Consider the following 57,671-nt stretch of genomic DNA (forward strand, 5'->3'; position numbering starts at 1 on the left):
ACCCTCGACGCCCGCCGCCGCGACAGCGCCAAGAGCGCCCTCATCACCCTCGTCGAACACGCCCTGCTCGCCCGGCTTCGGTGATCGCGCACGACCGTGGCCCGCGGGACTTCGTACGAAGTCCCGCGGGCCACAGGCATGTCGGGCGCCGACCGGCCCGGGCCGGCTACTCGGTCGGCTCCAGGCCGGCCCGGATCAGGCCGTAGGTGTACGCGTCCTCCAGCGCCAGCCAGGAGGCGGCGACCACGTTGTCGGCCACGCCCACCGTCGACCAGGTGACGGCGCCGTCGGTGGACTCGATCAGCACCCGGGTCTTGGAACCGGTGCCGTGCTGGCCCTCCAGGATGCGGACCTTGTAGTCCACCAGCTCGAAGGTGGCCAGCGGCGGGTAGATGCCCTCCAGGGCCGCGCGCAGTGCCTGGTCCAGCGCGTTGACCGGGCCGTTGCCCTCGCCGGTGGCGATCCGGCGCTCGCCCTTGGCCCACAGCTTGACGGTGGCCTCGTTGCCCGTGAAGCCCTTCGGGCCCTGCTCGCTGATGGTCCGCCAGGACTCCAGGGTGTAGAAGCGGTCCCGGCTGCCGCGCACCTCGTCGCGCAGCAGCAGCTCGAAGGAGGCGTCGGCGGACTCGTAGGTGTAGCCGAGGTTCTCCTGCTCCTTAACCTTGGCCACCACCCGGCCGGCCAGGTCCCGGTCGTTGGAGAGGTCGTAGCCGAGCTCCTTGCCCTTGAGCTCGACGGAGGCCCGCCCGGCCATGTCGGAGACCAGCATCCGCATGGTGTTGCCGACCCGCTCGGGGTCGATGTGCTGGTACAGGTCCGGGTCGACCTTGATCGCGGAGGCGTGCAGGCCCGCCTTGTGGGCGAACGCCGAGAAGCCCACGTACGGCTGGTGGGTGGAGGGGGTCAGGTTGACCAGCTCGGCGATCGCGTGCGAGATCCTGGTCATCTCGGCCAGCCGGCCCGCGGGCAGCACCCGGCGGTCGTACTTGATCTCCAGCGCGCCGACCACCGGGAACAGGTTGGCGTTGCCGACCCGCTCGCCGTAGCCGTTGGCGGTGCACTGCACGTGGGTCGCGCCGGCGTCCACCGCGGCCAGGGTGTTGGCCACCGCGCAGCCGGTGTCGTCCTGGGCGTGGATGCCGAGCCGGGCCCCCGTCCTGGCCAGCACGTCGGCGACGATCTCCCGGACGCCGCCCGGCAGCATCCCGCCGTTGGTGTCGCAGAGCACCACCACGTCCGCGCCGGCCTCGTGCGCGGTGCGGACCACCGACACGGCGTACTCGGGGTTCGCCCGGTAGCCGTCGAAGAAGTGCTCGCAGTCGATGAACACCCGCCGGCCCTGCGAGCGCAGGAACTCGACGCTGTCCCGGACCATCTCCAGGTTCTCGTCCAGGGTGGTGCGCAGCGCGAGCTCCACGTGCCGGTCGTGCGCCTTGGCCACCAGGGTGATCACCGGGGCGCCGGAGGTGACCAGCGCCGCCAGCTGCGGGTCCTCGGACGCCTTGCCGCCGGCCCGGCGGGTGGCGCCGAAGGCGACCAGCCGGGCGTGCTCCAGCTCCAGCTCGACGGCCGCCCGGGCGAAGAACTCGGTGTCGCGCGGGTTCGCCCCGGGCCAGCCGCCCTCGATGAAACCGACCCCGAACTCGTCCAGGTGCCTGGCGATGGCCAGCTTGTCCGCCACCGTCAGGTTGATGCCCTCGCGCTGCGCTCCGTCGCGCAGCGTGGTGTCGAACACGTGGAAACTGTCGTCGGTACGGGTGACCTCGGTCATGACCCCTGGTTCTCCGTTTCGGGGAGGTTGGGTACTGCTCTGCCGGACGTTCTCGTCCCGGCTCCACTGTCCATGGTCCCGCGCGCGGTCCCGGTGTCCCCGGGCCCCTTGTGGGGGCCGTCGGCCGGTCCGGGAGAAACAAAAAGACCCCTCGCGGGTGCGAGAGGTCTGCGCGCGGGTCTGGACGCTAGTGGTCGCTCCGCATCGGGTCCAGCGGAAGCGGTCACTGCGGACCGGCGCGCCTGCTGCTAATAATCAGCGAAAGCGAGGACACGCTGGCAGTCTGGCACAGCCTCCGCGATCCGGCCCGCCCGTCTCGGGATGCGAAACGGGGCAGGCCGGCCGGGGTGCGGGATCAGACGATCCGGTGCAGCCAGTGGTGGGTGTCCGGGGTCTGGCCGCCCTGGATGGACAGCAGCGCCTTGCGGAGCTCCATGGTGACCGGGCCGGGCTCGCCGGCGCCGACGGTCCAGTCGGCGGCGGCGGACTTCACCGAGCCGACCGGGGTGATGACGGCGGCGGTGCCGCAGGCGAAGACCTCGGTGAGGGTGCCGTCGGCGTTGGCCTGCTGCCACTCGTCGGTGGAGATCCGGCGCTCCTCGACGGCGTAGCCGAGGTCCGAGGCCAGCTGGAGCAGCGAGTCGCGGGTGATGCCGGGCAGCAGGGCGCCGGACAGCTCCGGGGTGACGATCCTGGCGTCCTTGCCCTCGCCGAAGACGAAGTACAGGTTCATGCCGCCCATCTCCTCGACCCACCGGTGCTCGGCGGCGTCGAGCCAGACCACCTGGTCGCAGCCCTTCTCGGCGGCCTGGGCCTGGGCGACCAGCGAGGCCGCGTAGTTGCCCGCGCACTTGGCGGCGCCGGTGCCGCCGGGGGCGGCCCGGACGTACTCCTTGGACAGCCAGACCGAGACCGGCTTGATGCCGCCCTGGAAGTAGGCGCCGGCCGGCGAGGCGATGATCATGAAGAGGTAGGAGTTGGCCGGGCGGACGCCCAGGCCGACCTCGGTGGCGAACATGAACGGGCGCAGGTAGAGGCTCTGCTCCGGCTCGTTCGGCACCCAGTCCCGCTCCTGGCGGACCAGCAGCTCGACGGCCTCGACGAAGGCCTCCACCGGCAGCTCCGGCATCGCCAGGCGGCGGGCCGAGGCCTGGAAGCGGGCGGCGTTGGCCTCCGGGCGGAAGGTGGCGATGGAGCCGTCGGCCTGGCGGTAGGCCTTCAGGCCCTCGAAGATCGCCTGGCCGTAGTGGAGGGTCATGTTCGCCGGGTCGATCTCCAGCGGCGCGTACGGCACCAGCTGGGCGTCGTGCCAGCCCACGCCCTCCGTCCAGCGGATGGTGACCATGTGGTCGGTGAAGACCCGGCCGAACCCGGGGTTGGCCAGCCGGGCCTCGCGCTCCGCTGCGGGCAGCGGGTGGGCGGAGGGCTTGAGGTCGAACGTGATGGGCGCCTGGGTGGCCGTGCTCATGGCTGATTCCTTCACCGTGGGGTTGGTCCGGGCCGCCACCGCCGCAGATACGTTTCGGCAAACTTCACCGGAATGGACGCACAACGGCACGGCCCACTGTCGATACTCGCATCCAGAGGGCCGTGCCGAACAGCTGCAAGCTGCGGTGATGTGCGGTCCGGCCCCGTCAGCCGGAACCGTGTGTTCGGATCCGGCCGGTCAGCCGGCTACTCGGGCGACGAGCGCGTCGCCGACCTGGGAGGTGCCGCGGGTGCCCGAGCGCTCGGCCAGGTCCGCCGCGACGGCGGCCTCGACCGCGGCGGCCTCGGCGGCGAAGCCGAGGTGCTCCAGCAGCATCGCGACCGACAGCACGGTGGCGGTCGGGTCTGCCTTGCCCTGGCCGGCGATGTCCGGCGCCGAGCCGTGCACCGGCTCGAACATGGACGGGAACTCGCCGCTCGGGTTGATGTTGCCGCTCGCGGCCAGGCCGATCCCGCCCGTGACGGCGGCGGCCAGGTCGGTCAGGATGTCGCCGAACAGGTTGTCGGTGACGATGACGTCGAACCGCTCCGGCTGGGTGACGAAGAAGATGGTCGCCGCGTCGACGTGCAGGTAGTCGGTGGTGACCTCGGGGAACTCCCGGCCGACCTCGGCGAAGATCCGCGTCCACAGGTGCCCGGCGTGCACCAGCACGTTGTTCTTGTGCACCAGGGTGAGCTTCTTGCGCGGCCGCGCCTGCGCCCGGCGGTAGGCGTCGCGCACCACGCGCTCGATGCCGTACGCGGTGTTCAGGCTGACCTCGGTGGCCACCTCCTGCGGCGTCCCGGTGCGCAGCGTGCCGCCGTTGCCGACGTACGGGCCCTCGGTGCCCTCGCGGACGACCACGAAGTCGATCTCCGGCTGGCCGGCCAGCGGGGACGACACCCCGGGGAAGAGCCGGCCCGGACGCAGGTTGATGTGGTGGTCGAAGGCGAACCGCAGCTTGAGCAGCAGCCCCCGCTCCAGCACGCCCGACGGCACGCTCGGGTCGCCGATGGCGCCCAGCAGGATCGCGTCGTGCGACTTCAGCTCGGCCAGGACGTCGTCCGGCAGCGTCTCCCCGGTCCGGTGGTAGCGCCGGGCCCCGAGGTCGTACTCGGTGGTCTCCAGCTTCACGTCGGCGGGAAGCGCGGCACCCAGGACCTTGAGGCCTTCGGCCACCACTTCCTGGCCGATGCCGTCACCGGGGACTACTGCGAGACGAATGGTGCGAGACATGCTCGGACCCTACTCCGCCGTCCCAGGTACTGACACCTGCCGTCCACGATGCGGACGGTCAAGGGTGGCCGTAAACGGAAACGGGCGTCGAACTGTCAGACGCTCCTGGAAGGTTCCACTCGGCACGTACTGACCCGAGGCCGCGTCCAACTCGTACGTGTGGGCAACAGGCCGCCCCTGCTCGCACTCGATGCGCCAGAAGTGACGAATTCCGGCAGCCGCGTACTTTCGTGGCTTGATCTCACGATCCCACTCCGCCTCGCCTTCCTCGACCACCTCGACGACCAGCACGACGTCCTGGGGGAGCCAGAACGTCTGCCCAGGACCGCTCCCCACCCGGGAATCAACCACCATGAGGTCGGGCTCCGGCCGATTGCGGGAATCGATCTTCAGCCCCATCTGCCACCACACCTCCCAGCCCTCCGGCACTTGGTCGGCCAGTTGGCGGTCGAGCCAGCTGACCGTCCCGGCGTGGAAGATCGTCTGGCGGACGGAGAACACCAGGCTTCCGCACAGCAGCTCCGTATGGGGCGGGAGCTGTTGCAAGCGGTCCACGTCGTCCGCGGTGTAACCGGCAGCCGGCGGCCTCAACCACTCCGGCATCTCCCCAGCGATTTCTGCTGCCACGGAAGCACCGTCTCAGCTCGAATCCCGGCGATGCCATCGCCTCACTCCTTCGAGGGAGCGCGTGCGACGCGGGGGGCGCCCGGGGCGTGCTTAGGGTGGCGGGGTCCGGCGAGGTGTGTGGAACGGGGTGCGGATGGGCGGGCGGCGGCGGGAGGTGCTGGTCTGCGCGGGTTCGGCGGGGCTGGCGATGGGCGGGTACGGGCTGGCGGCGGCGGTGCGCGGGCGGTGGCCGGCCGGGGCGGAGGCGGTCGCCGTGCCGTACCACGCCCACCTGTGGGACCTGCTGCACGGGCAGGCCGCCGGGGACCTGCTGTTCAACTGGAACAGCGGCTACGGGGCCCCGTTCCTGGCGGACTTCTTCGCCTACCTGATGAACCCCTTCTCCTGGCCCACCGCGCTCCTCCCCCGCGACCAGGGCCGGCTCGCCGTCCTCCTGGTCACCCTGGCCACCATCGGCCTGGGCACCGCCCTGATGGCCCAGCTGCTCGGCCGGCTGCACCCCGGCCCCCGGTGGCTGCGGGTGTTCGCCGCCGTCGGGTACGGGCTGTGCGCCTGGGTGCTGGACGTCGGCGGGGCCGCCCCGATGTGGCTCTGGGGCCTGGTCTCGCTGCCCCTGCTCGGCCTGGCCGCCGACTGGTGCCTGCGCGAGCGGCACTGGGTGGCCGGCGCGCTGTGCGTCGCGCTCGCCTGGACGGGCAACCTGTACACCGCCGCGCTGGCCACCCTCGCGGCCGGACTGCTGTTCGCCGTCCGGCTGTTCGCCGCCCCGCTCCCGTTGCGCCACCGGGTCCGGGCCGCCGGCCGGGCCGTCACCACGGCCACCGCCGGGGTGCTGCTCGCCTCCCCCGTGCTGTTCGTCGCGGTGCTGGCCACCGGCCGGGCCCAGCCGGAGTCCCCGGTCGAGCCGCTGGGCCCGTCCGGTGTCGCCGCCCACCTCTCCCGGCTGCTGCCCGCGGCCCACGGCGGGCAGCAGCTGCCGGACGTGGCGATCGGCGTCTTCGGGCTGCTGGTGGTGTGCGGGCTGCCGTTCAACCGGCGGGTGCGGGCTCGGGAGCGGGCCCTGTGGTGCGCGGCGCTGGTGCTGGTGGCGGTCGGCTTCCTCTGGACCCCGACGGTGCTGGTCTGGCACGGCCTGGCGATCCCGGCCGGCGGGCCGTACCGGGTGGCCTTCGTGCTCAGCGGGCTGCTGGTGCTGGCGGGCTGGGTCTCGCTGGCGCACCGCCCGGACCGGCTCACCGTGCTGGGCGGCGCCGCCGTGGTGGCGGTGATCGCCGGCCTGGCGGCGGGCCGGTCCGCGGTGCGCCCGGCCACCTGGGTGCTGCTGGCCGTCGGCGGCGCCGTCCTGTCGGCCGCGCTGTGGCTGCTGGACCGCCGGCCCGCCGACCGGCGGGCGACCGCCCTCGCCACCTGGGTGATCGGCGGGGCGGTGCTGGGCAACGCCGTCTGGTCCGGGTACGCGGCGCTCGGCGCGGTCCCTTCCTCCGGGGTCTCCCCGGCGGCCGTCCGGGCCGGGCACGCGGCCGTCCGGGCGGGCGCCGACTGGCCGCGCGGCCGCAGCGACCCCGGCCCGCACGCCTTCACCCCCAACGACCCGCTGCTGCTGAACGGCCAGGGCGGCGGCTACTTCAGCAGCTACCTGCCGACCGTCACCGCCCTGCTGCTGCACGACCTCGGCGCGGGCTGGACGGCCGGCGGACGGCAGACCGCGAGCGTCACCGACCCGGTCGGGCAGGCGCTGTTCGGCGTCCGCACCCACCTCGACGACGCCCCGCCGCCCGGCTTCACCCCGGTGCGGGCCGCCGCGCCGCCGCTGGTCACCGTGCTGCCGCCGGGCTCCCGGACGGAGACCTCCTCGGTCTGGTCCCGGCAGGAGTCGCTGCTCGGCAGCCAGGTGTACGACGCCCCGCTGCCCGTCCCGGCGGGCGGGCCGGCGCCGGCCCTGCACGGCACCAGCGGCTGGTCGGTGCCGGCCGGCGGGGAGGGCACGGTGTTCACGGCCGCCTGCACGCCGGGCGGGACGGCCTACTTCCACGGGGTCTGGTACCGGGGCACGGTCAGCGGCCTGGGCACCGACTACCGCAGCGACGGCGAGCAGCCCACCACCGCCGTGCCGATCCACCGGCTGGGGACCGTCCCGGCGGACGGGGTGGTCCGGGTGACGCTGCGGTCGGACGTGGTGAGCCAGGTGCCCGCCCGCCCGATCGGCTGCCTGCGGGCCGGTGCGCTGGAGGCCGCCGTCGCCCGGCTCACCGCGACCGGCGCCACCCGGGTCGAGGCCGGCGGGCACACCCTCACCGCGACCCTCCCGGCGGGTTCCACCGGCACCGCGCTGCTCTCCGTGCCGGCCGCCGAGGGCTGGACCTGCGCGGTGGACGGCGGCCGACGTCTCACCCCCGTCCCGGTGCTCGGCATGATCGGCGTCCCGCTGGGCGACGGCGCCTCCCGCGTCGCCTGCGCCTTCCGCCCGCCCGGCCTCACCGAGGGGCTCATCGTCACCTCCGCCACCGCCGCCGTCCTCGCCCTGGTGGCGGTCTTCGCCCGGCTCTCCCGACGCCCCACCCGCGTCCCGCGCCGTGACCGCCGCCGGGCGGCCCTGGGCGCCGACGCACAAGCCGGCACGGAAACCGGCCCACAAGCCGGCACATGACGGGGCGGCCCGCCGGAGTCCCGGCGGGCCGCCCCTTCCACCCGACGGTCAGGGCAGGTCGAGCACCTGGGCCCGCCGCTCGGCCGGGTTGCGGTGGTACAGCAGCAGGAGCCGCGAGGTGTCGCCCGCCGCCCGCCGTACGGCGAGGACGGCGCCCGGGCCCGCCGGGGCCAGTACGGCGGCCGGCCCGGTGAGGCCGGCCCGCGCGGTGAGCGCCGGCCGCAGGACGTCCAGCGGGACGGACGGGGTGGTGCCGCTCAGCCCGATGGTGGAGAGCGCCTCGGCCACGTCCGGCGTCCCGCCCCCGGCGTAGCCGGTCCAGACGCCGTAGCGGACGGTGCTGTGCCCGGGCGCGACGCCGGGCAGGGCGCTCAGCCGGACGGGCAGCACCAGGACGTCGCTGTCCAGCAGCCCGGTGTCGGTGTCGCCCCAGTGGGCGTTGAGCGGCTGGACGTCCAGTTCGGCCCCGGTGCGGGCGTCCAGGGCGCGGGAGACCAGGACGTCGCTACCGCGCAGCCGGTCGGCCTTGAGGATGACGTCGGTGCTGCCGTCCCCGTCGGTGTCCAGCGCCACCCGCACCCCGTACAGCCCCACCGGGGTGGCCGCGGGCGCCCACAACTGCGCCCCCACGTACAGCAGTTCGGAGTCGACGGCGGCGCCGGCCGCGCGCAGGCCGGCGGCCCGCTCGCCGGGGTGCTCGACGCAGACCTCCTCCGCCGGGTCCGGTTCCTTCCCGGTGTCCTTCGGCCGCAGGCCCGCGCCGGGCGCGACCGCCGTGCCGCTGCCGCCGGGCGGGCAGTCGGGCCAGCGCTCGCCCTCGCCGCCGAGGGCGAAGGCGCTGACCAGCCCGGGCTGTTCGCCGGGGGCGGCGCGGCCGCCGAGGGTGACCAGGGTGCCGTCCCGGGCGGTGCGGACGGTGGCCGCCGCCGTGAGGTCGCCGGTCGGGCGCGGGGCGGCCAGCACCGGGATCCGCAGCTGCGGGAGCGCGTCGCCACCGACCGGGGTGAGCAGCACCCGGCCGGAGAGCTCGCCCCGGTAGCTGCGGGCCCGGCCGCCCTGCACGGTGTCGATGGTCGGGTCGGGCGCGCGCCCCAGCTCCCCCGGCACGGCCAGGGTGACCCGTACCCGCGCGGTGCCGCCCGCCGGGACGTCCACCCGGGCCGGTGCCACCTGGTAGGAGGCGCCCGGCAGCCTGGTGGCGGCCGCGTACGAGGTGCGGTACGCCAGTGGCGCGTTCGAGGTGTTGCGCACCTCGATCTCCCGGGTCACCGCCGTCGGCCCGCCGACCTCGACCGGCCCGAAGGAGACCCCGACCCCGCCCTCCACGGCGCCCTCCCCCGCCGCGTAGGCGACGGCGGGCGTGCGGACCGCCCGGTCCACCCGGACCCTCCCGGCCCCGGTGCGCTCGGGCCCGTAGACCGGCCCGCTGTGCTCGTCGCCGAGGAAGGTGTCCTCGGTGGTGTTCATCAGCGCGGCCTTGACCTGCTCGACCGGCCAGTCCGGGTGCGCGGCGCGGACCAGCGCGGCGAGCCCGGCCACGTGCGGGGCGGCCATCGAGGTGCCGCTCTCGCGCTGGCCGCCGGTACCGCTGCCGACCAGGCTGGACCAGATGCCCTCGCCGGGGGCCGCCAGGTCGGGCTTGACCACGCCCGGCACGCCGATGCCGCGCGAGCTGAAGTCGGTCATGGTGTCGATCCGGGCCGGCTGGTCCTGGGCGACGGAGCCGTGCAGCGGGTTGCCGGGCGCGGCGAGCCGGACCGTCACCGGCCCGGCGGCCGCGGCCTGCCGCAGCCGCTCGCCGTCGGCGCGCCCCAGCAGTACGGCCGGGATCCGGTCGTCGCCGGAGATCTCGGCGAGGTGGTCGGAGTCGGCGGCGTACAGGGCGCCGATCGCGCCCGCGTCGGCGGCGTGGTCGGCGCGCGGGCCGGAGTTGCAGGCCCGGTCGGCTTCCCGGGTGTGCCAGGTGAGCAGCGCGATCCGCCCCTTCAGCCGCTGCCGGTCGGCCTCGCCGAACTCGGTGCAGCCGTCCGACTGGTCGGCGGGCAGGGCGAGTTCGCCGCTGACGTCGGCGGTGGACCAGCCCTGGTAGCGCTCGCTCCAGTGCCCCGGGACGACCCCGGCCTGGGCGGCGGGGGCGAGCACGGTGACGCCGTCCACGTCGGCGTGGCCGTGCACCGAGGCGGCGACGGTGATCGCCCGGGCGGCGGTGCCGGGGCTGCCGCCGATGCCGTACACGTCGCCGTCGTTGCCCGCCGCCGCGATCACGACGGTGCCGAGCTCGGCGAGCCGGTCGGCGGCCAGGGCGTCGGTGTCGTCGGTGCTGCCGAAGTGGCTGCCGAGCGAGAGGTTGACGACGTCCAGCCGGTCGCTCAGGTCGCCGTCGCCGTTCGGGTCGGCGGCCAGGTCGAGCGCCTCGGTGACCCGGTCGGTGGAGCCGTCGCAGCCGAACACCCGGATCGCGTACAGCTGCGCGCCCGGGGCGGTGCCGGGGCCGATCCGGAAGCCGGCCGGGTCCAGCCCGGGCCCGTACGGACCGGTGTACGGGTGGCCGTCCGCGGTGACGCCGTACCCGGCCGCGGTGCCGGCCACGTGGGTGCCGTGCCCGTTGCGCACGCAGTCGATCGGGTTGTCGCCGGGGTGCGGCACCGGCTGGTAGTGCGGGGAGGCCGGGTCGGGGTCGTAGTCGTCGCCGACCAGGTCCTTGCCGCCGACCACCTTGGCGTTGGGGAACAGCGCGGGCGGCGCGGGCCTGCCGCGCTCGACCGAGCGGAACGCCTCCTCGGTGCCGGGGCCGCCGAAGTCGGCGTGGGTGTAGTCGATGCCGCTGTCGATGATCCCGATCCGGGTGCCCCGGCCGGTGCCGGCCGCCTGGTCGCCGGCCCAGACCTGCGGGGCGCCGGTCAGCGGGACGGAGTGGGCGTTGTCGCGCCGTTTGGCGACGATCGGGTGGACGGCCCGGACGCCCGGCAGCGCCCGCAGCGCGGGCAGCCGGTCGGCGGGCGCGCTGACCGCGAGGCCGGCGAGCACGGTGCGGGTGCGGTAGAGCTCGCGGGCGGCGGGTGCCGCCCGGTGGACGGCGCCGGCGAGCCGGTCGAGGGCGTCCCCGGCCCGGGCCCGCTGGGCGGCGCCGGCCCGCGCGGCCTCCCGGCGGACGGCCTCCGGGGGGCGCTGGGCGCGCCGGGCCCCGTCGGCGGCGCGCCGCCAGGCGGAGCCGGCCGCCTCGGTGGTGAGTTCGAGCAGGACGGAGGCCGTTCGGCCCGGCCCCGGCGGTCCGGCGGACGGCGGCCCCGCGGACGGTGGGCCGCCGGCCGCCGGGGTGGCGGCGAGGACGGCGCTTCCGGCCAGCAGGGCCAGGGTGAGGCCGATCCGGGCGGCGGGTCGGCGGACGGGTGGCAGACGCACTGGGCCCTCTCCCCCGGCAGGGGGACTGATCCGCACACCGTGTCGCTGACGCTCGCCCACGCGAACGTCGATCACCCCTCCGAGGGCCCCAAATTAGGATGATCGCGCCGACGGGGACGAGCAACTTCCCTCGGACGGACCGGGGTTGCACTCTACTGGGTGACATCCGGCGCACCCGTACGGCTCATTCGACGGATGAACGCCACCGCCCGGCAACCCGGCCCGGAGGCGCCGGCCGCTCAGTGGTGGCCGGTCGCGCCGCCGTTGTCCCGGCGGTCCAGCGCACGCTGGAGGGCGGCGGCCGCGAAGGGGTTCCGCTCGACGGCCCGGCGGCGGCGCGGGGCGCGGACGGGGGCGGCGGCGGGGGCGGACGTGGCGTGACGGTCGGCGGTCGGCGACATACCGGGCTCCTTGGAAGCGGCGCTGCGGAGGGCGAGCGCGAAGAGGGGAAAGGGAGCGCGGGAGCAGGGATCGCCTGCTCGTGAAGGCGCACGCGTACACGGGCCGCGCGCCCTGGCTACAGGGGCGGCACACCGTACGGCCCTTCCACGGTACGACCATGCCCCGGCCGTGTCTGCACGAATACTTGGATTTCCTAGTATCTGAGACGGGTCTCACCCGGGAGAACGCAGCAGGGCCCGGACCACCGTCGAACGGTGGTCCGGGCCCTGCCGGGACGGCCCTGGGGCCGGAGGATCAGCCCAGGTCGACCGAGCGCGCGAAGCGGGCGCCGATCTCGGCGGCGATCGCCGAGAGCACCTCCTGCGGGATCTCGGTGTCCACGGTGATGGAGGCCAGCGCGCTGCCGCCGTCGCGGGCGACCTGCATGCCGGCGATGTTGATGCCCGCGTCGCCGAGGTGGCGGCCGAGCACGCCGACCACGCCGGGGCGGTCCTCGTACTTGAAGAAGGCCATGTGGTCGGTGAGCGCCACGTCCACGTCGAAGGCGTCCACGCCGACGATCTTCTGGGTCTGCTTGGGGCCGGCCAGCGTGCCGGAGATGGCGATCTCCTCGCCGTTCCCGAGCGTGCCGCGGACGGTGATCACGTTGCGGTGCTCGAGGCTCTCGCTGGAGGTGGTCAGACGGACCTCGACACCGCGCTCCTGGGCGAACAGCGGGGCGTTGACGTAGGACACCGTCTCCGCCACCACGTCCTCGAACACGCCCTTCAGCGCGGACAGTTCGAGCACCTTCACGTCGTGCTGGGTGATCTCGCCGCGGACCTCGACGTCGAGGCGGACGGCCACCTCGCCGGCCAGCGCGGTGAAGATCCGGCCGAGCTTCTCGGCCAGCGGCAGGCCCGGGCGGACGTCCTCGGCGATCACGCCGCCCTGGACGTTCACCGCGTCCGGCACCAGCTCGCCGGCCAGCGCGAGGCGCACCGAGCGGGCGACCGCGATGCCGGCCTTCTCCTGCGCCTCGTCGGTGGAGGCGCCCAGGTGCGGGGTGGCGACCACGTTGTCGAAGGCGAACAGCGGGGAGTCGGTGCACGGCTCCTTGGCGTACACGTCCAGGCCGGCGCCGGCCACCCGGCCCTCGCGCAGCGCGCTCGCCAGCGCCTCCTCGTCCACGATGCCGCCGCGGGCGGCGTTCACGATGCGGACGGTCGGCTTGACCTTGTGCAGCGCCTCGTCGCCGATCAGGCCGATGGTCTCCGGGGTCTTGGGGAGGTGGACGGTGATGAAGTCCGACACCTCCAGCAGCTCCTCCAGCGTGACCAGCTTGACGCCCATCTGCGCGGCGCGGGCGGCCTGGATGTAGGGGTCGTACGCGACGATCTTCATGCCGAACGCGGACATCCGCTGGGCGACCAGGACGCCGATCCGGCCGAGGCCGACGACGCCGAGGGTCTTCTCGCTCAGCTCGACGCCGGTGTACTTGTTGCGCTTCCACTCGCCCTGCTTGAGCGCGGCGTTGGCCGGCGCGATGTTGCGGGCGACGGAGATCAGCAGGCCGCAGGCGAGCTCGGCGGCGGTGACGATGTTGGAGGTCGGCGCGTTGACGACCATCACGCCGGCCTTGGTGGCGGCGGCGACGTCCACGTTGTCCAGGCCGACGCCGGCCCGGGCGACCACCTTGAGCTTGCGGGCGGCGGCCAGCGCCTCGGCGTCGACCTTGGTGGCGGAGCGGATCAGGATCGCGTCGACGTCGGCGATCGCGGTGAGCAGCTCGGTGCGGTCGGCGCCGTTGCAGTGGCGGATCTCGAAGTCGGGGCCGAGGGCGTCGACGGTGGCGGGCGAGAGCTCTTCGGCGATCAGTACGACAGCGCTTTTGGAGGTCACAGTGCTCACGACAGTGGGTCCTTAACTGTCCGGTTCCCCCGGGCACGTAGGTGGCGTGGAGGGCGGGGGAAGGTGGCATGCCGCGTAGGTAGACGCACGACGCTGTGGGCCTGACGCGCACTCGGAGTGTATCGACGGGCTGGGTAGCGGGCTGCTCCCGTCCGGCGAAATCACCCGGACGAGAGCAGCCTACTTGTACAAGGACGTTACAAATTCGGGGCCGGGGAAACGGCCCGGAAGGGGTCAGGCGTTCTCGTTGACCCAGCTCATCAGCGAGCGCAGCTTCTTGCCGGTGGTCTCCAGCAGGTGGTCCTCGTCGGCCTTCTTGTACTCGTTGTACTTGGGCAGGCCCGCCTTGTACTCGGCGATCCAGGTGTTGGCGAAGGTGCCGTCCTGGATCTCGGCGAGGACCTGCTTCATCGCGGCCTTGGTGTCCGCGGTGATGATCCGCGGGCCGGTGACGTAGTCGCCCCACTCGGCGGTCTCGGAGACCGACCAGCGCATCTTCTCCAGGCCGCCCTCGTACATCAGGTCGACGATGAGCTTCAGCTCGTGCAGGCACTCGAAGTAGGCGATCTCCGGCTGGTAGCCGGCCTCGACCAGGGTCTCGAACCCGGCCTTCACCAGGGCGGCGGTGCCACCGCAGAGGACGGCCTGCTCACCGAACAGGTCGGTCTCGGTCTCCTCGGTGAAGGTGGTCTTGATGACGCCGGCCTTGGTGGCGCCCAGGCCCTTGGCGTAGGACAGCGCCAGCTCGAAGGCCTTGCCCGAGGCGTCCTGCTCGACCGCGACGATCGCGGGGACGCCGCGGCCCTCCTCGTACTGGCGGCGGACCAGGTGGCCCGGGCCCTTCGGGGCGACCATGCAGACGTCCACGTCCGCCGGGGGCTTGATGAAGCCGAAGCGGATGTTCAGGCCGTGGCCGAAGAACAGGGCGTCGCCGGCCTTCAGGTGCGGGGCGATGTCGGCCTCGTAGACGTCGGCCTGGATCGGGTCCGGGACCAGGATCATGATGACGTCGGCCTCGGCCGCGGCCTCGGCCGGGGTGACGACGCGCAGGCCGGCCTCCTCCGCCTTGGCACGGGACTTGGACTCCGGCTTCAGGCCGACCCGGACGTCGGCGCCGGAGTCGCGCAGCGACAGCGCGTGGGCGTGGCCCTGGCTGCCGTAGCCGATGACCGCGACCTTGCGGCCCTGGATGATGGACAGGTCGGCGTCGTCTTCGTAGAACAGCTCGGCCACGGGGGCACATCTCCTTGCGTGATGGGGTCCGGGTACGCGGTGTTCACCGTATGCGCACGCGGTGTGGTGTGGGTCTTTGCTTCAGGGATTGAGACGCGGAGGCGCGCTGTTCACGCGCTGCGGTCCAGGGCGCGCAGCGAGCGGTCCGTGATGGAGCGCGCGCCGCGGCCGATGGCGACCAGGCCGGACTGGACCAACTCCTTGATGCCGTAAGGCTCCAGCATCCGGAGCATGGCCTCCAGCTTGTCCGAGCTGCCGGTGGCCTCGATGGTCACCGCTTCCGGCGACACGTCGACGGTCTTGGCACGGAACAGCTGGACGATCTCGACGATCTGCGACCGGGTCTCGTTGTCGGCGCGGACCTTCACCAGGACCAGTTCCCGCTGGATCGCAGCGGACTGGTCGAGTTCGACGATCTTTATCACGTTCACGAGCTTGTTGAGCTGCTTGGTGACCTGTTCCAGCGGGAGGTCCTCGACGTTGACCACGATCGTCATCCGGGACACGTCCGGATGCTCGGTCGAGCCGACGGCGAGGGAGTCGATGTTGAAACCCCGACGGGAGAACAGGGCGGCGATGCGGGCGAGCACGCCGGGCTTGTTCTCGACCAGGACGGAGAGGGTGTGCTTGGACATGGGATTCCTCAGTCGTTCTGGAGAGGGGGACATCAGTCGAGGTCGTCGCCGAAGTCGGGGCGCACGCCCTTGGCGAACTGGATCTCGTCGTTGCTGGTGCCGGCCGCGACCATCGGCCAGACCATGGCGTCCTGGTGGACGATGAAGTCGATGACGACCGGGCGGTCGTTGATCTCCATCGCCTGCCGGATGACCGCGTCGAGGTCCTCGGGGCGCTCGCAGCGCAGGCCCACGCAGCCCATCGCCTCGGACAGCTTGACGAAGTCGGGGATCCGGGTGCCCTGGGCCGGCGGCTCGATGCCGTCGTGGCCGGGGCCGGAGTGCAGCACGGTGTTGGAGTAGCGCTGGTTGTAGAACAGCGTCTGCCACTGCCGGACCATGCCCAGCGAGCCGTTGTTGATGACCGCGACCTTGATCGGGATGTCGTTCAGGGCGCAGGTGACCAGTTCCTGGTTGGTCATCTGGAAGCAGCCGTCGCCGTCGATCGCCCAGACCGCGCTCTCCGGGCGGCCGGCCTTGGCGCCCATCGCCGCGGGGACGGCGTAGCCCATGGTCCCGGCGCCGCCCGAGTTGAGCCAGGTGCCCGGCTTCTCGAACCGGATGAACTGCGAGCTCCACATCTGGTGCTGGCCCACGCCCGCGGCGTAGATCGCCTCGGGGCCGACCAGCGTCCCGATCCGCTCGATGACCTGCTGCGGCGAGAGCCGCCCCTCCGGGGCCGGCTCGTAGCCGAGCGGGTAGGTCTTCTTCCACTCGTCGAGCCGCTCCCACCACTCGGTGTAGTCGCCCTTGTGGCCGGCGTCGAACTCGGCCTGGACGGCGACGATCAGGTCGGCGAGCACCTCGCGGGCGTCGCCGACGATCGGCACGTCCGCCGGGCGGTTCTTGCCGATCTCGGCCGGGTCGATGTCGGCGTGGACGACCTTGGCGTTGGGGGCGAAGCCGTCCAGCTTGCCGGTGACGCGGTCGTCAAAGCGGGCGCCGAGGGTGAACAGCAGGTCGGACTTCTGGAGCGCGGTGACGGCGGGGACGGAGCCGTGCATGCCGGGCATGCCCAGGTGCTGCGGGTGGCTGTCCGGGAACGCGCCGAGCGCCATCAGGGTGGTGACCACCGGGGCGCCGGTCAGCTCGGCGAGGATCCGCAGCTCGGCGGTGGCCCGCGCCTTGAGCACGCCGCCGCCGACGTACAGCACCGGCCGCTTGGCGCCGACCAGCATCTTCGCGGCCTCGCGGATCTGCTTGGCGTGCGGCTTGGTCACCGGGCGGTAGCCGGGCAGCGCGGTCTCGACCGGCCAGCGGAAGGTGGTGGTCGCCTGGAGCGCGTCCTTGGCGATGTCGACCAGGACCGGGCCGGGGCGGCCGGTCGCGGCGATGTGGAAGGCCTCGGCGATCACCCGGGGGATCTCGGCCGGGTCGGTGACCAGGTAGTTGTGCTTGGTGATCGGCATCGTGATGCCGCAGATGTCCGCCTCCTGGAAGGCGTCGGTACCGATCGCCTTGGAGGAGACCTGGCCGGTGATCGCGACGACGGGCACCGAGTCCATGTAGGCGTCGGCGATCGGGGTGACCAGGTTGGTCGCACCCGGACCGGAGGTCGCCATGCAGACCCCGACCCGGCCGGTGGCCTGGGCGTAGCCGGTGGCGGCGTGGCCGGCGCCCTGCTCGTGCCGGACCAGGATGTGGCGCACCTTGACGGAGTCCATCAGGGGGTCGTACGCGGGAAGGATGGCGCCGCCCGGGATGCCGAAGACGGTGTCCGCGCCCACGGCCTCGAGGGAGCGGATGAGCGACTGGGCGCCGGTCATGGTCTCGACGACGTGCTGGGGAGCGGGAGCGTTGGCGGCCGGGTTGTCCCCGCGGCGGGGGGATGCGGCGTGCTCGGTCATCTGCCTGTCTCTTCTCGGGTTTTGCCGACCCGGTGCTGCGGGCCCCGTGCTGCGAGGGTGGGGTCCCGGTCCGGGTCGAGCGCCGGCTCTGCCTCAATCGTCCCGCTCGGTCCGACGGATCGGACGGGCTCGGGCGGTCGAGGCCAGGGGTCTTGCGGAGGTGGAACAGCGTCAGTGCAACAAAAAACCCCTCGTGCCCAAGGGCATGCGAGGGGTGGCGCGTCGGTCTGTCACGAGCAGGGCGTACGAGCCCACTCAGCCGACGCGCCCGCCAAGTACGAGAATTCGGGTGCGCATGGCAACGACCTTCCTCCCGTGCGGGGCGGCGTGTCAAGCAGGTGGGACGACCGTCTCGCCATGCGGACCACCCGGCGGGCCAGTAACGGCACGGTGTTCGGGCAGGTCAGAGCCGCCATGGTGATGTGCGCCACGCCCCGGCGCGGCGTCCGTCCGGCCGCTGCCGCGGCCACTCGTCCGGGTGTCCTCGGGGGCAGGCGGGCGGGTGTCGGCGGGCGGGTACGGGCGGCGGGCCGACAGCGGTCCGGCCGGGCCCGCCGGGGTGGACACCGGGCCCGGCGGCGTGGGCAGCGGGCCCGGCGGCGTGGCCAGCGGGCCGGTCGGGGTGGGCAGCGGGTAGCCGCGGCGGGCCAGCGCCCGGCGCAGCCGGGGCTCGTCCAGCGGCGGGGCGAAGGCCGAGCCCTGGGCCTGCCCGCAGCCCAGCTCCCGCAGCGCGGCGACCTGGCGGGGCAGGTCCACCCCCTCGGCGGCGGTGGTCATCCCGAGGTCGCGGCCGAGCCGCAGCGCGTGCCCGGCGAGGGTGCGGCTGAGCGGGGACTCGCCGAGGTCCTGGACGAGCGTGCGGTCCAGCTTGAGCCCGTCCAGCGGCAGCCGGGCGAGCGCGCCGAGCGAGCCGCCGCCCGCGCCGTACCCGGCCAGCCAGGTGGAGACGCCGAGCCCGCGCAGGGCGGAGAGCCGGCGGCCGAGTTCGTCGGCGAGCGAGTCCGGGCCCATCCGGGCCACCTCGATGACCAGTTCGTCGGCGGGCAGCCCGCTGTCGCGCAGCGCCGAGGCCACCGTCTCGTACAGGCCGGGCGAGCAGAGCCGCTCCACCGAGAGCCGGACGGCCACCGGGACGGGCTCCGGCGTGCCGCGACCCCTGCCGCCGGGCAGGCCGCGCCGCTCGACGGCCGCGCTGACCGCCTCCAGGACCAGCCAGCGGGAGAACCGGGTGGCCGCGTCGCCGTGCTCGGCCGAGCGCAGGAACTCGGCCGGGGTGAGCAGCAGGCCGCCCACCGAGCGCCAGCGGGCCTGCGCCTCGACGCCGGTCACCGCGCCGCTGCCGAGGTCCACCACCGGCTGGTGGAGCAGGGTGAAGCCGCCCTCCCGGACGGCCAGCCGCAGCCGCTCCTCCAGCTCGGTGCGGCGCTCCAGGTCGGCCCGCATCGCGGGGGTGTAGAGCACCACCCGGCCCTTGCCCTCGGACTTGGCCCGGTACATCGCCAGGTCGGCGTTGCGCATCAGCTCGTCGGCCGCGGTTCTGGGGTCGGCCGCCGGGCCGCGTTCGGGGGTGCCGAAGGCGATGCCGATGCTGGCGGCGACGCCGAGTTCGGCGCCGCCGATCCAGTACGGCTCGGAGAGCGCGAGGCGCAGCCGCTCGGCCAGCTCCTGGACCTGGAGGCGGCCGAGCGGGCCGCAGACCAGCGCGGCGAACTCGTCGCCGCCGAACCGGGCGACGGTGTCCCCGCAGCGGACGGCGCTCTGCAGCCGGCGGGCCGCCTGCACCAGCAGTTCGTCGCCGACCTGGTGCCCGGCGGTGTCGTTGACCGCCTTGAAGCCGTCCAGGTCGATGAAGAGCACCGCGATCCCGGCGCCCGTCCCGCCCTGCTGGCCACGGGCACCGAGGGCGGCCCGCAGCCGCTGGGTGAACAGCGCCCGGTTGGGCAGGTCGGTGAGCGGGTCGTGGAAGGCGTTGTGCTGCAACTGGGCCTGGAGCATGACGCGTTCGGTGACGTCCCGGCTGTTGAGCAGCAGGCCGTCGCGGTGTCTGCTGACGGTCGACTCGACGTACAGCCACTCGCCGGCGCCGGAGCTGATCCGGCACTCGACCCGGGCGGAGGGCTCGGCGGTGCCGGGGCTGCGGTGGGTGGTGAGCCGGACCCTGGCGAGGTAGCGGCGGACCTCGGAGAGCACCCGGCCGACGTCCTCGGGGTGGACCAGGTCCAGCAGGTTGCCGCCGACCAGCTCCTCCGGGTCCCGCCCGTAGACGCCGAGCGCGGCCGGGGAGACGTAGGAGAGCACGCCGTTGGCGCCGGCGATCATGATGACGTCGCTGGAGCCCTGCACCAGGGAGCGGAAGTGCGCCTCCTTGTGGGCGAGTTCCTGCGCCAGCGACAGGTTGTCGAGCAGCATGACGCCCTGCCGGAGGATCAGCGCCAGCCCGACGGTGCAGGCCGCCGCGGCCACCACACGGTCCAACTCCCGTCCGCCGAGGGCGTTGTAGAGAATGCCCGCGGTGCAGACCGCGGCGGCCGCGTACGGGGTCAGCGCGCTGAAGGTGGTCGCCACCCGGCGGTGCGGCAGGCCGCCGGCCGAGGGGTGGTCGCGCAGCGGACGGCGCCAGCGCGGCGACCACGGCGCCCAGCCCAGCAGCAGGCTGCCGGCGAACCAGCCGGCGTCCAGCAGTTCGCCCGAGTGGTAGCTGCTGCGCAGCTCCGGGGAGGTGAACAGGGCGTCGCAGGTGACGGTGACGGCGAGCGCCAGCATCGCGGTGTGCACCGCCGCCCGGTTGCCGTCCCGGCCGCCGAAGCGCAGCCCGACCACCAGGCTGACCAGCAGGATGTCCAGCACCGGGTAGGCCAGGTTGAGGGCCAGGCGCAGCGGTGAGCCGTCCTCGCCGGCCGCGATCCGGCCGAGCGCCAGGCTCCAGCTGAGGGTGAACAGCGAGCCGGCGATCAGCCAGCCGTCGAGCAGCAGGCAGAGCCAGCCGGCCGCCGTGCGCGGGTGCTGGGCGAGCACCAGGACGCCGGTGATGGCGAGCGGGGCGAACAGCAGGAAGGCGTACTCGGCGAGCGAGTCCCGGGGCAGCGGGGTGCGCACGACCAGCTCGTACCAGCCCCAGGTGCCGTTGCCGAAGGCGACCATGAGCGAGGAGAGGCCGAACAGCAGCCAGGCCGGGCGGGCGTGGCCGCCGACCGTACAGCCGTACACCAGGCAGGACAGCGCGGCCGCCAGGGCCGCCGCGGCCAGCCCGAAGTCGCCCATGAAGACGGACAGTTGGTGCGATCCCCAGCCGGCGGCGGCGCCGGTGGCGTAGGCCACGCAGAGCGCGCCCAGGGCGAACCCGGGCAGCGTACGGCTCACCCCGGGCCGGTACAGCGGGCCGCGGCGGGCGGGTGCGGGCACGTCGGCGGCGGACGTGTCGGTGTGCGGTGCGTCCGGCCGTCCGGTTCCGGGCAGCACCGTTTCGGTGGAGCTCACTCGGCCTCTCCCCCTCCGGCCCGGGGCCTCGCGCCCCGGCCACGGGCCACCGGCCGCGCACCTGTCGGACGTACGCGGTGGCCTGGCGCCCCGTCAGGACGGTGGCCCAGGGGGTGGGCGGCCTGCCGGCCGCCGCACCGTACCGATGCTCCCAAAATGGACCCTACACCAATCCCGTCACTCAATGACACGCACACTCAACTTAGAGTAATGGCGAAAGGGTGGGGAAATGCCCCTGATTCCTACGGATCGGCCCGGTTGGCGGCGGCGCGCGGGCAGGGGCTCACGCGGCGCGCACGGGAGCACGCGGCGGCGCCCGAACACCGGTGCCAGGGTGGACGATCCGTGCTGCCGGGGCGGACGGACAGCGGACCCGGACCGGCCGGGGCCGGTCCGGGTCCGTCGTGGCGCCCAGTTCAGTGGGGCCCTGCTCAGCGGGGCCCTGTCCAGTGGAGTCCTGTTCAGCGGAGTCCTGTTCAGCGGGGCCCTGTTCAGCGGCCCGAGGGGGCCAGGTCCTCCGGGAACAGCCGCAGCCGGTGCGCCAGTGCGGCCGCCTCGCCCCGGCCGCCGACCCCGAGCTTGCCGAGGATGTTGGAGACGTGCACGCTCGCGGTCTTCGGAGAGATGTACAGCTCCTCGGCGATCTGCCGGTTGGTCCAGCCGCGCGCGAGCAGCCGGAGCACGTCCCGCTCCCGGGGGGTGAGGTTGAAGGAGTCCCCCGCGGCCTGGGCCGGCACCGCGGCCGTCCCCCCGCCCGCCCGGCCGGCCGTCCGCCCGGCCGGGGCGAGGCTCAGCCCGGCCCGCTCGGCCAGCGCGGCGATCTGCCCGCCGAGCAGCCGGTCGCCCCGGGCGGCCGCCAGTTCGACCGCCTCGCGCAGCAGTTCGGCGGCGGCCTCGCGCCGACCGGCCTGCACCTCGGCCTCGCCGGCCCGCAGCAGGGCGAGCGCGAGCGGGAACGGCAGGCCGGTCGGCCGCAGCGCCTCCACGGCGGCGGCCCACCCCTGCGCGGTGTCCGCACCCTCCGCGCGGGCCAGTTCGGCCTCCAGCAGCCGGGCCCAACCGTGGTGCAGCGGCGCCCGGGGCCGCAGTGCGGCGGCGGCCGCGGCGATCGCGGCCAGCGCCCCGGCCCGGCCCGCATCGGCCTGCGGCAGGCCCCGACTGTCCGCCTCCACCGCGGCGGCCTCGGCCAGCAGCGGGTAGACGTCGGACTCGTGGCCGAGCCGGCCGTCCTCCTCCAGCGCGGCGAGCAGTTCGGCCCGGGCCTCCAGCGGCCGGCCGCCGAGCGCCGCGAGCCGCACCGCCAGCCGGCTGATCGGCACGCTGTGCTGGACCTGGCCGACCCGGTTGGCCGACCGGGCCTGCGCCAGCATCGTCCCCGCGGTGGCCAGGTCCCCCTTGAGCAGGGCGAGTTCGCCGCGCATCCGGTCCAGGAACTCGGCGTGGGTGCCGGTCGGGCTGGCCGCCTCGTAGCCGACCAGCACCTCGGTGGCCTCCCGGGCCCGCCCGAGGTCGGCGAGCGCCTCGACCAGGTTGCCGGTCAGGATGGCGCCGATGTTGCGCAGCAGGCCGTTGCCGTTCGCGTACTCCAGGCCCTCCCGGGCCAGTCGGACCGCGTCCTCGGGGTGCCCGAGTCCGCGCTGCATGCTGGCCAGGTTGTTGATGCCGCGCAGCAGCAGGTCGGGCACGCCCAGCCGGCGGGCCCGTTCGACCGCCCCGGCGAGCTCGGCCAGCCCGCCCTCGGCGTCGCCCTGGACGTCGTAGCGCAGGCCGCCGAGAGTCATCCGGGCGTGCACCTCGACCGAGTGCGCGCCCACCTCCTCGGCGATCCGGATCGCCCGCTCGGCCAGCTCGATCGCCGCCGGGGTGGGCTTCTTGAGCATCGCCGTCCCGGCGCCGAGCGCGAGCACCTCGGCCTGGACCGCGGTCGGCGGCAGGTGCTCCACCAGCCGCAGCGCGTTCGCGATCTCCTCCTCGTCGCCGGAGCGGCGCAGGCTGCCCAGCATCCGGGCCCGGTTGATCCGGAACCAGGCCGCGCGCACCGGGTGCTCGGCCTCGTCGACCAGCCGCAGCCCGCGCTTGGCCAGGCTCAGGCCGCGCTCGCGGTCGCCGCAGCGCCGGGCCGCGACCACCGCCTCGGCCAGCACGTCGACCAGCTGGATCCGGTCGCAGTCCCCGTCCGCGGTGCTGTGGTCGCAGGAGCCGGGCGGGTAGGTCTCGGCCCAGTCGTACGGGCGCAGGGTGTGCGCCAGCACCTCCTCGGAGACCAGGTCCCACAGCTCCAGGGCGCGTTCCAGCATGCCGAGCTGCTCGGCGAAGGCGTTGCGGCGGCGGGCCGCGCGGGCGGCGTCCAGGGCCGTCGGCAGGGCGCGGGCCGGATCGTGCGCGTGGTACCAGTAGTTGGCCAGCCGGGCGGCCAGCGCGTCACCGGGGACCAGCTGCGGCTGGGCCTCCACCGCGAGCGCGAACCTGCGGTTGATCCGGTGCCGTTCGCCGGGCAGCAGGTCGTCCGAGACCGCCTCGCGGACCAGCGCGTGGCGGAACCGGTAGCCCTCGCCCTCGCTGTCCGGGCGCAGGATGTTGGCGCCGACGGCCGCCCGCAGCGCCTCGATCAGCGCCTCCTCGTCGTCGTCCAGGACGGCGGCCAGCAGGGCGTGTTCGACGTGCGAGCCGCCCTCGGCGGCGATCCGCACCACCCGCTGGGCCTCCTCGTCCAGGCCCTCGACCCGTACCAGCAGGATGTCCCGCAGCGAGTCGGTCAGCCCGGCGCCGAAGCCGTCCTCGAAGGCGGTGGCCAGCTCCTCGACGAAGAACGGGTTCCCCTCCGACCGGCGGTGGATGCGGTCCACCAGCTGGCGGTCGGGGACGGTGGTGCCGAGGATGCCGGCCAGCTGGGCGGCGACCTCGCGGCGGTCGAACCGCGCCAGCTCCAGCCGCTGGACGGTGCGCAGCCGTTCGAGCTCGGCCAGGAAGGGGCGCAGCGGGTGCCGGCGGTGCAGGTCGTCGGTGCGGTAGGTGGCGACCAGCAGCACCCGGGAGCGGTGCAGGGTGCGCACCAGGAAGGCGAGCAGCTCGCGGGTGGAGCGGTCGGACCAGTGCAGGTCCTCGACGGCGAGGACGAGGGTACGCTCCGCGCCGAGCCGTTCGAACAACCTCGCGGTGTGCTCGAACAGCCGGGCCCGGCTGTACTCGTCGTTGGGTTCGCCGTCCACCTCGCCGAACTCGGAGAGCAGCAGGGCGAGATGGCTCTCGCTGCCGGCCGCGGCGGCCTCCAGTTCGGCGCCCAGCGAGCGGTGCAGCCGGCGCAGCGCGGCGGCCAGCGGCGCGTACGGCAGGCCCTCGGCGCCGACCTCCAGACAGCTGCCGAGCGAGGTGACCGCCCCCTGGGCGGCGGCCCGCTCCAGGAACTCCTCCAGCAGCCGGGTCTTGCCGACCCCCGCCTCGCCGCCGATCAGGACGGACTGCGGGCTGCCGGTGCCCGCGCGGCGCAGCGCGTCGGTCAGCTCGGTGATCTCGCTTCCGCGGCCGACGAAGACGGGGCTGACCGATGTGTGCTGCATGGAGGCGAGCATGCCATAGCCGGTGGGGCCCGGCCGAGGGGTTATCTCCCCTGGCGAACGGGTCGAAGGGCCCGAACGCCCGGAGGGGGAGACGCTCACTCGCAGCGTCTCCCCCTCCGGAGTTCCTTCGGCACCGTCGTGGTGCCGCACCGTCAGCATTCGGGCCGACGCACGGGGCGCCGCTGGAAGCGGGCGGCCACCGGGCGCTGCCGCAGGCGGCGGGCTTCCTTGGCCTCGCGCACCAGGCGCTCGTGCTCGGCGCGGGCCACGAGCTCGTGGGCCTGTTGCTGGAAGGTCTGGTACTCGATCATTTCCGGTTCCCCCTCGGGTTTTCCACTGCGTCCTGCTGACAGGTAAGAGCTTCCTCCGCCAGTGGGGGGTGCCGCATCGGGAGCCTGCCGCATCTTCCGGGGCCCGGATGCCTTAGATCGGGCGCAGATCGGGCGTCAGAAAAGGTTTAAGGCCCCGCCTCACCCAGATACATAGGTGAGGCGGGGCCTTAGGCCTTACTTAGAGGGCCTTAGATGCCTTAGACGCCTTAGGAAGGAAGGGTCGACGGCCTAGGCCGCACCCAGCTCTCCAGGCTGGACCTACTGGCCCTCGACGGCGAGCCGCTCCAGGATCAGGTCCTTCACGCGGGCGGCGTCGGCCTGGCCGCGGGTGGCCTTCATGACCGCGCCGACCAGCGCGCCCACGGCCTGGACCTTGCCGTCGCGGATCTTGGCGGCGATCCCCTCGTTCTCGGCGATGGCCTGGTCGACGGCGGCACCCAGCGCGGAGTCGTCCGAGACCACGGCCAGGCCGCGCTTCTCGACGATCGCGTCCGGCTCGCCCTCGCCGGCCAGCACGGCCTCGATGACCTGACGGGCCAGCTTGTCGTTCAGCTTGCCCTCGGCGACCAGCGCGGCGACCCGGGCGACCTGCGCCGGGGTGATCGGCTGCTCGCTCAGCTCGGTGCCGGTCTCGTTGGCGCGGCGCGCCAGCTCGCCCATCCACCACTTGCGGGCCTGGTCGGCCGGGGCACCGGCCGCGATGGTCTCCTGGATCGGGCCCACCGCACCGGCGTTGAGCACCGACTGCATGTCCTTGTCGGACAGGTCCCACTCGGCCTGGAGCCGGGCGCGGCGCACCCGCGGCAGCTCGGGCAGGGCGGCGCGCAGCTCCTCGACCCACGCGCGGGCGGGGGCCACCGGCACCAGGTCCGGCTCGGGGAAGTAGCGGTAGTCCTCGGCGTTGTCCTTGATCCGGCCCGAGGTGGTGGAGCCGTCCTCCTCGTGGAAGTGGCGGGTCTCCTGGACGATGGTGCCGCCGTCGGTCAGCACGGTGGCGTGGCGCCGGATCTCGAACCGGGCGGCCCGCTCCACGCTGCGCAGCGAGTTGACGTTCTTGGTCTCCGAGCGGGTGCCGAAGGTCTCGGTGCCGTTCGGGCGCAGCGACAGGTTGACGTCGCAGCGCATCTGGCCCTTGTCCATCCGGGCCTCGGAGACGTCGAGCGAGCGGATCACCTCGCGCAGCTCGGCGACGTACGCCTTGGCGACCTCGGGGGCGCGCTCGCCGGCGCCCTCGATCGGCTTGGTGACGATCTCGATCAGCGGGATGCCGGCCCGGTTGTAGTCGAGCAGCGAGTGGGTGGCGCCGTGGATGCGGCCGGTGGCCCCGCCGACGTGGCTGGACTTGCCGGTGTCCTCCTCCATGTGGGCGCGCTCGATCTCCACCCGGAAGGTCGAGCCGTCCTCCAGCTGCACGTCGAGGTAGCCGTTGAAGGCGATCGGCTCGTCGTACTGCGAGGTCTGGAAGTTCTTGGGCATGTCCGGGTAGAAGTAGTTCTTCCGCGCGAACCGGCACCACTCGGCGATCTCGCAGTTCAGCGCCAGGCCGATCTTGACCGCCGACTCCACGCCGACCGCGTTGACCACCGGCAGCGAGCCCGGCAGGCCCAGGCAGGTCGGGCAGGTCTGGCTGTTCGGCTCGGCACCCAGCTCGGTCGAGCAACCGCAGAACATCTTGGTCTTGGTACCCAGCTCGACGTGGACCTCAAGGCCCATCACCGGGTCGTACGACGCGAGAGCGTCCTCGTAGGAGACCAGGTTCATGACGCTCACAGCGTCCCTTCTCACTTGAAGCTTGGGAGGTACGGGCCCGGCCGCCGCGTCGCGCGGGGCCGGGCCTGGGCGCTTGACTCAGCTCAGCCCAGCAGCACGTCGTCGGAGCCCAGCTGACGCAGCTCGCGCACCAGCAGGGCGGTGCCGGTGACCAGCGCGGCCGCGCCGACCAGGGCGTTGACCAGCTTGAGGGTGTCGCTCTCCTCGCGGGCCTTGCGGACGTCCTTGACGACGGAGATCGCGCCGAACGCGCTGGTGCCGATGGACAGCCACAGGCCGGGCTTGGAGTGCTTGAAGCCCTTCAGCGAGCCGGAGCCCTTGGCCTTCTCGATCTTGCTCACAGTGCCGGTGCCTCCTCCAGCAGGGTGTGCCCCCACTTGTCGTTGAGTGCGGCCTCGACGGCGCCGCCCACGCGGTACAGGCGGTCGTCCGCCATCGCGGGTGCGATGATCTGGAGGCCGACCGGGAGATTGTCCTCCGGGGCCAGGCCGACCGGCAGCGACATGGCCGCGTTGCCCGCCAGGTTCGACGGAATCGTGCACAGGTCGGCCAGGTACATCGCCATCGGGTCGTCGGCGCGCTCGCCGATCGGGAAGGCGGTGGTCGGCGTGGTCGGCGAGACCAGGACGTCCACGCCCGCGAAGGCCGCGTCGAAGTCGCGCGAGATGAGCGTGCGGACCTTCTGGGCCGAGCCGTAGTAGGCGTCGTAGTAGCCCGAGGACAGCGCGTAGGTGCCCAGGATGATGCGGCGCTTGACCTCGGGGCCGAAGCCGGCCTCGCGGGTCAGGGCGGTGACCTCCTCGGCCGAGCGGCTGCCGTCGTCGCCGACCCGCAGGCCGTAGCGCATCGCGTCGAAGCGGGCCAGGTTGGAGGAGCACTCGCTGGGCGCGATCAGGTAGTACGCCGGCAGCGCCAGGGTGAACGACGGGCAGGAGACCTCGACGACCTCGGCGCCCAGCTCGCGCAGCAGCTCCACCGACTCGTCGAAGCGCTGCATCACGCCGGCCTGGTAGCCCTCGCCGGCGAACTCCTTGACGACGCCGATCCGCATGCCGCGGATGTCGCGCATCCTCGCGGCCTCGACGACGGCCGGGACGGGCGCGTCGATCGAGGTGGAGTCCAGCGGGTCGTGGCCGGCGATGGCCTCGTGCAGCAGGGCCGCGTCCAGCACGGTGCGGGCGCACGGGCCGCCCTGGTCCAGGCTGCTGGAGAAGGCGACCAGGCCGTAGCGGGACACCGAGCCGTAGGTCGGCTTGACGCCGACGGTGCCGGTGACGGCGCCGGGCTGGCGGATCGAGCCGCCGGTGTCGGTGCCGATCGCCAGCGGGGCCTCGAAGGCGGCCAGCGCGGCGGCCGAACCGCCGCCGGAGCCGCCGGGGATGCGGGAGAGGTCCCACGGGTTGCCGGTCGCGCCGTACGCGGAGTTCTCGGTGGAGGAGCCCATCGCGAACTCGTCCATGTTGGTCTTGCCGAGGATGACCACGTCAGCGTCCTTGAGACGGCTGGTCAGCGTGGCGTCGTACGGCGGGATCCAGCCCTCGAGCATCTTCGAACCACAGGTGGTCGGGATGCCCTTGGTGGTGAAGACGTCCTTGAGCGCGAGCGGGACGCCGGCCAGCGGGCCCAGCTCCTCGCCCTTGGCGCGCTTGTCGTCCACGGCCTTGGCCGCGGCCAGCGCGCCCTCGGTGTCGACGTGCAGGAAGGCGTTGACCTTCTTGTCGACGGCTCCGATGCGGTCCAGGTGGGCCTGCGCGACCTCGACGGCGGACACCTCGCCCTTGGCGATGGCGCTCGCGGTCTCGGCGGCGGTGTAGCGGATCAGCTCGGTCATATCGGTCAGTCCTCCCCGAGGATCTGCGGCACACGGAAACGCTGCTCCTCGGAGGCGGGGGCGCCGGACAGCGCCTGCTCCGGGGTGAGCGACGGCCGCACCTCGTCCGCGCGCATGACGTTGGTCAGCGGCAGCGGGTGGGAGGTCGGCGGGACGTCCTGTCCGGCGACCTCGGAAACGCGGGCGACCGCGCCGATGATCACGTCGAGCTGCTCGGCGAAGTGGTCCAGCTCTTCGGGCTTCAGCTCAAGACGCGACAGCCGGGCGAGGTGGGCGACCTCCTCGCGCGTGATGCCAGGCATGCAGCGATCCTCAGGGTGAGTTCTGGTGAGACCCGGCGGTGCCTTGCGGGCGGAGCCGGGCCCGGGCAGGAGCAGCCGGGTTCGGCGCTCCGTCCTCGTGGTCTTTGGACCCCATCCTATGGGGCCCGTCCCCTACCCCGGCCAACGAGTGATCCGCGGCGGCCGTCGCCGGCGCCCGTCACGCGGGTCACCGACACCCGTCGCGGCCCGGCGGCGGCGTCCGACGGGCTACTGCGTCCGACGGGCTACTGCGGCCGGGTGCGGGCCCAGCCCTGCGGCTTGATCTCCCGGTGCGCGGCCTGCACCACCTGGGCCACCGGCGGCAGCGTGGGCGGGATGACCGGCGGCCGGACCGGCGGGAGCGTCGTCGGCGGCAGCGCCGGCGGCCTGGCCGCCGGGCCGATCGGCTTGGCGCCCTGGGCCGGCTGGAAGCCGGCGTGCAGCTGGGGCGGCAGGCCGAGCCGCTCCACCGGCGGGGCGCCGGTGCGGTGCACCCGCAGCCAGGCGGTGGCCTGCTCGGCCGGCAGCGCGGCCGACACCAGCCAGCCCTGGACGGCGTCCACGCCCATGCAGTGCAGCCGCTCCCAGGTCTCGTCGTCCTCGACGCCCTCGGCGACCACGGTCAGGCCCAGCGAGTGTGCGAGCTCCACCGAGCAGCGGACCACCGCCGCGTCGTGGTCGTCGGCGACCATCCGGGAGACGAAGGAGCGGTCGATCTTCAGCTCGCCGACCGGCAGGCTGCGCAGCCGCACCAGCGAGGAGTGCCCGGTGCCGAAGTCGTCCAGGGACATCCCGACGCCGTAGCCGCGCAGTTCGGCCAGGGTGTCGGCGGCCCGCCGGGAGTCGTCCAGCAGCAGCCGCTCGGTGATCTCCAGCTGGAGCGCGTGGGCCGGCACCTGGTGGCGGACGAGGTGGCCGGCCACCCGCTGGGCGAAGCCGGGGTTGAGCACGTCGCGCGGCGAGACGTTGACCGCGACCTGCACCTGGAGGCCCTGCTCGCGCCAGTAGGCGAGCTGGCCGACGGCCGCCTCCAGCACGTAGTCGGTGAGCCGCGGCATCAGGCCGCTGGACTCGGCGAGCCCGACGAACTCGTCCGGCGAGACCTTCCCCTGGCCGGGCCGCTCCCAGCGCAGCAGCGCCTCCAGGCCGACCACCCGGCCGTCGAAGGCCACCTTCGGCTGGTAGTGCAGCTGCACCTCGCCGGTCTCCAGCGCCCGGCGCAGGTCCCCCAACAGCCCGATCCGGTACGGCGTGTCGGCGTCCTGGGTCTCGTCGTACTGGGCGACGCCGCAGCAGCCGCGCTGGGCGTGGCCCATCGCGACGTCGGCCCGGCGCAGCAGCGACTCGGCGTCCTGGGCGTGCTGCGGGTAGACGCAGACGCCGCCGCTGGCCTCCAGGACGAGCAGCAGCCCGTCCAGCCGGATCGGGGCGGCCAGTTCGGCGATCAGCGCCTTGGCGACCCGCTCCAGGCTGTCCGGGCAGTTGATGCCGGGCAGCAGGACGGCGAACTCGTCGCCGCCCATCCGGGCCACCATCGGGCGGCCGCGGCGGTAGTGCCGGGGCAGGCCGGCGAAGACGTCGTCGATGGACTCCCGGGTGGCGCTGCCGGCCGGGCCGCCGGAGCGCAGGGCCCGGTGCAGCCGGCGGGCGATGTGAACCAGCAGCCGGTCGCCGGCCGTATGACCGAGTGTGTCGTTGAGCGATCGGAAGCGATCGAGGTCGAGCAGGATGAGACCGACGCTGTACCCCTGCTCACACTCCGCAATCGCCTCCTGGGCGGCCAGCAGCAGGGCCTGACGGTTCGGCAGATCCGTCAGCGGGTCGGTCAGTTGGTCGCGGGCGCGGTCCCGGGCGATCCGCCAGGCCGCCACCAGCACCGCCAGGGGCACGGCGAACAGCGGCAGCAACTCGGGTTCGTACCGGTAGACCAGGACGGCCAGCGGGATGAGCGGCGCGGCTCCGGCCAGCAGCACGCCGAGCAGCAGGACCGCACCCGCCACCCCCTGCGGCGGGCGTGTGGGCGCACCGCCGGTCGTACGATCCATAAGCCCTGTCCTCCGTCGGGCCCGCCCCGTCAGGCCGCCTTACGGTGAGGCACCGTGCCGGTACCGACAGCTGCCGGGCATGGAGCGACCCCGTGGAACTCCGGTCCAGCCGGCGCCCCCACCCCTGCTGACACTCTGTTGCGCTCCAGGGTATGCCGGGGTCCACCCGGTGGGCAGACTTTCGGACAACCGGAAACGCGCCACCGCGCCCGGGTGCCGCACAGTGACACAATGCCCGCTTTCACGGTGCGGCACCCGGTGACGTTGCATCAGGACGATAACAACACCGATCCGGTCATCAGCCGATCGGGGCGGCTCCGGATCAGTCCTCGACGGGCTCCCCCGCCGCCTCTCCGGCCTCCTCGGGCTCCGGAAGCCCCAGGTGGGCACGGGCGGCGGACGGTCCGTCGGCGAGCAGGACGGTGAACCCGGCGTCGTCCAGGACCGGCAGGCCGAGCTGAACAGCCTTGTCGTACTTGGACCCTGGGTTGTCACCAGCGACCACAAAATCGGTCTTTTTCGAAACCGAACCGGTCACCTTCGCTCCGCGCGAGGTCAGCGCCTCCTTGGCGCCGTCGCGGGTGTGGCCGGCCAGCGTGCCCGTCACCACCACGGTCAGCCCCTCCAGCGGGCGCTCCGCCTCCTCCTCGTCCGCGAACTCCTCGGTGAAGCGGACGCCGTCCGCCTCCCAGTTCCGGAGGACCTCCTTGTGCCACGCCTCCGCGTACCACTCCTGGATCGAGCGGGCGATCGTCGGACCGACCCCCTCGACGGCCGCCAGCTGCTCCTCGCTCGCCTCGAAGATCTTCGTCAGGTCGCGGAACTCCCGGGCCAGCGCCTGCGCGGCGACCGGACCGACGTGCCGGATCGACAGACCGTTGACGAACCGCCACAGCGGCCGCTGCTTCGCCGCCTCCAGGTTGTCGATCAGGGCCTGCAGCGACTTCTTCGGCTCGCCCTTGGTGGTGGCGAAGAAGAAGACCTCCTTCTCCTTGCCCGTCTTGTCGTCCAGCTTCGGCATGCCCGTCTTCGGGTCCCGGACCAGCACCTTGATCGGCAGCAGCTTCTCCCGCGTCAGCCGGAAGATGTCGGCCTCGTTGCGCACCGGCGCCTCGGCCGGCTCCAGCGGCTGGGTCAGCGCGGTGGCCGCGACGTAGCCCAGCCCCTCCACGTCCAGGCACTGCCGCCCGCCGAGGAAGGCGATCCGCTCCCGGATCTGGGCCGGGCAGCGCTCCGCGTTCGGGCAGCGCAGATCGATGTCCCCCTCGGCCATCGGCCGCAGCTCACTGCCGCACTCCGGGCAGTGCGAGGGCATCACGAAGGCCTGCTCGGTGCCGTCCCGCAGGTCGTACACCGGGCCGAGGATCTCCGGGATGACGTCGCCCGCCTTGCGCAGCACCACGGTGTCCCCGAGCAGCACGTCCTTGGCCTTGACGATCTCCTGGTTGTGCAGCGTCGCGTACTGCACCATCGAACCGGCCACCTTCACCGGCTCGGCCAGCACCGCGTACGGGGTGGCCCGGCCGGTGCGGCCGATGCCGACCTTGATCTCCGCCAGCCGGCCGGTGACCTCCTCCGGCGGGTACTTCCAGGCGATCGCCCAGCGCGGCGACTTGGAGGTGGCGCCGAGCCGGCCCTGCAGGGCGATCTCGTCCACCTTCACCACGACGCCGTCGATCTCGTGCTCGACCGAGTGCCGCTGCTCGCCGAAGTGCTTGATGAACGCCCGCACCTCGGCGAGCGTCCCCACCACCCTGTTGTGCCGGGCCGTCGGCAGGCCCCAGTCGTGCAACAGCCGGTAGGCGTGCGACTGGTTGTCGATGTCGAAGCCGACCCGGGCGCCGATGCCGTGCACCACCATGTGCAGCGGGCGGGAGGCGGTGACGTGCGGGTCCTTCTGGCGCAGCGAACCGGCGGCGGCGTTGCGGGGGTTCATGAACAGCCGGATCATCGCCCGGGGCCGCTTGCCCTCCCTGGCGCGCTCCTCGTTCTCCTGCCGGCGCCGCTCGTTCTCCTCCGCGAAGGAGGCGTTGAGCGCGTCGAACTCCTCCGTCGGGAAGTAGACCTCGCCGCGGATCTCCACCAGCTCCGGGACGTTCTCGCCCTTGAGCCGGTGCGGGATCTCCTTGATGGTGCGGACGTTCGCGGTGATGTCCTCGCCGACCCGGCCGTCGCCGCGCGTCGCCGCCTGCGTCAACTGCCCGTTCTCGTAGGTGAGGTTGACGGCCAGGCCGTCCACCTTCAGCTCGCACAGGTAGTGGTAGTCGATGCCGTGCAGCTCGGTGGCGACCCGCTCCACCCAGGCCGCCAGCTCCTCGTCGTCCATCGCGTTGTCCAGGCTGAGCAGCCGCTCACGGTGCTCGACCTCGGCGAACAGCACGGTGGGGGCCCCGCCGACCCGCTGCGTCGGCGAGTCCGGGGTGACCAGGGCCGGGTGCTCGGCCTCGATCCCCTCCAGCTCCCGCATCAGCACGTCGAACTCGGCGTCGCTGACGACCGGCGCGTCCTGCTCGTAGTACCGGGCCCGGTGGTCGGTGATCTCCGCCGCCAGCTCGGCGTGCCGCCTGCGCACCTCCGCCGGGACGTCCTCCCAGCCCTCGACAGCCGTCACCGCAAGCCCTCCTACGTTCTCATTCCGGGTTGTCCACCAGGCTCTGTGCCGCCCGCGCCGCGGACGACAGCGCCCTGCGCGCGTACGCCGGGGAGGCCCCGGCCAACCCGCAGGTCGGCGTCACCAGCACGCGACGGCCCAGCAGCTCCGGGGCGAACCCGAGCCTGCGCCACAAGGTCCTGACACCCTGGACACTACCGGCAGGGTCGGACACTGCCTGGTCAGTGGCGGGGACGACACCAGCGAGGATCATCGTGCCGCCCTCCACCGCCTCGCCGAGATCGTCGTCCTGGCGCTCGGTGAGGAGCGAGAAGTCCAGCGAGATCCCGGCGACCCCGGCCCGGCGCAGCAGCGGGACCGGGACGTCCGGCGCGCAGGAGTGCACGACGACCGGCGCGTCCAGGCTCCCGACCACCTCGCGCAGCACCTCCTCGGCGACCTGCCGGTCGACCGAGCGCAGCCGCTGGAAACCGCTCGCGGTCTTCACCGACCCCGACAGCACGGCCGGCAGCGAGGGCTCGTCGAGCTGGAGGACCACCTCGGCCCCGGGCACCCGCCTGCGGACGTCCGCGAGGTGGCGGCGCAGGCCCTCGGTCAGCGAGCCGGCGATGTCCCGGCAGGCACCGGGGTCGGAGAGCGCCTTCTCCCCGTGCTTGAGCTCGATGCTCGCCGCCAGCGTCCAGGGGCCGACGGCCTGGACCTTGACCGCCCCCTGGTAGCCCTGGGTGAACTCCTCCAGCGCGTCCAGGTCCTCGCCGAGCCAGGAATGGGCGCGCCGGGTGTCCCGGCCCGGACGGTCGGTGAACCGCCAGCCGCTCGGCTCGGTCTGCGCGAACAGCTCGACCAGCAGGCCGGCGCCGCGGCCGATCATGTCCGCGCCCGGCCCGCGCGTGGGCAGCTCGGGCAGGAACGGCAGGTGCTCCAGTGCCCCGGTGGAGGTCTTGGCGGCCTCCCGGGCGTCGGTACCGGGCAGCGAACCGACACCGGTGGCGGCGCCACGCAGGTCGGGGAAGGGATGTGGGGTGCTCACCCGCCCGAGCCTACTCAGCCGGACGGCCCCGGCGCCGAGCACGGGGCTCGGCACCGGGGCCGTCGGGGTGGGGCGGGGGTCAGTAGCTCTCGACACCGAACTCGTCGACCACGAGGTGCAGCGGGGCGCCGCTGGCGTTGTAGAACGACACCTTGCCGTCCTTGACCGGGACCACGACCTGGTTGGAGATGGTCTCCCCGGGCAGGAAGTTCAGGTTCGAGACGGTCGGCACCGCGTCACCGTGCGGGTACACGGTGAGGTGGCCGTCGGCGCCCGGCTCGGTGACCGTCACGTTCAGGGTCATCGCCGTGACGTTGGAACCCCTGGTGTCGATGGTTACGGTGCCCCAGGCCGGAACGGCCCGGCTGCCGGCCCCCCACACGATACGGGTGTCGAGCCGCCGCTCCGGGTCTTCGGGCCAGTAGCTGACCTTGCCCTCGGCACTGTAGTAGCCCGCGAGGTCCGCGATCAGGTGCACGGTGCCGCCGGAGGCGTTGTAGAACGACACCTTGCCGTCCTTCACCGGCACCGTCACCAGGTTCGGGATCGTCCGCCCCGCCGTCCAGTTGAGGTTGGAGGCGTCCGGCGCCTTGTCCCCGTGCGGGTAGACGGTCAGGTGCCCGTCGGCCTGCGGGTCGGTCACCGTCACGTTCATCGTCACCGCCGTCACACCGGACGCCGGAACCCCGGCCACCCCCGCCACCGGCAGGTCCACCGTGCCGTACGCCGGAACCGCCTGCGCCGCCGGGACACCGACCGGCGCCCGGGTGTCCAGCAGCCGGTCCGGACCCTGGGGGTGGAACAGCGAACCCTTCGGGCCGTAGTAGCCGGCCAGATCGGCGATCAGGTGCACCGTGCCGCCGGAGGCGTTGTAGAACGACACCTTGCCGTCCTTCACCCGCACCGTCACCTGGTTGGCGATCGTGCGACCGGCCGGCCAGTTGAGGACGGAGGCGGTCGGTACCGCGTCACCGTGCGGGTACACCGTGAGGTGCCCGGCCTCCTGCGGGTCGGTCACCGTCACGTTCATCGTCACCGCTGTCACACCGGATGCCGGAATCCCGGCCACACCGGCCACCGGCAGATCGATCGTGCCGTACGCCGGAACCGCCTGCGCCGCCGGGACACCGACGGCCGCACGGGTGTCCAGCAGCCGGGCCGGACCCGCCGGGGTGAAGGCACTGCCGACGTTGAAGGTCTCGAACGCACCACGGTCGCGGAATCCGCTGCCCGTACCCGAATTGGGAACGGTCGGGTCATCGGCGGCCGCACGGCCGTTGATGTCGGTCGGCAGCATGCCCGGGGCGTTCTCGTCGGCCGAGTCGATCCGGTGGTCGGCCGGGGCGGTCGGCCCCTTCGGCACGTCGGTCAGGTGCACCCAGTCGTGCGCGCCCTGGCCGGTGGCCGCGGTGAACGCCTGCTGGGTGGCGTAGGTCGTACCGGCCCAGTCATAGCCCGCGCCAGCGCTGCGACGGTCGATCAGGTTGTAGTCGACCTTGGTGCCCGAGGCCGCACTCGCCCCGACGGTGATTCCCGTGGCGGCGGCCGGGGTGGCGCAGGCCGCGTTCCCCCCCTTCGCCGTGTTCACCACGTTGTTCTCGACCACCGCGCCTGCCGAGCCGCCGTCCAGCACGATGCCCCGGGAGCAGGGCGCACTGACAGTGTTGGCCACCACCACGGTGTTCGGGGCGTCCTTGACCAGAACTCCCTCGGTACCGGACGTCCGGATGTTCTGGAGCAGATTGGTGGTCACGACCGTACCGGTGGAGCCGCCGTCCACGACGACCACCGATCCTGCGGGAGAGTTAACCGTGCTGCGTCCGATGCGCACCCCGACGGAGCCGTTGGTGATGTGGATCCCGCTGCCGCCGTCGAGGTCGACCTTGTCAAAGGAAACGTCGTGGGCTCCGTCCACCGTTACGGTGGGGGTCCCCGCTGCCGCGCTGATTCCGAGGCCCTCGAAGCGCAGGTGGTCGGCACCCTTGACGACGAACCCGTCGACTGGCTTGCCGTTCCCCCCGATCGTCCCGTACGAGGTCCAGCTGGAATGGGCACGGAAGGTGATCGGCGCCTCAGCCGTTCCCGATCGTGTGATGGTCAGGTTCTCGCCGTAGGTGCCGTCGACGATCTCGACGGTCTGGCCCGGCTGGACGGCGGCCGCCGCCGCGCCGATGGTGCAGTACGGGGCCGACTGGGCGCCGCTGCCGCTGTCGGTGCAGTTCGCGCCCGCGGCGTTGTTGACGTAGAGCGAGCTGCCGGCCGCGGCCGCGCCGCTCGCGGAGACGGCCGGCAGGCCGACCGCCCCGAGCAGCGTCACGCCGGCGGCGAGAGCTGTACGGAATCTGGAAATGGGAACCCCCCAGGGCACTTTGAAACACTTGTGACGCATTTCGACCCCCCGGCGTCGGGAATAGATCGTCCGGAGAGCGTCCGGATCATTCCACGGCGCGGGAACCGGCGCCAAGGAGGTTTCCGCGAACCTCCGGACCGGACGGCGACGGCCCCCGGGACCGGGCACGGGGCCTGGTTCCGGGGGCCGTTCGTACGGAGCTGGGTCAGTACGCCTGGTAGCCGAACCTGTCGACCACGAGGTGCAGCGGGGCGCCGCTGGCGTTGTGGAAGGAGACCTTGCCCTTGCTGACCGGGACGACCACCTGGTTGGCGACGGTCTCCCCGGGCAGGAAGTTGAGGTTGGAGGCGTTGGGCACCGTGTCGCCCTGGGGGTAGACGGTGAGGTGGCCCTCGGCGCCGGGCTCGACGGCCGTGACGTTCAGGGTCATTCCGGCGAGGTAGGGGTAGTTCACGAGGTCGAGGGTGAGGGTGCCCCAGGCGGGGACGGGTGCGCTGCCGCCCGGCTGGACGCGGGTGTCCAGGAGCCGCTCGGGGCCATCGGGGTGGTAGCTGATCCTGCCCTCGGCGGTGTGGTAGCCGGCCAGGTCGGCGATCAGGTGCACGGTGCCGCCGGAGGAGTTGTAGAAGGACACCCTGCCGTCCTTCACCGGGACGGTCACCAGGTTCGGGGTGGTCCGGCCGGCCGTCCAGTTGAGGTTGGAGGCGTTCGGGCGCTGGTCGCCGTGCGGGTGGACGGTGAGGTGGCCGTCGGCCTGCGGCTCGGTGACCGTGACGTTCATCGTCACGGCGGTGACGCCCTCGGCCGGGACGCCCGCGAGGCCCGCGACCGGGAGGTCGACGGTGCCCCAGGCGGGCACGGCCGCCGCCGACGGCACGCCGATCGGCGCCCGGGTGTCCAGCAGCCGGGTCGGGCCCTGCGGGTGGAACAGCGAGCCCTTGGGGCTGTAGTAGCCGGCGAGGTCGGCGATCAGGTGCACGGTGCCGCCGGAGGAGTTGTAGAACGACACCGTGCCGTCCTTCACCGGCACCGTCACCAGGTTGGCGACGGTGCGCCCGGCCGTCCAGTTCAGGGCGGAGGTGTCCCACGGGCGGCTGCCGTGCGGGTAGACCCGCAGGTGGCCGTCGACGCCCGGCTCGGTGACCGTGACGTTCATCGTCACGGCGGTGACGCCCTCGGCCGGGACGCCCGCGAGGCCCGCGACCGGGAGGTCGACGGTGCCCCAGGCGGGCACGGCCGCCGCCGAGGGCACGCCGATCGGCGCCCGGGTGTCCAGCAGCCGGGTCGGGCCGGCCGGGGTGAACGCGCTGCCGACGAAGGAGCGTTCGGTCGCGCCGCGGTCGCGGGTGCCGCTGCCCGTACCGGTGTTGGGCACCGTCGGGTCGTCGACGGGCGCCCTGCCCTCGGAGTCGGTCGGGAGCATGCCCGGGGCGTTCTCGTCCGCCGAGTCGACCTTGGGGTCCGCCGGCGCGTCCGGGCCCCGGTCCACCAGGCTGGGCGCCACGATGTCGTGCTCCCCCTGGCCGGTGGCCGCGGTGAAGGCCTCCTGCGAGGTGTACGGGCCGCCGGCCCAGCTGTAGGCCGGGCCGCCGCTGCGCGGGTCGACCACGTTGTAGTCGACCTTGCTGCCGGCGGTGGCGTCCGGCCCGACGGTGATGCCGATGGCCTCGGCGGACCTGGCGCCGCAGGCCCGCGGGCCGTTCGCGCTGTTCACCACGTTGTTCTCGACCACCGCGCCGGCCGAGCCGCCGTCCAGCACGATGCTCCGGGAGCAGGGCGCGTTGACGGTGTTGGCCACCACCACGGTGTTCGGGGCGTCCTTCACCACGATGCCGGGCACGGTCCCGGGTCCGGACCCGGGCTTGTACACCTGGTTGGTGGTCACGACCGTGCCGGTGGAGCCGCCGTCCACGGTGACCGCCGGGTCCTGGTAGGAGCCGATCCTGCCACGCGCGAAGCGCACGTCGGCGGAGCCGTTGGTGACGTGCAGGGTGGCGCCCTCGGCGATGGTCACCTGGTCGAAGGAGACGTCGCGGGCCCCGTCCACCAGGAGGGTGCTCTTCGGGGCCGCGGTGAGGTAGAGGTTCTCGAAGCGCAGGTGGTCGGCGCCCCGGACGACGAACCCGTTGACGGGAGTCTTCTGGTCGCCGATCATCGGGCCCGAGCCCCCTGGGCCGGTGACGCCGCGGACGGTGATCGGCGCCCCGGCGGTGCCCGACCGGGTGAAGGTCAGGTCCTCGGGGTACGTGCCCTCGCCGATCTCGACCGTCTGGCCGGGCTGGACGGCGGCCAGCGCCGGACCGATGGTGCAGTACGGCGCCGACTCGGTGCCGGTGCCGCTGTTGGTGCAGCCGGTCGTGCGGTGGACGTGGAGGGTGGTGCCCGCCGCGGCCGCGCCGCTCGCGGAGACGGCCGGCAGGCCGACCGTCCCGAGCAGCGTCGCACCGACGACGAGAGCCGTGCGGATTCTGGACAAGAGGAGCCCCCCTGGGCGCTGTTGAGCTTTGGTGACGCTTTTGCCCTCGCTTGATCCGTCCTTGATCGACTTGAGGGCGGAGCGGATCATTCCACAGTCGAACGGTCGTGTCAGTACGTCGCACGGGCCGCCGCCGTACGCGAACGGCCCCCGGAACCGAGCGCGGGGCTCGGTTCCGGGGGCCGTTTTCCTACGGGCCGGGGTCAGTACGCCTGGTAGCCGAACTCGTCGACCACGAGGTGCAGCGGAGCACCGCTCGCGTTGTAGAACGACACCTTGCCGTCCTTGACCGGGACGACCACCTGGTTGGGGATCGTCTCGCCGGGCAGGAAGTTCAGGTTCGAGGCGTTCGGCGCCGCGTCACCGTGCGGGTAGACGGTCAGGTGCCCGTCGGTGCCCGGCTCGGTGACCGTCACGTTCAGGGTCACCGCCGCGACGGCCGGACCGTACGGGATCGGCAGGTCGAGGGTGCCCCAGGCCGGGACGGCCGGTGTCCGGAAGCCCGGGTCGCGGGTGTCCATCCAGCGCTGGGGGCCGTCGGGGTGGTAGCTGACCCTGCCTTCGGCGGTGTAGTAGCCGGCGAGGTCGGCGATCAGGTGCACGGTGCCGCCCGAGGCGTTCTGGAAGGACACCTTGCCGTCCTTGACCGGCACCGTGACCAGGTTCGGAATCGTCCTCCCGGCAGGCCAGTTGAGGTTGGAGGCGGTCGGCGTCGCGTCCCCGTGCGGATAGACGGTCAGGTGCCCGTCGGCCTGCGGCTCGGTCACCGTCACGTTCATCGTCACCGCCGTCACCCCGGACGCCGGGACCCCGGCCACGCCCGCCACCGCGAGGTCGACGGTGCCGTACGCCGGAACGGCCTGCGCCGCCGGGACGCCGATCGGTGCCCGGGTGTCCAGCAGCCGGGTCGGGCCCTGGGCGTGGAACAGCGAACCCTTCGGGCTGTAGTAGCCCGCCAGGTCGGCGATCAGGTGCACGGTGCCGCCCGAGGCGTTCTGGAACGACACCTTGCCGTCCTTGACCGGCACCGTCACCAGGTTCGGAATCGTCCGCCCGGCAGACCAGTTGAGGTTGGAGGCGGTCGGCGTCGCGTCCCCGTGCGGATAGACGGTGAGGTGCCCGTCGGCCTGCGGCTCGGTCACCGTCACGTTCATCGTCACCGCCGTCACCCCGGACGCCGGGACCCCGGCCACCCCGGTGACGGGCAGGTCCACGGTCCCCCCGGCGGGGACGGGCTGCGCCGCCGGCACGCCGATCGGCTGGCGGGTGTCGAGCAGCCGGGTCGGGCCCGCCGGGGTGAAGGCGCTGCCGACATCCGCGTTCTCGTAGGCGCCGCGGTCGCGGAAGCCGCTGCCCGTACCGGTGTTGGGGACCTTGGGGTCGTCCACCGCGGCGACGCCGCCGATGGCGGTCGGCAGCATGCCCGGGGCGTTCTCGTCCGCCGAGTCGGTCACGTGGTCCGGCGGCGCGTCCGGACCCTTCTGGATCGACGACGGCGCGACGAAGTCGTGCGCGCCCTGGCCGGTGGCCGCGGTGAAGGACGGCTGGTCGCCGTACGCCGTCCCGGCCCAGCTGTAGGCCGCGCCGCCGCTGCGCGGGTCGACCACGTTGTAGTCGACCTTGGTGCCCGCGACGGCGTTCGGGCCGACGGTGATCCCGGTCGCGCGGGCGGTCTGGTCGCGGCACGGGTTCATGCCGTACAGGGCGGTGTTCACCAGGTTGTTCTCGACCACCGCGCCGGTCGAGCCGCCGTCCAGCACGATCCCGGCGAAGCAGGACGAGGTGACGTTGTTGGCCACCACGACGGTGTTCGGCGCGTCCTTGACCAGGACCCCGGTCATGTCGGGCCCGGCGTAGGGCATGAGCGCGTTGGTGGTGACGACCGTCCCGGTGGAGCCGCCGTCCACGGTGACCGCCGGGCCCTGCACCCTTCCGACGTCGCCGTGTCCGAGGAGCACCCGCTCGGAGCCGTTGGTGACGTGGATGCCGGTTCCACCGGTGAGGTAGGCGTTGTCGAAGGAGACGTCACGGGCGCCGTCCACCAGCACGGCCGCCTTCTGGGAGACCGCCGCGACGGTCAGGTTCTCGAACCGGACGTGCTCGGCGCCCCGGACGACGAACCCGTTGACGGGCCTGTCCCCCGTGCCGATCTTGGTGAGGCCGCCGCCGTTGTTCTCGTCGGGCGTCCTGCTGGCGCGGAAGGTGATCGGCGCCTCGGCCGTGCCCGACCGGGTGACGGTCACGTCCTCGATGTACGTACCGTCCGCGATGTCGACGGTCTGGCCCGGCTGGACGGCGGCCGCCGCCGCGCCGATGGTGCAGTACGGCGCCGACTGGGTGCCGCTGCCGCTGTCGGTGCAGTTCGCACCCGCGGCGTTGTCGACGTGGAGCGTGCCGCCCGCCGCGACCGCACTGCCCGCGGAGACGGCCGGCAGACCGACCGCCCCGAGCAGCGTCACGCCGACGACCAGCGCTGTACGGAATCTGGACACAGGAGCCCCCCGTGGGCGAATTGAAGCGTGGATGACGCTTTCGACCCCCCGCCGTCCGGAGCCGGTCGGCTGGAAGGCGGAGCGGATCCTGCCACGGCCCGGGGCCCGTGCCAAGACGGATTTCACAGCTCGCGGAAACACGCGAACGGCCCCGGCGCCGAGCGGGGTGCTCGGCGCCGGGGCCGTCGGGGCGGGCGCGGGTGCGCGTACGGGTCAGTACGCCTGGTAGCCGAACAGGTCGACGATCAGGTGCAGCGGAGCACCGCTCGCGTTGTAGAACGACACCTTGCCGTCCTTGACCGGGACGACCACCTGGTTGGGGATCGTCTCGCCCGGCAGGAAGTTCAGGTTCGAGGCGTTCGGCGCCGCGTCACCGTGCGGGTAGACGGTCAGGTGCCCGTCGGTGCCCGGCTCGGTGACCGTCACGTTCAGGGTCACCGCCGCGGCGTTCGGGATCTCGCCGACCGGGACGTCCACCGTGCCCCAGGCCGGGACGGTGGCCGCCGGGCGGACGCCCGACTCCCAGTAGGTGTCCTGGCGGGTGTCGAGGACCCGGATCGGGCCGGCCGGGCGGTAGCTGACCTTGCCCTCGGTGGCGTAGTAGCCCGCGAGGTCGGCGATCAGGTGCACGGTGCCGCCGGAGACGTTCTGGAAGGACACCTTGCCGTCCTTCACCGGCACCGTCACCAGGTTCGGAATCGTCCGCCCGGCCGTCCAGTTGAGGTTCGACGCGTTCGGCGCCTTGTCACCGTGCGGGAAGACGGTGAGGTGACCGTCGGCCTGCGGCTCGGTCACCGTCACGTTCATCGTCACGGCGGTGACGCCGGTCGCCGGCACGCCCGCGACACCGGCCACCGGGAGGTCGACGGTGCCCCCGGCCGGAACCGCCTGCGCCGACGGGACGCCGATCGGCGCCCGGGTGTCCAGCAGCCGGGTCGGACCCTGGGCGTGGAACAGCGAACCCTTGGGGCTGTAGTAGCCCGCCAGGTCGGCGATCAGCTGCACCGTGCCGCCGGAGGCGTTGTAGAACGACACCTTGCCGTCCGTCACCGGAACCGTGACCAGGTTCGGGATCGTCCGCCCGGCGGGCCAGTTCAGGTTCGACGAGTTGGGCGCCGCGTCCCCGTGCGGGTACACGGTGAGGTGCCCGGCCTCCTGCGGGTCGGTGACCGTCACGTTCATCGTCACGGCGGTGACACCGGTCGCCGGGACCCCGGCCACGCCGGCCACCTGGAGGTCGACGGTGCCCCAGGCCGGGACGGGCTGCGCCGTCGGCACGCCGATCGGCTGACGGGTGTCCAGCAGCCGGGTCGGACCGGCCGGGGTGAACGCGCTGCCGATGTCGAGCATCTCGTAGGCACCGCGGTCGCGGAAGCCGCTGCCCGTACCGGTGTTGGCGACCGTCGGGTCGTCCACCGGGGCCTGGCCGCCGCGGTCGGTCGGCAGCATGCCCGGGGCGGTCTCGTCCGCCGAGTCGATCCGGTGGTCGACCGGGGCGTCCGGGCCCTTCGGCACGTAGGTCAGGGCGACGAAGTCGTGCACGCCCTGGCCGGTGTTCGCGGTGAGCTGGTCCTGGGTGCCGAAGGCGGCGCCGGCCCAGCTGTAGGGCGCGCCGCCGCTGCGCGGGTCGATCAGGTTGTAGTCGACCTTGGTGCCCGCGGTGGCGTTCGCCCCGACGGTGATCCCGGTGGCGGCGGCCGGGGTGGCGCAGGCCGCGTTCTGGTTCTTCGCGGTGTTCACCACGTTGTTCTCGACCACCGCGCCGGTCGAGCCGCCGTCCAGCACGATCCCGGCGAAGCAGGACGAGGTGACGGTGTTGGCCACCACGACGGTGTTCGGCGCGTCCTTGACCAGGATCCCGGTCATGTCGGACACGTAGTTGGCCTGGACCACGTTGGTGGTCAGGACGGTCCCGGTGGAGCCGCCGTCGACCTGGAGCAGCGGACCGGGCGCGTAGCTGAAGTTGCCGCGGGCCCAGGTGACCTTGTCGGAGGCGTCGGTGATCCGGACGCCACCGCCCGAGGCCGCGATGTTCGTGAAGGAGACGTCGTGCCCGCCGTCGACCACGACGGCCGGACGCTGGTTGCTCAGCACCGTCAGGTTCTCGAAGCGCAGGTGGTCGGCGCCCTTGACCACGATGGCGCTGTCCGGGTGGTTCGGCGCCCCGCCGCTGAGCGAGGCGACGCCGCCCGACGAGTACTGCTGGGCCTGGCTGCGGAAGGTGATCGGGGCGTCGGCGGTGCCGGAGCGGGTCACGGTCACCGCGGTGTCGACGTAGGACCCGGCCGCGATCTCGACGGTCTGCCCCGGCTGGACGACCGCCGCGGCGGCCGCGACGTGGCAGAACGGCGCCGACTGGGCGCCGCCGCCGCTGTCGGTGCAGTTCGCACCCGCGGCGTTGCTGACGTAGAGCGTGCCGCCCGCCGCGGCCGCGCCGCCCGCGGAGACGGCCGGCAGACCGACCGCCCCGAGCAGCGTCACACCGGCGGCGAGGGCCGTACGGAGTCTGGAAATGGGATCCCCCTGGGCATTGTGCAGCGCTGATGACGCTTTCCGGCCCCCCTGTGTCCTGAACTGATCGGCTGGAGGGCGGAGCGGATCATTCCATAGCGGAAGGGGCCGCGCCAACGACAAATCCGCAGGCCACCGCACCGCACGCGAACGGCCCCGGAGTCGAGCGCGGGGGCTCGGCTCCGGGGCCGTCGGGGCGGGCGCGGGTGCGCGTACGGGTCAGTACGCCTGGTAGCCGAACAGGTCGACGATCAGGTGCAGCGGAGCACCGCTCGCGTTGTAGAACGAGACCCTGCCGTCCTTGACCGGGACGACCACCTGGTTGGGGATGGTCTCGCCGGGCAGGAAGTTCAGGTTCGAGGCGTTCGGCGCCGCGTCACCGTGCGGGTAGACGGTCAGGTGCCCGTCGGTGCCCGGCTCGGTGACCGTCACGTTCAGGGTCAGCGCGGTGACGTTCGGGATCTCGCCGACCGGGATCTCCACCGTGCCCCAGGCCGGGACGGTGCCCGCGGGGCGGGCCTCCGAGTCCCAGTTGGCGTCCTGGCGGGTGTCGAGGAGCCGGTACGGGCCGGCCGGGCGGTAGCTGACCTTGCCCTCGGCGCTGTAGTAGCCCGCGAGGTCGGCGATCAGGTGCACGGTGCCGCCGGAGGCGTTGTAGAACGAGACCTTGCCGTCCTTCACCGGCACCGTCACCAGGTTCGGGATCGTGCGCCCGGCCGTCCAGTTGAGGTTGGAGGCGTCCGGCGCCTTGCCGCCGTGCGGGTAGACGGTCAGGTGCCCGTCCTGCTCCGGGTCGGTGACCGTCACGTTCATCGTGACGGCGGTGACACCGGCTGCCGGGACGCCCGCGACGGCGGTGACCGGCAGGTCCACGGTGCCCCAGGCCGGGACCGCCTGGGCCGACGGGACGCCGATCGGCGCCCGGGTGTCCAGCAGCCGCGTCGGGCCCTCGGCGTGGAACAGCGAACCCTTGGTGCCGTAGTAGCCGGCGAGGTCCGCGATCAGGTGCACCGTGCCGCCGGAGGCGTTGTAGAACGACACCTTCCCGTCCGTCACCGGAACGGTCACCAGGTTCGGAATCGTCCGCCCGACGACCCAGTTCAGGTTCGACGAGTTCGGCGCGGCGTCACCGTGCGGGTAGACGGTCAGGTGGCCGTCGGCGCCCGGCTCGGTCACCGTCACGTTCAGCGTCACGGCCGTCACGCCCTCCGCCGGAACGCCCGCGACACCGGTCACCGGGAGGTCGACGGTGCCCCAGGCCGGGACGGGCTGCGCCGACGGGACGCCGATCGGTGCCCGGGTGTCCAGCAGCCGGGTCGGACCGGCCGGGGTGAAGGCGCTGCCGATGTCGAGCATCTCGTAGGCACCGCGGTCGCGGAAGCCGCTGCCCGTACCGGTGTTGGGGACCGTCACGTCGTCCACCGGGGCCCAGCCGCCGCGGTCGGTCGGCAGCATGCCCGGGGCGTTCTCGTCCGCCGAGTCGACGGTGACGTCCAGCGGCGCGTTCGGCCCCTTCTGGACCCACGACGGGGCGAAGAAGTCGTGCGCGCCCTGGCCGGTGGCGGCGGTGAACGCCTGCTGGACGGCGTACGGGACGCCGCCCCAGTGGTAGGCCGCGGCGTCGCTGCGCGAGTCGACCACGTTGTAGTCGGCCTTGAGGCCCGGGACGGAGTTCACCGCGACGGTGATCCCGGTGGCGCCGGTGGCCTTGGCCCCGCAGGACTTCTCGAGGTTGGCCGCCGTGTTCACCACGTTGTTCTCGACCACCGCACCGGTCGAGGTGCCGTCCAGCACGATCCCGCCGAAGCAGTTCGTGTTCAGCGAGTTGCTCACCACGACGGTGTCCGGCGAGTCCTGCACCACGATGCCGGTCGAGTTGTAGCCGGAGTTGGGCTGCACCACGTTGGTGGTCAGCACGGTTCCGGTGGAACCGCCGTCGACGGTGATCCCCGGCCCCGCCGAGCCGATGCTGCCGCGTCCGAACACCACCTTGTCGGACGCGCCGGTGATCCGGACACCGGTGCCGCCGAGGACGGAGGTGTTGTCGAACACCACGTCCCGGGCGCCGCTCACCACGATCGACGGCTTCAGGTAGCCCGCGTCGAACGTCAGGTTCTCGAAGCGGACGTGCTGGGCGCCCGTGACGAAGAAGCCGTTGGTCTGCTGGTTCCACCCGCCGATGCGGGCACCGCCGCCCGGGCTGTTCTCGTTCTTCGTCGCCCGGAAGGTGATCGGCGCCTCGGCCGTGCCCGACTTCGTGACGGTCAGGTCCTCGGGGTACGCCCCGTCGGCGATGTCCACCGTCTGCCCCGGCTGGACGACGGCCGCGGCCGCGCCGATGGTGCAGAACGGCGCCGACTGGGCGCCGCCGCCGGCGTCGGTGCAGTGCGCCCCCGCGGCGTTGTTGACGTAGAGCGTGCTGCCGGCCGCGGCCGCGCCGCCCGCGGAGACGGCCGGCAGACCGACCGCCCCGAGCAGCGTCACACCGGCGGCGAGGGCCGTACGGAATCTGGAAATGGGAACCCCCCTGGGCACTTTGAAGCGCGAATGACGCCTTTACCCTCCGTTGGTCCGTCCTTGATCGACTGGAGGGCGGAGCGGATCATTCCACAACCGGTGGGGGCGCGCCAACGACAAATCCGCAGGCCGCCGCACCCCGCGCGAACGGCCCCGGCACCGAGCGGAGGGCTCGGTGCCGGGGCCGTCGGGCACGCGGACGTGGTGTCGAACTCCGGTGGGCGCGCGGGGCGTCGGCCGTCGCCGGTGTCCCGCGCGGCGCGTCAGCGCCCCGGGCGGACGGTGATGTCGGTGATCTCCGCGTCGCGGGAGGCGTCGAGGGCGGCGAGGACCGCCTTGGCGACGGACTCCGGCTCGATCCAGCGGTCGGCGTCGTACTCCTTGCCCTCCTGCTGGTGCACCTTGACCTGCATCGCGGTGGCGGTGCGGCCGGGGTAGACGGAGGTGACCCGGACGCCGTTGGCGTGCTCCTCGTGGCGCAGCGCGTCGGCGAGCGCCTTGAGGCCGTGCTTGCTGGCCGCGTACGCCGACCACTCGGCGTGGGCGTTCAGGCCGGCGCCGGAGTTCACGAAGAGCACGTGGCCCTTGACCAGCCGGATCGACGGCAGCAGGAGGCGGGTCAGCTCGGCGGGGGCGACGAGGTTGACGTTGAGCGTCTCCTGCCAGGCCTTGGGGGTCAGGTCGCCGACCGGGCCGAGCTCGACGACGCCCGCGACGTGCAGGAGGGAGTCGAGCTCGACGGGCAGCTGCTGGTGGCCGAAGGCCCAGGAGAGCTTGCCCGGGTCGCCGAGGTCCCCGACGAGGGTGCGGGCCCCGGGGAAGCGCTCGCGCAGCTCGGCGGCCCGGCGGGCGTCGCGGGCGAGCAGCCAGAGCTCGTCCCCGCGCTCGGCGAGTCGCTCGGCGAGGACGGCGCCGATGCCGGAGCCGGCGCCGGTGATCAGATGTGCAGCCATGGACCCGATCCTCTCAGGCCTTGAGCTGGGCGAAGACCTCGGCGGGGGTGTCCGCGAAGGTGATCAGCTCGGCGAGCGGGCGCGGCAGGAAGCCCTCGGCGTCCATCCGCTCCATCTGGGTGCGCAGGCCGGAGTAGAAGCCCTCGGTGTCCAGCACGACCACCGGCTTGTCGAACATCCCGTGCTTCTTGAGCTCCAGCACCTCGGTCACCTCGTCCAGGGTGCCCAGCCCGCCCACCAGGACGACGATCGCGTCGGCCCGGGCCGCCAGCTCCGCCTTCCGCTCGGGGAGGTCGGCGGTCCACACCAGCTCGTCGGCGCCGACGTACGCCTTGTGCCGCAGCATCTCGACCATCACGCCGACCAGTCGGCCGCCGGCCGCCTTCACCTCGTCGGCGAGCAGCCCCATCAGCCCGGCGTTCGAGCCGCCCCACACCAGGGTGTGCCCGCCCTCCCCCAGGAGCCGGGCGAACTCGGCGGCGGGGGCGGAGTAGCGGTCGTCGAGCGAGTACGCGGAGCAGAAGACAGAAATGTTCATAGTGTCGTCTGGTCTATCACGCCCCCTGCCCACCGCTCACCGCCATTACTCGGTGTACGGCACGAGCTTCGACAGGCTCAGGCTGAAGCCGAAGGGCTCCGGGATGGTGATCGCGTCGCCGAACTTCCGGTCGCTGCGGGTGTGGTAGCGGTCGTGGTTCGGCTCGGAGAACAGCGTCACCGTCTGCTGGCGCGGGTCCACGATCAGGTACAGCGGGATGCGCATCACAGCGTAGTCGTGCAGCTTGTCCATCCAGTCGTTGCCCGGGTTGGACGGCGAGACGATCTCCACGGCGATCAGGGCTTCGGCGGCAGGGGCTTTGTTACCCGGCTGGGAGAGGACGTCGAGGGGGAGGTAGGTCAGGTCCGGCTCACGCCCCTTGGAGACGTCCGGGCTGACGATCTCGCTCCGCTCGCTGGGAAGGTAGCCGTCAGGAGCGTGCTGCTCGAACTGCCTGCGCACCTGGGCCACGTTGAGCTGATGGATGTTGGACGGCGACGCCTGCATGATCAGCGTGTCTCCGGACCATTCGATCCGGACGCCTTCCGGGGTGATCCGCTCCAGCTCCTCGATGAACTCGCGGTGCTGCTCGTAGAAGGTCATGCCGTCCACTATGGCCGACCGGGCCGACATCTCACCCGCTGCCGGTCGGCCTGCCGACACCGGGATCCAGCCGGGCCTCTGCGTGGACAGGAGGCCCGGCCGCCGGCCGCTGCCGCTCAGGCGGTGACGGCCGGGCGCTCGGTGGTGGCGATGGTGGCGGAGCCGACGACGCGGGTGCCGTCGTAGAGGACCACGGCCTGGCCGGGGGCGATGCCGCGCACCGGGGTGTCCAGCCGCACCCGCAGTTCGCCGTCGACGACCGAGGCGCTCACCGGCACCTCCTCGCCGTGGGCGCGGAGCTGGGCGGTGTAGCGCCCGTCGGCGAGGGGCTCGGTGCCGCACCAGCGGGGGCGGATGGCGGTCAGCCCGGTGACGTCGAGGCCCTCGACCGGGCCGACCGTCACGGTGTTGTTCACCGGGGAGATGTCCAGGACGTAGCGCGGCTTGCCGTCGGCGGCCGGGCGGCCGATCCGCAGGCCCTTGCGCTGGCCGATGGTGAAGCCGTACGCGCCGTCGTGCTCGCCGAGCTTGGTGCCGTCGGCGTCGAGGATGTCGCCGGGCGCGGTGCCGAGGTGCTTGGCGAGGAAGCCCTGGGTGTCGCCGTCGGCGATGAAGCAGATGTCGTGGCTGTCGGGCTTCTTGGCGACGGCCAGGCCGCGGCGCTCGGCCTCGGCCCGGATCTCCTCCTTGGTGGTGTCACCGAGCGGGAAGAGCGAGTGGGCGAGCTGGTCGGCGTCGAGGACGCCGAGGACGTAGGACTGGTCCTTGGCGGAGTCGACGGCCCGGTGCAGTTCGCGGGCACCGGAGGGCAGGTCGACGATCCGGGCGTAGTGGCCGGTGCAGACGGCGTCGAAGCCGAGGGCGACGGCCTTGTCCAGCAGCGCCGCGAACTTGATCTTCTCGTTGCAGCGCAGGCACGGGTTGGGCGTGCGCCCGGCCGCGTACTCGGCGACGAAGTCGTCGATGACGTCCTCGCGGAAGCGCTCGGCGAGGTCCCAGACGTAGAAGGGGATGCCGATCACGTCGGCCGCCCGCCAGGCGTCCCGGGAGTCCTCGATGGTGCAGCAGCCGCGCGCGCCGGTCCGGAAGGACTGCGGGTTGCTGGACAGCGCCAGGTGGACGCCGGTCACCTCGTGTCCGGCTTCGACGGCGCGGGCGGCGGCGACGGCGGAGTCGACTCCGCCGGACATCGCCGCGAGCACGCGCAGACGGCCGGTGGACGGAGTGGTCGGGGCACCCGGGAAGTCAGTCATGATGGCAACAAGGGTACGGGGTGGCCCGGCTGTTCCCGGAAGACGGGATCAGCGCCGGACGGCCGGGAACGGCGCCGCACGGCCGGGATCAGCGCCGGACGGCCGGGAACGGCGCCGCACGGCCGGGCTCAGCGCCGGACGGCCGGGAACGGCGCCGCACGGCCGGGCTCAGCGCCGGACGGAGGCCAGCCCGGCGTTGCGCGCCCGCAGCACCGCCGGCCCGATGGCCGCCGCCAGCGCCGTCACGTCCTCCCGCACCGAGGTGTGGCCGAGCGAGAACCGCAGCGACGCGCGCGCCAGCAGCGGGTCGACGCCCATCGCGAGCAGCACGTGGCTGGGTTGCGGCACCCCGGCGGAGCAGGCGGAGCCGGTCGAGCACTCGATGCCCTGGGCGTCCAGCAGCATCAGCAGGGCGTCGCCCTCGCAGCCGGGGAAGGAGAAGTGCGCGTTGGCGGGCAGCCGCCCGGCCGCGGACGGGTCGCCGTTGAGGATCGCGTCGGGGACGGCGTCCAGCACCGAGGCCACCAGTTCGTCCCGCAGCGCGCCCAGCGTGACGGTGTGCTCGGCCCGCCGTTCGACGGCGATCGCGGCGGCGGCCGCGAAGCCGGCCGCGCCGGGGGCGTCCAGGGTGCCGGAGCGCACGTCGCGCTCCTGCCCGCCGCCGTGCAGCAGCGGTACGGGCGCGGCGCCCCGGGAGAGCAGCAGCGCGCCGATGCCGAACGGGCCGCCGATCTTGTGTCCGGTGACGGTGAGCGCGGTGAGGCCGGATTCGGCGAAGGAAACCGGGACCTGACCGAGCGCCTGCACCGCGTCGGCGTGCACGGGGATGCCGTACTCGGCCGCCACGGCGGTCAGTTCGCGGACCGGCTGGACGGTGCCGACCTCGTTGTTGGCCCACATCACGGTGACCAGCGCCACCGACGCCGGGTCGCGTTCGATCGCGGACCGCAGCGCCTCGGGGTGCACCCGGCCGTGCTCGTCGACCGGCAGGTACTCGACGGCGGCGCCCTCGTGCTCGGAGAGCCAGTGCACCGCGTCCAGCACCGCGTGGTGCTCGACCGGGCTGCACAGCACCCGGGTGCGGGCCGGGTCGGCGTCCCGGCGGGCCCAGTACAGGCCCTTGACCGCGAGGTTGTCGGACTCGGTGCCGCCGCCGGTGAGCACGATCTCGCTGGGGCGGGCGCCCAGGGACTCGGCCAGCGACTCCCGGGACTCCTCGACCACCCGGCGGGCCCGGCGGCCGGCCGCGTGCAGGGCCGAGGCGTTGCCGACCACCCCCAGGTGCGCCGTCATCGCGGCGATCGCCTCGGGCAGCATCGGCGTGGTCGCCGCATGGTCCAGGTATGGCATAACCATCCGATTGTAGAGCGCCGCAGGGGGCGGGGTTCCGGCCCGGGGCACCGATCCAGCCACCGCCCGCACGGGCCGGACGCACCACGGCCGGACGGCCGCGTCCGGTACTGGTTTGTACCACTGAGCCACCCAGCGGTTAGCCTGACGCCACCAGTCAGCCGGATCCACGGGGAACGCCATGTCGCAGTCGGTCGACCGCGCGCTGACCCTGCTCGACGCGCTCGGCGACGCACCGCTCTCGCTGGAGCAGGCCGCCAGCAGCCTCGGGGTGCACAAGTCCACCGCCCTGCGGCTGCTGCGCACCCTGGAGGAGCACGGCTTCGCCCGCCGCCAGCCGGACCTGCGCTACCGGATCGGCGGCCGGGTGCTCTCGCTGGCCCACCGCGCGCTGGAGGACTTCGACGTCCGGCAGGTCGCCGCGCCGTACCTGGCCGCGCTCAACGCCCGCTGCGGCTACACCGTCCGGCTCGCCGTGCTGCACGACGGCGAGGTGCTCTACCTGGACGAGGTGGCCGGGCCGCCGGGCGCGGAGCCGTCCCGGATCGGGCGCCGGGCCCCGGTCGACGGGACGGCGGTCGGCCGGGTGCTGCTCGCCGGGCTGTCCGCGGACGACGCCCGCGCGGAGCCCGAGCTGGCGGCGGTGCGCCGCCGGGGCTGGGCGGCCGAGTCGCGCGAGCACCGGGAGCCGGTGACCTGCGTGGCCGCGCCGGTCGCGGGCAGCGGCGGGCGGACGGTCGCGGCCTGCGCGCTGAGCGCCCCGGCGAGCGAGGTTCCGCCGGCCGAACTGGCCAGGATGGTGCCGGAACTGCTCTGCACGGCCGAGGCGATCTCGCTCGCGTACGGCGGCTCGCCTACTCCTCGCTGGTGCGAGAACCGTTGCGGTGCCAGGCCCGCGGGGCACGCCAGCCGTACTTCAGGGCGAGCATCCGCAGTCCGAAGGCGGTAAGCGCGGCGGCGGTGCCGGTCACGCCGGTGAGCCGGTCGGTGGCGATCAGCAGGGCGACGACGGTGGCGCCGACCAGGGCGGGGACGGCGTAGATCTCCCGGTCCCAGCGCAGCAGCGAGGGGATCTCCCCGGCGAGTATGTCGCGGATCACGCCGCCGCCGGCCGCGGTCACCATGCCGAGCGCGATCGCGGCGACGGCGCCGAGTCCGAAGTCGTGGGCCTTGGCGGTGCCGGTCACGCAGAACAGCCCGAGCCCGAGGGCGTCCAGGGTCTGCACCGCCCGGTTGATCCGCTCGACCTCCGGGTGCAGGAAGAACACCACCAGGGCGGCGCCCAGCGGGGTCACGAAGTAGCCGAGGTTGGTGAACGCGGCGACCGGGGTCGCGCCGATCACCAGGTCGCGCATCACGCCGCCGCCGAGGGCGGTGACCTCCGCCAGCACACAGATGCCGAAGATGTCCATGTTCTTGCGGACGGCGAGCAGGCCCCCGGAGAGGGCGAAGACGAAGATGCCGACGAGGTCCAGCGACTGCTGGACGTCGGTCGGGAAGAGCTGGGATGTCACCGTCCATGTGTACCCGATGTGCACGGATGTGCCGGTGAACGTCCGTTCTCCGGATGCGAACGCACCGCCGGAAGGGTGCCGGACGGCTTGCGCGCCGTCCGGCCGGAGCGGCTCGGCTAGCCTCCGCCTGTGAAGCTCGTGAAGCCCAGGTCGGCCCCGGCGTCACCGCCGGAGCCGTCGAAGTCGCCGCCGGAACCGCCCGCCTCCGCCAGGCTCGGCTGGCTCGACGCGCTGCGCGGCGTCGCCGCCCTCGCCGTCGCCATGCACCACTTCGGACTGCTCGGCAAGATCCCCCACGCGGACCGGGTGCCGCGCCAACTGGACCTCGGCTTCTTCGGCGTGATGCTGTTCTTCCTGGTCAGCGGGTACATCATCCCGGCGTCGCTGGAACGGCGCGGCGACGTCCGGGCGTTCTGGACCGGACGGCTCTTCCGCATCTACCCCGCGGTGGCCGTCACGATCGTGGCGAGCCTGCTGGTGCTGCCCCGCGGCGGCCAGATCGTCCAGAGCTTCCCCTTCGACCACCCGGTGCTGTCGCTCGCCGCCAACGGCCTGCTGCTCCAGGACCTGGTGGGGGTGCCCAGCGCCATCGGCGTGATGTGGTCGCTCACCTACGAGATGGTCTTCTACTACTTCGTGTGCGCGCTGTTCGTCCGGGGGTGGCACCGGAACAGCGCGCCGATCGCGGTCGGCTTCGCGTCCGTCGCCCTGGTGCTCGGCACCTGGCTGCCGATCGGCGGGATCTCGGTGGACCTGCCGGCCACCAGGCACCTGGTGGCGGTGGCCGGGATCGTGGTGCTGATGGCGATGGCGTGCATCGCCACCGCCCGTCCGGACCTGACCCGTTGGGGCGCGCTGCTGCTCGGCGGCCTGGGCCTGGTCCTGATCACGGTGAACAACCGGAGCACCGGCTTCGAGACCATGCTGATCTTCGCGACGATGTTCGCCGGCACCGTGCTGTACCGGCTGGAGCACGGCCTGCTCGACCGGCTCCCGGCCCTGCTCTGCTGCGCCTTCGTGGTCGTCGCCGGCGTCACGGTCGGCTACCTGTACAACCGGGACACCGCGCTCTGGCACACCTGGACCCCTTCGTGGCAGTCCTTCTCGCTCGCCTACCTGGCCGCCTGGGCCCTGTTCGCGGCGGCCATGCTGCTGCGCCGCCGCCGCTTCCCGCGCTGGCTGAGCGGGCTCGGCACGATCAGCTTCTCGGTCTACCTGCTGCACGGGCCGCTGATGTACTTCGTCGGCTGGAGGCTCCAGGGCTACCCGCCGATCGTCGGGCCGACGGGGCAGGCCGCGCTCACCCTCGGCTACCTGGGGGCGCTCGTGGTGCTCTCCTACCTGTCGTACCGGCTGGTCGAGATCCCGTTCCAGCGCCTCGGCCGCCGGGTGGTCCGGGCGCTGGACCGCCGCTTCCCGGCCCCCGCCCCGGGCCCGCGCGAACCGGCGCCGAGGCCCGAAGCGGTGCCGGCCGCGGGCGTCTGAGGCCCGGACGCCGAAGAGGCCGCCCGCCCCCGGAAGTCCGGGGGCGGGCGGCCTCTCGCGTCCGTGCGGGGACCTCAGGCCCTGGCGTCGGCCGGAGCGTTCCCCGGAGCGTTCTCGGGGAAGTGGCACGCCACCTGGTGCCCGGTCTCGAGCACCGCCAGCGGCGGCTCCTGGCTCGCGCACACGTCCTGCGCCTTCCAGCACCGGGTGCGGAAGCGGCAGCCGCTGGGCGGGTTGATCGGCGAGGGGACGTCGCCCTTGAGCAGGATCCGGTCGCGGCCGGCGCGCTGGCGGCGGCGCGGGTCCGGGACGGGCACGGCGGACATCAGCGCGTTGGTGTACGGGTGCATCGGGCTGCGGTAGAGCGAGTCCCGGTCGGCGATCTCCACGATCTTGCCGAGGTACATCACCGCGACCCGGTCCGAGACGTGCCGGACCACCGAGAGGTCGTGCGCGATGATCAGGTAGGTCAGCCCGAGCTCCTGCTGGAGGTCGTCCAGCAGGTTGACCACCTGCGCCTGGATCGACACGTCCAGGGCGGAGACCGGCTCGTCCGCGATGATCATCTTCGGCTTCAGCGCGAGCGCCCGGGCGATGCCGATGCGCTGGCGCTGGCCGCCGGAGAACTCGTGCGGGTAGCGGTTGTAGTGCTCGGGGCTGAGCCCGCACAGCTCCAGCAGCTCCTGGACGGCCTTCTTGAGGCCGCCCTCGGGCACCGCGTTCTGGAGCCGGAACGGCGCGCCGACGATGGTGCCGACGGTGTGCCGGGGGTTCAGCGAGGAGTACGGGTCCTGGAAGATCATCTGGATGTCGCGACGCAGCGGCCGCATCGCCCCGACGCTCAGGTGGCTGATGTCGGTGCCCTCGAACTCGATGGTCCCGCCGGTCGGTTCGTCGAGCCGGGTGACCAGTCGGCCCATGGTCGACTTGCCGCAGCCGGACTCGCCCACGACGCCCAGCGTCTCGCCGGCGTTGACGGTGAAGTCGATGCCGTCGACGGCCCGCACCGCGCCGGTCTGGCGCCGCAGCAGCCCGCCGCGGATCGGGAAGTGCCGGGTCAGGCCGGCCACCTTCAGCAGCGGCTCACGGCCGGGGGCGGGTGCCGACCGCGGGGTCGGAGCCGCCTGAGTGTCCGTCATCGGTTCTCTCCAGAAAGGTGGTACGAGGCCGGGCTCACAGCCGGGGCGCGATCTCTTCGGCGAAGATGCGGTGCCGCTCGCCGGCCGCCAGGTGGCAGGCCGCGAAGTGCCCGGGCACGGCCTCGGCCAGTGCCGGGACCTCGCTCGTGGAGCGCCCGTCGGTCAGGGCGGCGTACGGGCAGCGCGGGTGGAAGGCGCAGCCGGACGGCACGTTGATCAGGCTGGGCGGGGTGCCCTTGACCGGCACCAGCCGGTCCTGGAGTTCCCGGTCCAGTCGCGGCATCGAGCCCAGCAGGCCCCAGGTGTACGGGTGTTCGGGCGCGTCGAAGAGGGTTTCGGCCGGGCCGCGCTCGACGCACTTGCCGCCGTACATGACCAGGATGTCGTCGGCCAGTTCGGCGACCACCCCGAGGTCGTGGGTGATGATGATGACCGCGGAGCCGAACTCCTCCTGGAGGTCGCGGATGAGGTCCAGGATCTGCGCCTGGACGGTGACGTCCAGGGCGGTGGTGGGCTCGTCGGCGATCAGCAGCGAGGGGTCGTTGACCAGCGCCATGGCGATCATGGCGCGCTGGCGCATGCCGCCGGAGAACTGGTGCGGGTAGTCGTCCACCCGGCGGTCCGGCTGCGGGATGCCGACCCGGTCGAGCATCTCGACCGCGCGGGTCCGGGCCTGCTTCTTGGTGGCCTGGGGGTGGTGCACCCGGTAGGCCTCGACGATCTGCTGCCCCACCGTGTAGTAGGGGTGCATCGCGGTCAGCGGGTCCTGGAAGATCATCGCCAGTTCGCGGCCGCGCAGTTGGCGCACCCGGTCCGGGCCGGCCGCGATCAGGTCCTCGCCGTTCAGCCGGATCTCGCCGCTGATCCGGGCCCGCTTGGAGCGGTGCAGGCCCATGATGCCGAGCGAGGTGACGGACTTGCCGGAGCCGGACTCGCCGACGATGCCGAGGGTGCGCCCCTTGTGCAGGTCGAAGCTGACCCCGTCCACCGAGCGGACCAGGCCGTCGTCGGTGTCGAAGTGGATCCGCAGGTCGCGCACGGAGAGGAAGGGGTCGCCGGCCGAGGCGGGAGCGGCCGCCGGGTCCTTCTGGAGGTCGGTCACGAGAGCCTCACCCGGGGGTCGACGAGGGCGTACAGGAGGTCGACCACGAGGTTGCAGGCGACGATGAAGAAGGCGGCGAGCAGGGTGACGCCGAGGATCTTGGGCAGGTCGTTGTCGGAGATCGCCTGGACGGCGAACTGGCCGACGCCCTGGAGCGAGAAGACCTGCTCGGTGATCAGCGCGCCGCCGAGCAGCAGCCCGAGGTCCATGCCGAAGATCGTGACGATCGGGGTGAGCGCGGCGCGCAGCCCGTGCCGGGCGACGACCTTGCGCTCGACCAGGCCCTTGGCCCGGGCGGTGCGGATGTAGTCCTCGCTCATGGTCTCCAGCATCCCGGCGCGGGTGAGCCGGGCGTAGAGCGCGGAGTAGAGGAAGGCCAGCGAGATCCACGGCAGGATCAGGTTGCGGGCCCACATCAGCGGGTCGTCGGTGAAGTCGACGTAGTGCAGGTTGTCCAGGATCGGCCACTCGTAGCTGAACAGCGTGAGCAGCAGCGCGCCGGTGAAGAAGACCGGCAGCGAGACGCCGGCGAGCGCGACGCCCATGGAGAGCCGGTCGAAGATCGACCGCGGCTTCAGGGCGGAGACGACGCCGGTGGCGACGCCGGAGACCAGCCAGAGCACGGCCGCACCGGCGGCGAGCGAGATGGTGATCGGGATCCGCTTGGTCAGCTCGGGCCAGACCTCCAGGTGGTTCTTGAAGGAGTAGCCGAAGCAGGGCACGTGACAGGTGGCCGGTTCCGGTCCGAAGTGGTACTCGGCGCCGCTGACCAGCCCCTTCAGGAAGTTCCAGTACTGGGTGTACAGCGGCTGGTCGAGGCCGAGGTTCTGCTTGACCGCCGCGATCGCGTCCGGCGACGGGTTCTTCCCGATGTACTGGGCGGCCAGTTGGTCGGCCGTCTCGCCCGCGAGGCGCGGGAGCAGGAAGAAGATCGCGAAGGTGACCGCGCTGACGACCAGCAGCAAAATCGCCGCCGCGAAGATCCTGCGGATGATGTAGGCAAACACAGTTGGGCGGCTCCGGCGGCCGCCGCCGTCCGGGATCTTCCGGACGGCGGCGGGCGCCGCTGCCTTCACCTGCCTTCAGGGATGCGGAGCCAGGCTCTTACTTGACGCCGATGTTCAGGTAGTCGTACTCGCCCGAGAACGCCGAGGTGGAGACCACGTTGGTGGCGTTGTCCGGGCGGTACAGGAAGACCTTGAAGTAGGTCAGCGGGACGTAGACCGCCTGGTCCAT

Annotated in this window: 38 protein-coding genes and 1 pseudogene (1 of these 39 running past the window's edge); 4 read left to right on the plus strand and 35 right to left on the minus strand. The window is 73.1% G+C overall.

Annotated elements, in window-relative coordinates; genetic code table 11:
- Positions 1-84, plus strand: a pseudogene (locus tag ACLWS4_RS15425) (ATP-binding protein); the annotation flags it as partial.
- 82 nt (positions 85-166) lie between these two features.
- Here the strand turns inward: ACLWS4_RS15425 and cimA are convergent.
- The 4 genes from cimA to ACLWS4_RS15445 all read right to left on the minus strand — a co-directional run bounded on the left by cimA (position 167) and on the right by ACLWS4_RS15445 (position 5,102).
- The gene (gene cimA, locus ACLWS4_RS15430; protein WP_416874381.1) at positions 167-1,771 is read right to left on the minus strand and encodes a citramalate synthase; all 1,605 of its coding nucleotides are present in this window, start codon (positions 1,769-1,771) and stop codon (positions 167-169) included.
- A 355-nt stretch (positions 1,772-2,126) separates the two neighbouring features.
- Complete coding sequence (locus ACLWS4_RS15435; protein WP_049656394.1) at positions 2,127-3,239, minus strand: branched-chain amino acid aminotransferase; 1,113 nt, start codon at positions 3,237-3,239, stop codon at positions 2,127-2,129.
- Between the two features lie 198 nt (positions 3,240-3,437).
- Positions 3,438-4,475 carry a 3-isopropylmalate dehydrogenase gene (locus tag ACLWS4_RS15440; RefSeq protein WP_380744949.1) on the minus strand — a complete coding sequence of 346 codons (1,038 nt, stop codon included), beginning with the start codon at positions 4,473-4,475 and terminating at the stop codon, positions 3,438-3,440.
- A gap of 9 nt (positions 4,476-4,484) precedes the next feature.
- Complete coding sequence (locus ACLWS4_RS15445; RefSeq protein WP_416874382.1) at positions 4,485-5,102, minus strand: Uma2 family endonuclease; 618 nt, start codon at positions 5,100-5,102, stop codon at positions 4,485-4,487.
- Between the two features lie 133 nt (positions 5,103-5,235).
- Between ACLWS4_RS15445 and ACLWS4_RS15450 the strand changes: the two genes are divergently transcribed.
- Positions 5,236-7,749, plus strand: coding sequence for a YfhO family protein (locus ACLWS4_RS15450; RefSeq protein ID WP_416874383.1), 2,514 nt, complete (start codon positions 5,236-5,238; stop codon positions 7,747-7,749).
- Between the two features lie 48 nt (positions 7,750-7,797).
- On the opposite strand, the gene ACLWS4_RS15455 is transcribed toward ACLWS4_RS15450, so the two are convergent.
- The 26 genes from ACLWS4_RS15455 to ACLWS4_RS15580 all read right to left on the minus strand — a co-directional run bounded on the left by ACLWS4_RS15455 (position 7,798) and on the right by ACLWS4_RS15580 (position 51,195).
- On the minus strand, positions 7,798-11,151 hold the full coding sequence (locus ACLWS4_RS15455) for a S8 family serine peptidase (RefSeq protein WP_416874384.1): 3,354 nt from the start codon (positions 11,149-11,151) through the stop codon (positions 7,798-7,800).
- Between the two features lie 239 nt (positions 11,152-11,390).
- Positions 11,391-11,552 carry a hypothetical protein gene (locus tag ACLWS4_RS15460; RefSeq protein WP_181970683.1) on the minus strand — a complete coding sequence of 54 codons (162 nt, stop codon included), beginning with the start codon at positions 11,550-11,552 and terminating at the stop codon, positions 11,391-11,393.
- 295 nt (positions 11,553-11,847) lie between these two features.
- Positions 11,848-13,434: a phosphoglycerate dehydrogenase gene (gene serA / locus ACLWS4_RS15465; protein WP_049657950.1), complete on the minus strand. Its 1,587-nt coding sequence runs from the start codon at positions 13,432-13,434 to the stop codon at positions 11,848-11,850.
- A gap of 243 nt (positions 13,435-13,677) precedes the next feature.
- Entirely contained in the window at positions 13,678-14,676 is a 999-nt protein-coding gene (ilvC, locus tag ACLWS4_RS15470; RefSeq protein ID WP_049657948.1) for a ketol-acid reductoisomerase, read from the minus strand.
- A 110-nt stretch (positions 14,677-14,786) separates the two neighbouring features.
- Complete coding sequence (gene ilvN, locus ACLWS4_RS15475) at positions 14,787-15,311, minus strand: acetolactate synthase small subunit (RefSeq protein WP_049657946.1); 525 nt, start codon at positions 15,309-15,311, stop codon at positions 14,787-14,789.
- 32 nt (positions 15,312-15,343) lie between these two features.
- Positions 15,344-17,197: an acetolactate synthase large subunit gene (locus ACLWS4_RS15480; protein WP_049657944.1), complete on the minus strand. Its 1,854-nt coding sequence runs from the start codon at positions 17,195-17,197 to the stop codon at positions 15,344-15,346.
- Positions 17,198-17,527: 330 nt separating this feature from the next.
- Positions 17,528-20,557: a putative bifunctional diguanylate cyclase/phosphodiesterase gene (locus ACLWS4_RS15485; RefSeq protein ID WP_416874444.1), complete on the minus strand. Its 3,030-nt coding sequence runs from the start codon at positions 20,555-20,557 to the stop codon at positions 17,528-17,530.
- 608 nt (positions 20,558-21,165) lie between these two features.
- A complete protein-coding gene (locus ACLWS4_RS15490; RefSeq protein WP_416874385.1) occupies positions 21,166-24,231 on the minus strand; it encodes a helix-turn-helix transcriptional regulator in 3,066 nt (1,021 codons plus the stop codon).
- A gap of 152 nt (positions 24,232-24,383) precedes the next feature.
- Complete coding sequence (locus tag ACLWS4_RS15495; protein ID WP_158077676.1) at positions 24,384-24,542, minus strand: hypothetical protein; 159 nt, start codon at positions 24,540-24,542, stop codon at positions 24,384-24,386.
- Between the two features lie 279 nt (positions 24,543-24,821).
- On the minus strand, positions 24,822-26,333 hold the full coding sequence (gene gatB / locus ACLWS4_RS15500; RefSeq protein WP_416874386.1) for an Asp-tRNA(Asn)/Glu-tRNA(Gln) amidotransferase subunit GatB: 1,512 nt from the start codon (positions 26,331-26,333) through the stop codon (positions 24,822-24,824).
- 83 nt (positions 26,334-26,416) lie between these two features.
- Positions 26,417-26,674: a hypothetical protein gene (locus ACLWS4_RS15505; RefSeq protein WP_049657770.1), complete on the minus strand. Its 258-nt coding sequence runs from the start codon at positions 26,672-26,674 to the stop codon at positions 26,417-26,419.
- Entirely contained in the window at positions 26,671-28,164 is a 1,494-nt protein-coding gene (gene gatA / locus ACLWS4_RS15510; protein ID WP_049657767.1) for an Asp-tRNA(Asn)/Glu-tRNA(Gln) amidotransferase subunit GatA, read from the minus strand. The genes ACLWS4_RS15505 and gatA overlap by 4 nt, the downstream gene beginning before the upstream one ends.
- A gap of 5 nt (positions 28,165-28,169) precedes the next feature.
- Positions 28,170-28,466 (minus strand): Asp-tRNA(Asn)/Glu-tRNA(Gln) amidotransferase subunit GatC, encoded by a 297-nt coding sequence (gene gatC / locus ACLWS4_RS15515; protein ID WP_049657766.1) that lies wholly within the window; start codon positions 28,464-28,466, stop codon positions 28,170-28,172.
- 245 nt (positions 28,467-28,711) lie between these two features.
- Positions 28,712-30,511 carry a putative bifunctional diguanylate cyclase/phosphodiesterase gene (locus ACLWS4_RS15520; RefSeq protein ID WP_079271897.1) on the minus strand — a complete coding sequence of 600 codons (1,800 nt, stop codon included), beginning with the start codon at positions 30,509-30,511 and terminating at the stop codon, positions 28,712-28,714.
- A gap of 322 nt (positions 30,512-30,833) precedes the next feature.
- Positions 30,834-33,122, minus strand: a complete 2,289-nt coding sequence (ligA, locus tag ACLWS4_RS15525) for an NAD-dependent DNA ligase LigA (protein ID WP_416874387.1) — start codon at positions 33,120-33,122, stop codon at positions 30,834-30,836.
- A gap of 19 nt (positions 33,123-33,141) precedes the next feature.
- Positions 33,142-34,152: a methionine synthase gene (locus ACLWS4_RS15530; RefSeq protein ID WP_416874388.1), complete on the minus strand. Its 1,011-nt coding sequence runs from the start codon at positions 34,150-34,152 to the stop codon at positions 33,142-33,144.
- 79 nt (positions 34,153-34,231) lie between these two features.
- On the minus strand, positions 34,232-36,469 hold the full coding sequence (locus ACLWS4_RS15535; protein WP_416874389.1) for a right-handed parallel beta-helix repeat-containing protein: 2,238 nt from the start codon (positions 36,467-36,469) through the stop codon (positions 34,232-34,234).
- A 238-nt stretch (positions 36,470-36,707) separates the two neighbouring features.
- Positions 36,708-38,978 carry a right-handed parallel beta-helix repeat-containing protein gene (locus tag ACLWS4_RS15540; RefSeq protein ID WP_416874390.1) on the minus strand — a complete coding sequence of 757 codons (2,271 nt, stop codon included), beginning with the start codon at positions 38,976-38,978 and terminating at the stop codon, positions 36,708-36,710.
- 203 nt (positions 38,979-39,181) lie between these two features.
- The gene (locus tag ACLWS4_RS15545; protein WP_416874391.1) at positions 39,182-41,470 is read right to left on the minus strand and encodes a right-handed parallel beta-helix repeat-containing protein; all 2,289 of its coding nucleotides are present in this window, start codon (positions 41,468-41,470) and stop codon (positions 39,182-39,184) included.
- A 213-nt stretch (positions 41,471-41,683) separates the two neighbouring features.
- On the minus strand, positions 41,684-43,951 hold the full coding sequence (locus tag ACLWS4_RS15550) for a right-handed parallel beta-helix repeat-containing protein (RefSeq protein ID WP_416874392.1): 2,268 nt from the start codon (positions 43,949-43,951) through the stop codon (positions 41,684-41,686).
- Positions 43,952-44,200: 249 nt separating this feature from the next.
- On the minus strand, positions 44,201-46,465 hold the full coding sequence (locus ACLWS4_RS15555) for a right-handed parallel beta-helix repeat-containing protein (protein WP_416874393.1): 2,265 nt from the start codon (positions 46,463-46,465) through the stop codon (positions 44,201-44,203).
- Positions 46,466-46,761: 296 nt separating this feature from the next.
- Positions 46,762-47,451, minus strand: coding sequence for an SDR family oxidoreductase (locus tag ACLWS4_RS15560; RefSeq protein WP_049658860.1), 690 nt, complete (start codon positions 47,449-47,451; stop codon positions 46,762-46,764).
- A gap of 13 nt (positions 47,452-47,464) precedes the next feature.
- Complete coding sequence (locus ACLWS4_RS15565) at positions 47,465-47,989, minus strand: TIGR00730 family Rossman fold protein (protein ID WP_074001491.1); 525 nt, start codon at positions 47,987-47,989, stop codon at positions 47,465-47,467.
- A 45-nt stretch (positions 47,990-48,034) separates the two neighbouring features.
- The gene (locus ACLWS4_RS15570; RefSeq protein WP_049658858.1) at positions 48,035-48,592 is read right to left on the minus strand and encodes a Uma2 family endonuclease; all 558 of its coding nucleotides are present in this window, start codon (positions 48,590-48,592) and stop codon (positions 48,035-48,037) included.
- 116 nt (positions 48,593-48,708) lie between these two features.
- A complete protein-coding gene (gene mnmA / locus ACLWS4_RS15575) occupies positions 48,709-49,845 on the minus strand; it encodes a tRNA 2-thiouridine(34) synthase MnmA (protein WP_049658857.1) in 1,137 nt (378 codons plus the stop codon).
- Between the two features lie 168 nt (positions 49,846-50,013).
- Positions 50,014-51,195 (minus strand): cysteine desulfurase family protein, encoded by a 1,182-nt coding sequence (locus ACLWS4_RS15580; RefSeq protein ID WP_416874394.1) that lies wholly within the window; start codon positions 51,193-51,195, stop codon positions 50,014-50,016.
- Positions 51,196-51,376: 181 nt separating this feature from the next.
- Here ACLWS4_RS15580 and ACLWS4_RS15585 point away from each other — a divergent pair, with 181 nt between their 5' ends.
- On the plus strand, positions 51,377-52,144 hold the full coding sequence (locus ACLWS4_RS15585) for an IclR family transcriptional regulator (RefSeq protein ID WP_380781443.1): 768 nt from the start codon (positions 51,377-51,379) through the stop codon (positions 52,142-52,144).
- Here the strand turns inward: ACLWS4_RS15585 and ACLWS4_RS15590 are convergent.
- The gene (locus ACLWS4_RS15590; protein ID WP_049660599.1) at positions 52,050-52,709 is read right to left on the minus strand and encodes a trimeric intracellular cation channel family protein; all 660 of its coding nucleotides are present in this window, start codon (positions 52,707-52,709) and stop codon (positions 52,050-52,052) included. The two genes, ACLWS4_RS15585 and ACLWS4_RS15590, sit on opposite strands and share 95 nt — an antisense overlap.
- Positions 52,710-52,838: 129 nt before the next feature.
- On the opposite strand from ACLWS4_RS15590, the gene ACLWS4_RS15595 reads away from it, so the two are divergent.
- Positions 52,839-54,194: an acyltransferase family protein gene (locus tag ACLWS4_RS15595; RefSeq protein WP_416874395.1), complete on the plus strand. Its 1,356-nt coding sequence runs from the start codon at positions 52,839-52,841 to the stop codon at positions 54,192-54,194.
- 74 nt (positions 54,195-54,268) lie between these two features.
- Here the strand turns inward: ACLWS4_RS15595 and ACLWS4_RS15600 are convergent, their stop codons facing one another.
- The 4 genes from ACLWS4_RS15600 to ACLWS4_RS15615 form a co-directional block, all read right to left on the minus strand.
- Positions 54,269-55,333: an ABC transporter ATP-binding protein gene (locus ACLWS4_RS15600; protein WP_416874396.1), complete on the minus strand. Its 1,065-nt coding sequence runs from the start codon at positions 55,331-55,333 to the stop codon at positions 54,269-54,271.
- A gap of 34 nt (positions 55,334-55,367) precedes the next feature.
- The gene (locus ACLWS4_RS15605) at positions 55,368-56,435 is read right to left on the minus strand and encodes an ABC transporter ATP-binding protein (protein ID WP_416874397.1); all 1,068 of its coding nucleotides are present in this window, start codon (positions 56,433-56,435) and stop codon (positions 55,368-55,370) included.
- A complete protein-coding gene (locus tag ACLWS4_RS15610; RefSeq protein ID WP_049649101.1) occupies positions 56,432-57,442 on the minus strand; it encodes an ABC transporter permease in 1,011 nt (336 codons plus the stop codon). Before ACLWS4_RS15610 ends, ACLWS4_RS15605 begins: the two co-directional genes overlap by 4 nt.
- A gap of 97 nt (positions 57,443-57,539) precedes the next feature.
- Positions 57,540-57,671, minus strand: the 3' portion of a protein-coding gene (locus ACLWS4_RS15615) for an ABC transporter substrate-binding protein (protein ID WP_074001488.1). It continues 1,635 nt past the right edge of the window; 132 of the gene's 1,767 nt are visible here — the last part of the coding sequence; the start codon falls outside the window, past its right edge; the stop codon is at positions 57,540-57,542.

This window comes from Kitasatospora sp. SC0581, assembly GCF_048159585.1.
In the GTDB taxonomy this organism is placed as follows: domain Bacteria; phylum Actinomycetota; class Actinomycetes; order Streptomycetales; family Streptomycetaceae; genus Kitasatospora.

What these genes read in the sequence shown, in the direction of transcription:
- cimA (WP_416874381.1), bottom strand. Translation starts at nt 1,771, where the DNA reads ATGACCGAGGTCACCCGTACCGACGACAGTTTCCACGTGTTCGACACC.
- ACLWS4_RS15435 (WP_049656394.1), bottom strand. Translation starts at nt 3,239, where the DNA reads ATGAGCACGGCCACCCAGGCGCCCATCACGTTCGACCTCAAGCCCTCC.
- ACLWS4_RS15440 (WP_380744949.1), bottom strand. Translation starts at nt 4,475, where the DNA reads ATGTCTCGCACCATTCGTCTCGCAGTAGTCCCCGGTGACGGCATCGGC.
- ACLWS4_RS15450 (WP_416874383.1), top strand. Translation starts at nt 5,236, where the DNA reads ATGGGCGGGCGGCGGCGGGAGGTGCTGGTCTGCGCGGGTTCGGCGGGG.
- ACLWS4_RS15460 (WP_181970683.1), bottom strand. Translation starts at nt 11,552, where the DNA reads ATGTCGCCGACCGCCGACCGTCACGCCACGTCCGCCCCCGCCGCCGCC.
- ilvN (WP_049657946.1), bottom strand. Translation starts at nt 15,311, where the DNA reads ATGTCCAAGCACACCCTCTCCGTCCTGGTCGAGAACAAGCCCGGCGTG.
- ACLWS4_RS15480 (WP_049657944.1), bottom strand. Translation starts at nt 17,197, where the DNA reads ATGACCGAGCACGCCGCATCCCCCCGCCGCGGGGACAACCCGGCCGCC.
- ACLWS4_RS15490 (WP_416874385.1), bottom strand. Translation starts at nt 24,231, where the DNA reads ATGCAGCACACATCGGTCAGCCCCGTCTTCGTCGGCCGCGGAAGCGAG.
- ACLWS4_RS15495 (WP_158077676.1), bottom strand. Translation starts at nt 24,542, where the DNA reads ATGATCGAGTACCAGACCTTCCAGCAACAGGCCCACGAGCTCGTGGCC.
- gatA (WP_049657767.1), bottom strand. Translation starts at nt 28,164, where the DNA reads ATGACCGAGCTGATCCGCTACACCGCCGCCGAGACCGCGAGCGCCATC.
- gatC (WP_049657766.1), bottom strand. Translation starts at nt 28,466, where the DNA reads ATGCCTGGCATCACGCGCGAGGAGGTCGCCCACCTCGCCCGGCTGTCG.
- ACLWS4_RS15520 (WP_079271897.1), bottom strand. Translation starts at nt 30,511, where the DNA reads ATGGATCGTACGACCGGCGGTGCGCCCACACGCCCGCCGCAGGGGGTG.
- ACLWS4_RS15560 (WP_049658860.1), bottom strand. Translation starts at nt 47,451, where the DNA reads ATGGCTGCACATCTGATCACCGGCGCCGGCTCCGGCATCGGCGCCGTC.
- ACLWS4_RS15565 (WP_074001491.1), bottom strand. Translation starts at nt 47,989, where the DNA reads ATGAACATTTCTGTCTTCTGCTCCGCGTACTCGCTCGACGACCGCTAC.
- ACLWS4_RS15570 (WP_049658858.1), bottom strand. Translation starts at nt 48,592, where the DNA reads ATGACCTTCTACGAGCAGCACCGCGAGTTCATCGAGGAGCTGGAGCGG.
- mnmA (WP_049658857.1), bottom strand. Translation starts at nt 49,845, where the DNA reads ATGACTGACTTCCCGGGTGCCCCGACCACTCCGTCCACCGGCCGTCTG.
- ACLWS4_RS15580 (WP_416874394.1), bottom strand. Translation starts at nt 51,195, where the DNA reads ATGCCATACCTGGACCATGCGGCGACCACGCCGATGCTGCCCGAGGCG.
- ACLWS4_RS15585 (WP_380781443.1), top strand. Translation starts at nt 51,377, where the DNA reads ATGTCGCAGTCGGTCGACCGCGCGCTGACCCTGCTCGACGCGCTCGGC.
- ACLWS4_RS15600 (WP_416874396.1), bottom strand. Translation starts at nt 55,333, where the DNA reads ATGACGGACACTCAGGCGGCTCCGACCCCGCGGTCGGCACCCGCCCCC.